Below are 57,671 nucleotides of genomic sequence, written 5' to 3'. Positions count from 1 at the left end.
GCGGACTTTCAATCGAGACCAACGGTACATGGCTCAACACTTCAATGTACGAGATTCCTACTCTTGCGATTGTAAACGAAGTATACTTCAGAATGAATTATGACTATGAGGAGCTCATGGAATCCTTTGAGCAGAAGCTCGATGAGAAGATAGCTCTTTTAACAGATGGAACATACAAGATCGGGGCATTCTCAGAGTTCGGCTTAAGGAGAAGGCTCTCAGCTGAGGCTCAGGAGCTTGCAGTACTTAAGTTAAAGGAAGCTAAGCTCGACGGAACAGGCTCTAAGTTCGTTGGAACATCAAATGTACTTCTTGCCAAGAAGCACGGTGTTACACCTGTCGGAACCATGGCCCACGAGTGGATCATGTGTGTAGGACAGGGCAATCACAAGCACAATCCGGCTTACTCAAACTGGTACGCACTGGACTACTGGGTAAAGGAGTACGGAATCTTAAACGGAACAGCACTCACGGATGCAATCACTACAGACTGCTTCCTGCGTGACTTCCAGCTGACATTCTCAACTCTCTTCTCAGGTGTAAGACATGACTCAGGAGATCCGATCGAGTGGGGCGAGAAGATGATAGGGCACTACGAGAGCCTTGGCATCGATCCTGCCACAAAGACACTGCTCTTTAGTGACAGCCTTGATTTCAAGCGTGCTAATGACATCAACGCACATTTTGCAGGAAGAGCTAAGGTTGCTTTCGGAATCGGAACCTACATTTCAAATGATACCAAGGTTCCTGCGCTCAACATCGTTATGAAGACAACAGCCTGCAACGGACAGGATGTAGCTAAGGTTTCCGACGTTGAAGGCAAGGGAATGTGCAAGAACCCTGACTACGTTGATTACCTTCAGAGATGCATAAATTGGAGGATGGAGAATGAGGTGCTTTGATGCCAAAATAGAAATAGAAAATATTGTTGCATGGATTCAGGAGTGGTTTTCGAATAACGGTCCGAAGGCTAGTGCCGTCATCGGTATTTCCGGAGGCAAGGATTCAACGATTGTCGCAGCTCTCCTTGTTAAGGCTCTTGGAAAAGAGCGCGTGGTGGGCGTTATGATGCCTAACGGCGAGCAAAAAGACATCTCGGATTCACAGAAGGTTGTTGAGTTCCTGGGAATCAGGAATTACACCGTCAACATCGCTGAGGCTTTTGAGGGCGAGATGAATGCTCTTAAGGCAGCAGGCGTTGAGCCCGGTAAGGATGCCATCATCAACACTCCGCCAAGACTTAGAATGACTACACTCTATGCAATTGCGCAGTCACTTCCCGAGGGCGGACGTGTGGCTAATACCTGTAATGCTTCCGAGGACTACGTTGGTTATTCAACCAAGTACGGCGACGCAGCAGGCGATTTCAGCCCCTGCTCTGACTTCCTTGTTTGCGAGATGCTTCAGATCGGTGATGAGCTGGGACTTCCTTCTGAGCTTATTCACAAGACTCCGTCAGACGGACTTTCAGGAATGTCAGATGAGGACAAGCTTGGATTTACTTATGCGATGCTGGATAAGTACGTAAGGACCGGTGAGATTGAGAATCTGGAGATAAAAGAGAAGATCGACAGACTGCATAGACTTAACCTGCACAAACTGCAGACTATTCCGATGTATAAGAGATAAAGAAAAAGCCTGAGGAGCAATTCCTCAGGCTTTATTTTTTGGGGTGCTTGCTTGGCCGTTTTGAACCCTGGGGACGGAGTCAGTGGCTCATTTTCAGAAAGAAGTTTCTTTTTGGAATAATTGTCAGAAAATGAGCCACTGACTCCGTCCCCAGGGTTCATTTTATCCAATCTCAGAAACGAAATCGCTCATCATGTCGGAAATCTTTATCTGCTGAGGGCAAACCTGCTCGCAGCTGTGGCAGTGGAGGCAGGATGAAGGTCTCTTCTCATCGGGAATGGCTGAAAGTGCCATGGGTGCGATGAAGTCGAATCCTCCGCCTTCAATTGTAATAAAGTGTTCATTGTAAAGAGAGATCAAACGTGGTATATCAAGGCCCTGTGGGCAGTGGCTTACGCAGTAGTGACAGGCAGTGCAGGGAATGGATTTCCTCTCAAGCATTCTGTCGACAACTGACATAAGTGCCGTCATTTCTTTTTCATTAAGGGGCTTATCTTCTTTGAAGGTCTTAATGTTATCCTCAAGCTGCTGCATGTTAGACATGCCTGAGAGCACCATGGTTACACCTTTTGTGCTCTGAAGGAACCTGAAGGCCCAGGCAGGAATTGCTTCATCGGGTCTTAGCTCTTTTAGCTCGGTTTCAAACTTGTCGTCGAGTTTGGCCAGCTTACCTCCGCGGAGGGGCTCCATAACCCAAACGGGAATTCCTTTTTCATTTAAAAGATCTACCTTAGCCTTGGCATCCTGGAACTTCCAGTCAAGATAATTGAGCTGAATCTGGCAGAATTCCATGTGCTCACCATAGGCATCAATAAAGCGCTTTAGCGTCTCCATTTCACCGTGACAGGAAAAACCAAGATGCTTAATCCTGCCATTCTTTTTCTGTTCCATCAGATAATTGAAAATGCCAAACTTGGGATCCAGGTACTGATTGATATTCATTTCGCAGACATTGTGGAAGAGATAGAAATCAAAGTATTCCATGCCGGTCTTTTCCAGCTGCTTTTCAAATATTTCTTTTACCTTGGGCATGTTTGAAAGGTCATAGCCGGGGAACTTGGTGGCGATATAAAAGCTCTCCCTCGGATACTTGGCGAGGGCTTCGCCCATGACAATCTCGGAATTACCATTGTGGTAGCCCCAGGCAGTGTCATAATAATTGATGCCTTCGGACATGGCTTTGTCTACCAGCTCAAAAGCCTTTGGCTTATCAATGTTGCCATCATCACCATCTATTACGGGAAGTCTCATCGCGCCAAAACCGAGACCTGAAAGCCTTATTCCCTGAAAATCTCTATATACCATAGCCATTTCCTCCTGAAAAATCATTATGCCTTTTGGTTAAAGTGTGCCATTGGATCCATCATCATTGATGCGTTATATTGTGCAAACATTTTTGTATAAAAGCCTGAGAATTTTTTAAGACGAGCATTGTTGCTGGAAAGTGTCCTGTCCTCCATGACCATGTCCATGCCAAATTTCATGCTGTACATGGTTTCAGCAAAATGCTTCATTATCTTGTAGACGTCTACATGGTTTTTCAGGATGAATTCATCTATATCAGCTTCTGTGATCCGCATAAGCAAAAGATCCGAGTAGGCAACAACCGTGTAAACAGCAGGCTTTCCGCCTGTAAAAAGACCCATCTCTCCAAAATAATCATCCTTGGATTTGATGGCCAGAATGGATTCGTATTCAGTACCATACCCCGTGTATATCTCTGCGTGACCGGATATGATCTTGTACATATCCATGTTGGATTCACCTTCCTGAATAATTACGGTGCCTGCAGGAATCTTCATCATCATAGTCGTATCCTCCGGGTAAGAGTAAAGTGTGACCTGTACGATAAGAAATACATTAGTGTTTTTTATATTATAACATGAATAATTATCCAATACGTAAAGTGAGTCACCGGGGACGTTTCAGTTTGACTCAAAATGAGTCAAACTGAAACGTCCCCGGTGACTCACCAAAGAGGTAGCGGAACATGTTATAATTATCCAATGGGTAATCAAACTATATAACAGGGGGAAATAACTATGGCAGAACTTAAGTGCCCACATTGTGGACAGGCATTTACGGTAGATGATACAGAGCTTAGCTCAATCGTGCAGCAGATTAGGGATAAGGAATTTGAAAAAGACCTGACAAGAAGAACGGAAGAGCTTCAGAGGCACCTTAATGAAGTGCATGCCAAGGAGCTGGAATCAATTGAAGATAAAGTAGTACTGAAGACCAGGCAGCAGTACGAAGAAGAGATAAACAAGCTAAAAGAAGAAAAGACCAAAGAGATCGAGAAGCTGAAGGAAGAGAAAGCTTCAGAAGCAGACAAACTCAAGGAACTTCTGAGAAAAGAGCAGGAGAAGAACACCAAGCTGTCTCTTGAAATGCAGAGCAGTGACGACAGGCAGAAGCTCGCTGTAATGGAGGCGGTCAAGAAGGTTGAGGATGAGAAGCAGGCAAGGCTCGATGAGCTGACCAGGAAAGCTCACGAAACGGAGCTTGAACTCTCCGAGAAGGCCCATGATCTTGAAAATCAGCTTCAGCAGGAGAAGGACCGAGGTAAGGTTCTGCTTGAACAAAAGGAGAAGGAAGTTGAGTTCTACAAGGACTTAAAGACCAAGATGTCCACTAAGATGGTGGGCGAGACCCTGGAGCAGCACTGCGAGATCCAGTTCAATCAGCTCAGGGCAACTGCCTTCAGAAATGCATATTTTGAAAAAGACAATGACATAAGAAGCGGAAGTAAAGGCGACTACATCTACCGCGAAACGGACGATAACGGCGTCGAGATCATCTCCATCATGTTTGAGATGAAGAATGAGATGGACGAGACAGCATCCAAGCACAAGAACGAGGATTTCTTCAAGGAGCTTGATAAGGACAGGAAGGAAAAAAACTGTGAATACGCGGTACTTGTATCCCTCCTCGAGAGTGATTCTGAGCTCTACAATGCAGGAATCGTTGATGTTTCCTACAAGTATGACAAGATGTACGTGGTTCGTCCACAGTGCTTTATTCCTATGATAACGCTCCTTAGGAACGCAGCCATAAATGCGCTTACTTACAAGCAGGAGCTTGCAATGGTGCGCAATCAGGACATCGACATCTCAAACTTCGAGGATTCTCTTATGAAGTTCAAGGATGACTTTGGCAGAAACTATGAGCTTGCACACAGTCACTTTGACAAAGCTATTGATGAGATAGACAAGACAATACAGCACCTTGAGAAGGTAAAGAAAGAGCTCCAGGGCTCTGATAATCAGCTGAGAATTGCTACCAGCAAGGTTGAGGATGTAAGCGTCAAAAAGCTCACCAGGAACAATCCTACCATGAAAGCCAAGTTCGACGCATTGAAAGAAGATTGATATGTGTCACCGGGGACTCAAAGACTTGACAGGTGTGATACCATAGATTACATACAAACAAATTGTGCAAAAGGAATGCTAAAGATAAATGAAACAACCAAGAGACAGGCGTGAATATCTCACAACCACGCCGGTTCCGAAGCTTATCTTATCGCTATCGGTACCAACAATCATCAGTATGCTGGTGACAGCAATCTATAACACTGCGGATACATTCTTTGTGGCGAGAGTATCCGATAACCCCGCGGTAAATACTGCAGCCACAGCATCAGTTGGCCTTGTGTTCACGGTAATGGCCATAATCCAGGCCTTTGGGTTTTTCTTCGGACACGGCTCAGGCAATTACCTCTCCAGAATGCTTGGAGCAGGAAATCACAAGGAAGCTAATGAGATGGCATCCACCGGCTTTGCCATGGCGGCAATCGTCGGAGTCATCTTCGCAATTGTAGGAAATATCTTCGCAGCTCCAATAGCTCATTTCCTCGGAGCTACGGACACAACAATGCAGTTCACCATAGACTACATGAGGATAATCCTTTTCGGAGCGCCCTTTATGATGGCTCAGTTCGTCATAAACAACCAGCTCCGTTTCCAGGGAAGCGCTGTCTACGCCATGATAGGCCTTATGTCAGGCGCAGTTATGAACATGGTTCTTGACCCGCTTCTTATCCTGGTTTTCCACATGCAGGTAAGAGGCGCAGCCATCGCAACAGTCATGGGCCAGCTCACAAGCTTTATCGTACTGTTCATCGGAACCAGCAAGGGAGAGAACATCAGAATGAGCATCAGTAACGTCAAGCTCAACTGGCATTATCTCCTTGAAGTAATAAACGGAGGTGCACCATCTCTTTTCCGTCAGGGACTTGCAGCTATTTCAACACTGCTCCTCAATCGTACAGCCGGAGCCATTGGCGGAGATGCAGCCATTGCCGGAATGAGCGTTGCCGGAAGACTTATGCTGATGATGGGCTCAGCGCTCATCGGATTCGGCCAGGGCTATCAGCCGGTTTGTTCCTTCAACTACGGCGCAGGCCTTACCAAGAGGGTAAAAGAGGGCTTCTGGTTCTGCGTTAAGTATTCAACCATATTCCTGATCATCATCGGCGCCATATTCTACAGATTCGCGCCGCAGATCATCAGCCTGTTCTTCAGAGAAAAGGCAGCAGCCGACCTTGATTCGGCTCAGACCCTGCAGTACGCCAAAGAAGTCGGAACCACGGCACTGCGCTACATGTGCATGTCAACACCGCTCTCGGGCGCAATTGTTATCAGCAACATGATGCTTCAGTCCATCGGAAAGGGCTTCAAGGCATCGATCACAGCATCAGCAAGAAACGGCTTTTGCTTTATCCCGCTGATCCTGATCCTTCCGCAGTTTCTTGGAATTCAGGGCGTTGAGATGGCTCAGGCCTGCGCAGATGTTCTATCACTACTAATTGCCGTACCTATGGCATATACGGAGCTTAGAAAGTTTAATGATTAGTCAAAAGACAATGGAGCTGCTCATCAGCTCTTTTCCCAAAATATTGGAATTCGGACTCAAAGTCACACTGCCACTGGCAATCATCGCCTTTATCCTCTCAACGGTCCTGGCGGTGCTTGTGGCGATGGTTCAGTTTGCTGAGGTGCCGGTCCTTAAGCAGATCTGCAGATTTTATATCTGGGTCATAAGAGGAACGCCACTCCTGGTTCAGCTCATGGTGGCATTCTACGGACTTCCGCTTATCGGAATACACGCAAACCCCTTTGTTATGGCAGTTATCGTGTTCACCATAAACGAGGGAGCCTACAGCGCAGAGACCATGAGGGCTGCAATGGAGGCAGTTCCGGCAGGACAGCTTGAAGCCGGTTACTGCGTCGGTATGAACTTTATGCAGATCATGTGGCACATCATTCTTCCGCAGTCCTTCAGGACAGCATTCCCGTCCCTGTTTAACGCGCTTATCAGCATGGTAAAAGACACATCTCTTGCTTCAAGCATCACCGTTGTCGAGATGTTTACAAGGACCAAGCAGATCGCAGGACAGTCCTACAACTATCTGCCTCTCTACATCGAGGTTGCAATCGTATACCTTTTGTTCTGTACGGTGCTTACCTTCGTGCAGAAGAAGGGCGAAAAGATCCTTGGAAGCTACGGAGTCAGAAAGTGATAAGAGGTATTTATGGCATTACTTGAAGTTAAAAATTTACATAAAAAGTTCGACGCCACCGAAGTCCTTATGGGCGTCGACCTCACTGTTGAAAAGGGCGATGTGGTATCGATCCTTGGACCGTCCGGTTCAGGCAAGACCACGCTTCTTCGCTGCATAAATTTCCTTGAGAAGGCCGACGAGGGAGAACTTGTCTTTGGGGAAAAGACCTACCATCTTCCGAAGGTTTCCAGAGAGGATATCTCAGCCATCAGAAAGAGGACAGGTTTTGTGTTCCAGAACTACAACCTCTTTGCCAACAAGACGGTTCTTCACAACGTGACGCTTGGCCTTACTTCAGCAAGGCATGTGCATGCAAAGGAAGCTGAAAAGAAGGCGCTTGAAGTCCTGAGGAAAGTCGGAATGGCAGATTATGCAGGGCAGTATCCGAGCCAGTTATCCGGCGGTCAGCAGCAGAGAGTTGCAATAGCAAGAGCCCTGGCAACGGACCCCGATATCATTTATTTCGATGAGCCTACATCAGCGCTGGATCCCGAGCTTACAGCGGAAGTTCTGGAAGTCATGAGGGAGCTTGCACATGAGGGCATGACCATGATAGTGGTGACCCACGAGATCTCTTTTGCAAAAGAAGTATCCTCTAAAGTGGTATTCATGGCAGACGGAAAAGTGGTGGAAGAAGGCACGGGTGCTGAGTTCTTTGAGAATCCGAAGATGGATAGGACAAAAGAGTTCTTGCGTTTGACCAAAAACTGATGTATTATTATTCAAAATGAATTTTGTGCAATCTAATTTAAGGAAAGAAGTTTTATAAGGAGCAAAAATTATGAGAAAAAAACTATCTATGTTACTGATGACTGTCCTTACAGCCGTTACAGTAGCAGGTTGTGGAGCACAGGCCGGTGGCAGCACAGAGTCTGCAGGTGGAAGTGACCACCTTGCAAGGATCAAGGCAGCAGGCAAGATCACAATCGCTACAGAGGGCGTTTGGGCACCGTTTACTTATCACGATGAGTCTACAGATGAGCTTGTGGGCTTTGATGTAGAGATCGCAGCAGCAATTGCCAAGAAGCTCGGTGTAGAGCCTGATTTCCAGGAGGTTGCATTCGACGGTGGCCTCACAGGTGTTACAACCGGAACCTTCGATATGATGGCAAACGGCGTTGACGTTACAGATGACCGTAAGGAGACATACGATTTCACACATCCTTATGCTTATGACCACGCTGTAGTTGTTACCCTTGCTTCAAACAATGACATCAACTCATTCGATGATCTTGCAGGCAAGACAACAGCTAACTCAGCAGGTTCAACCTACGAGGCAATGGGCATCGAGCACGGCGCTACATGTTCAAACGTTGACACCATCGGCGAGACAATGACACTGGTTCTCAACGGAACAGTTGATGCAACAATCAATGCAAACACTTCAGCTCAGGACTACTTCAAGACAACAGGAACCACAGAACTCAAGGTTGCAGCTATGGATGATGAAGTTACTATGTACGCAATCCCTCTTGCAAAGGGCGCTGACAACGATTCTCTCAGAGAGGCAATTAACCAGGCTATCTCAGAGCTTCGCGATGACGGAACTCTTGCAGAGATTTCAAACAAGTACTTCGGTGCTGATATCACAAGCAACTGATATATTAAGGCTTTATAAAAGCCGGGCGATTTAGATTCGCCCGGCTTTTTTTTGTCCGCTAAACTTATTTTCCAAGTATCTTCTGAGCTCTGTAGTAGGAGATGTTAAATCTTCTAAAGCCGACAAAATCCTTGTACTCAAATTCATGATCATGATACTTCTTGAATTGGGCAAGCACTTCTGCATCATCTTTAATGGCAGGAACGGCATCGAATGACAGACTGTCCTCGATATATTCTGCAACAGAAGTATATTCATCAATCTTGTTGGCAGTTGCCTGAAGGTCATACTTTGCAATCCGGTAATCGGGATTGCTGTAGATGAAGGCGATGAATGCAAGGGTAATGGCTACCATGCATGCCTTAAATACAGGGAAGTTCCTTGCGTACATGCTGATGATAAGGAACGAGAGCCAGAAGCACAGTACTGCCAAAAACCAGAGTACAAAGAGCCTTAAAAAGGTCAGGTGATAAACCCTTACGTACATGATCATTCTGTAAGCCGATGATGCGATCATGATGTAAGTGCAGGCAGCGATTATTGTCAAAAGAGCCTTTAAAACCTTGGAGTTTTTAAAGAATGCCTGACAGATCGAAACCATTACAATGTTTAAAACGCATACAGCAAGCAGCTGATAGAATCCCTCATGTGCATACTCTGCGTAGGTATAGCCTGCCGGAAGAGCCATCTTTCCACTGAAAAGGTACAGGAGCTGGATTGCGCAGAACAGGATGTAAACAAGTCCGATAATGCTTGTAAAGGTGATGGCTATAACCGGATTTGTCTTGCCCTCACCTCTGGCTTTTACCTTAAGTTCCTGTTTTACCATGGAGGTGATAATGGTATAAGCACACCAAAATCCGACTATGGCAGTGCAGAGCATCATTACTGAATGGAAGATATACTCCGGAATATCAATATCCTTAAAGAGGCCATCGAGCATGTGCTCGAATACTGCATCCGCAGAAGCAAGGAGCGGCAGAATCACAAGCAGAAGCGGGATAGTAATTGCAAGGCCCAAAAGCACAGCGTTTACGGTTTTCTTCCTGTCGCTGATCTCTTCGGATGCTCTGGATCTCCTAAGAGCTTTGTAATCTGAAACAGGGCTTGGAAGATGCTCAAGAGGCTTAATAAAAGTGATGATTAAGCTGATCACCCATGCGCCTATATCAAATCCTGTTGTGTCTGCGTAGAGATAAATGATGTAGCTAAAGAGCAGCAGGAAGATCGCGCATCGCTCAAGGAAGTTCAGGGCAAGACTGGTTGTAAGGCATCTGTGCACTGAGAGTAGCAATAGGGAAACTACGTAAAAGACTCCTAAAGCTCTTTTACCATTGCAGTCTGTTATAAGGGATAAGCCATCCCTGGCTCTTATGAGTTTCAAAATAACAAGAGCGCAGACCATGAATATTGGGTAGGTGATGCTTGAGTGGTTGTTGTAAAGGCAGAATCCGTAGATAAGGCCGAAGACTACGGATAATAGTCCGTACTTCTTAAAGTGTTCTGCGTTTCCTCTTGGCACGGGCTGCATCTGAACCACGTTCCCCATTTGCGAACCGGCTACCTGTGGGTTAACCGGCTGTGGAGCTACCGGCTGCTGATTATAGTTATACTGTGATGACTGATTATTGGTATCCATACTTATTTCTCCTCTTCGTCAACATATTCCAGGATATCTCCCGGCTGACATTCAAGTGCCTTGCATATTGCATCAAGGGTCTCAAGCCTTACGGCTTTTGCTTTGTTGTTTTTGAGGATGGATAAATTGGCCAGGGTTATACCGACTTTGCCGGCCAGTTCCGTAAGGCCCATCTTTCTCTTAGCCATCATGACATCTAAGTTTATTACGATCATATCTTTCACCTGCCCCGTTAAATGGTTAAATCATTTTCCTGCTTGTATTTCACTGCCCTGTCAAAGACTCTTGCAAGAACCTTGCTAAAGAGTCCTGCAAAAAGAAATACACCGGCGATAACCACTGCAGCGGTGGTGAAATATACAAAGCATCTAAAGATCTTGATGCCTGCGATGACAAACGCGTAAGTGCCCATTCGGTATAGGCTCTTAACGTTGGCTTCCACAAAACAGTTATCATCGATTACTGTCTTCATCATCTTTCTGAGTTCAAACAGTATAAGGAGTGTGAAGACTCCTACAGCCATGATCGAAACCACTGCATACCAGAAGTGATCTGCTATGGCTGCGTATTCTGTCTGCTCACCCAGGGTTCGGATCGTCATCTGAACTGAGTATCTCAAGGTGAAGGGGACAGATGCAACTGCCAACAGTCCAAAGTAGAAGCACATATCCAAGATAGTCTTAACGAAAATATTCAATTTGTTATCCATGTTATCCTCCAAGTACTTGTATATTTTGTTTATAACACGTCTTTTTTTGAATTGCAATATAAATTTATTGTAAAACAATAAATATTTTTCGAAAGTCAATGTTATGTAATGTTTGCGTAATGTTTATGGACGTTTAATAATTTACTTCACACTATTATGTTAAAATTAGAATGTAATAATGTGCACTTTCCTTTAGCTATAGGTGAGTATGAATATTCACAAACTGAATCAGAGTCACAAATTACATAGAAGTATTCTTATAAGGCAGGTCCTTCGGATGACTGCGATTGCTTTGCTTGCAGTTATTCTGATCGGAACTGTCTTTATGTCTTTTACGGCAAAAGTAAATGCCGGCGAGGAAAAGATAGTCCGCGTTGGCTGGTTTGAATCGACCTATTGCCATATGGATCAGCTCGGAAGGCGCTCCGGTCTTGCCTATGATTATCAGCAAAAGATTGCAGCCTATACCGGATGGACATACGAATATGTCGAAGGAACCTGGCCTGAACTATTGCAGATGCTAAGAAACGGCGAGATTGACATGCTCAGCGATGTCTCCTACACAAAGGAGAGAGCAGAGGACATTCTTTATTCCAGGATTCCGATGACATCGGAGACATACTATATCTTCATCAAAGCCGGAAACGACAAAATGAGTCTTGAAGATATAAATACATTTAACGGAAAAGTATTTGCAGCTGATAAAGACAGTATGCAGGCCGAATATATCAAGAAGTGGGCTGAGAATGTAGGTATCAAGATTGACCTTTTGGAACTCATGGACGCATCTGTAGACGAGAGCTTTGAGATGCTGAAAAAAGGCGAAATAGACGCCTATGTAACCGTGGAATCCTACGGCAACAGGGAAGGATGCATGCCTGTATGTTCAGTTGGCTCATCCGAGAGCTTTTTTGCCGTGACCAGAGGTCGTACGGATCTTATAAAAGAGCTGAACTCAGCCATGGCAAAGATCCAGAACGAGAACCCGTATTACAACCAGAAGCTCCTTCAGAAGTATATCTGGTCAGCAAAGACCAATACATATCTTACGGCAAAAGAAATCGCCTGGCTCTCCGAACATGGAAAGATCAGGGTGGGCTACAGAAATAACTACATGCCATTCTCATCTGATGAGAGAGGCGTTTTGGCAGGCGCGTTGGGAGACTTCCTGACACTTGTGCCTGATAAGGTCAGGGATACTGAGATAGAATTTGAGACAGTGCCTTACGCTACTGCACAGGGTTGTCTATCAGCTCTGCAAAACGGAGAAATAGATGTTGCAGCTCCAATTAATATAAGTCCGTCAGATGCTGAGAATATGGGACTGCTTAGCACGGAATCTTTGATGGAATCCGAGATATTTGCCGTTGTAAAGCCCGGAAATACTAAAGATATCTTTACTGATGAGAATGTTAAAGCTGCAATTCTGTCAGGAAGCGTCAATTATGAAGTCTTTGTAAAAGACAATTATCCTGACTGGGAAATCGTATTTGAGCCGACACTTGAAGCGTGCTACAGAGCTGTCTATACGGGAGATGTGGACTGTACATTCGTAAACAGCTATCGAATAACGCTGGTTGACAGACTTAGAAGGCGCTACAAGCTATCCCTCCTGGCAACGGGACAGAACATGGAATTTGCCTTTGCGGTGAAAAAAGGAAACAGTGAGCTTTATTCGATCATGAATAAACTGGTTGTTCTCACAGATTCAAGTGAAACTAAGACCAACCTGTCACGATATGCAAGTTCTACCGATAAAGTCACATTTGAAGATTACCTTCAGGACAATGCCGCGTCATTCCTGGCTGTGGCAGCAGCCATCCTGTTTATCATGCTTCTTCTTACGGTGGCAAAGGTCCGCTCGGATAGAAAGGCTTTGGATAGGCAGAAACTTATCGATGCTACAGAGCTGGATCCTTTGACCAAGCTATATACCAGGAACTATTTCTTTGAATATGCAAACAGAATGCACAATGAAAATCCTGATTATAAGCTTGATGCAATTGCAGTAAACATCGAACAGTTTCATGTAGTAAATGCTATTTATGGCTGGGATTTCGGTGATAAAGTCCTGCTCGCACTTGGCGAAGAGGTCAAGGCTTATGTAGGTGAGAATGATGGAATCGCCTGCAGATCCACAGCCGACAGATTCTATATTTACTGTCTGCACACTGATGATTACAAGGGAATTTATGAAAGACTTCAGAGGGCTGTGGATGTCTTTTCCGAAAATGTAAGCATACGCATCAGGATGGGTGTTATGCCCTATCAGCCGGATCTTGGTCCGATTGAACTCTTTGACAGGGCAAGGACCGCCAGCAGCATGGTAAGAGGCGGACATCATGACAGGATGATGGTCTTTAATGAGGAGATGAGGAAAAGAGAAATCCTCGAACAGAAGCTGACTAACGACCTTAAGTACGCGCTGGAACAACATGAATTTGTTGTTTTCTATCAGCCCAAATATAATGTTCAGGCAGATCCGCCTATTCTGCAGAGCGCAGAGGCTCTGGTAAGATGGAACCACCATGATCTGGGCATGATACCTCCCGGAACTTTCATAAATCTCTTTGAGAGAAACGGACAGATTGGACAGATCGATAAATATGTCTGGAATGAAACTGCAAGGCAGATAGGTGAGTGGAAAGAGAAATATGGCATAGCAATTCCTGTTTCCGTTAACCTTTCCAGAATTGATATCTTCGAGCCGGATCTGATCAAGAATATTGATGAGATCATTGAACGGAATGGCATTACAAGAGCTGCGCTCCATCTGGAGGTTACGGAGTCAGCATACACGGATGACGCCGAGCAGATCATCGGCGTAGTCGGAGACTTAAGGAGCCGCGGCTACATCATAGAGATGGATGACTTCGGAACAGGCTATTCATCGCTGAATATGCTCTCCAGAATGCCTGTTGATATCTTGAAGCTCGATAAGAGCTTCATCGACAAGATAGAAAAACCCGAGGAGCGCAAGGAGAAAGACATCCGCATGATCGAGCTGATTCTCGACATCGCCAAGAGCTTAAAGCTCATGGTAGTAGCCGAAGGTGTAGAGAACGGCGACCAGCTTGAATTCCTGAAAGAGCACGGGTGCGAGATGGTCCAGGGATACTACTTCTCGAAGCCGGTACCTGCGGCGGATTTTGAGAAACTGGCGTTTGGGGAGAATAGGTATAAGTTATGAGGAGAGCATAACATCTCTGCCCCGCAGAAAATGAATTGTAGCACAAATAAAGAAGGCGGCAAGGGCTGCCCGAGCACAGAGCTCAGCGTACTGTCCCTTGCCTCCTTCTTTTTTTTGCGCGTATTGGTCACTAAGCGGGGCAGGGATGTTGGGGGATCGGCTAGCCGGGGCTTTTCTCATGTCCCGGGAACGATATGGTACGGATTTGCCACATATTTTCGGAGTGAATAACGCCTTGTGCAAGCTTTTTTCATGTCCCGGAGTCGATATGGTAGGAGTTTGCCACAGATTTTCGGAGGGAGTAGCTCCTTGTGCAAGCTTTTTTCATGTCCCGGGAGTGATAAGGCAGGGATTTGCCACAGATTTTCGGAGGGAGTAACGTCTTGTGCAAGCTTTTTTTATGTCCCGAGGACGATATGGGGCGGATTTGCCACAGATTTCAGAAAGGTGCTGGATGAGTTTGTGGCAGGAAGGGGCGTTTGGGGCTTTTTGACATGTAATACGCTTGAGCTCAACCTGATTTCTGGATGATTTTTATGGCAGGGAGAAAGGAAGTGGATGCTTTGACAGGTAAAATGCTTGAGCGCAACCTTTTTTCAAGCTTTATTTTATGGCAGGGAGGAAAAATACAGGCGCTTTGACAGGTAAATGGTAGTGGGCATGGAGGAACCAGAGTCTTGGAGGGGATAAGCAAAACTTATAACCCGCTATAAGAACCATGTCTTTTACAAAGGAGCCGGGCTAAAGCATAATCCTAAATAACAAATTTGATTAAGTTTTGAGGAGGACAAAAATATGAAAAAGAATCTCATTGCTACAGTTTTAGTTACAGCATTAGTCATTGGATCACTTACAGGTTGCGGAGAGGCTGCTACAGCTAGTGCAAATGCAACTGAGACAAAGGCAGAGGAAGCAGCAGAAAAGACAGAAAGCACAGAAACAGCAGATCAGGCACAGGCTGTAGAAGTTAAGACCATCAAAGCTGCAACAGGTGGCGGACCTAAGCCTTACGTATATGTTGGCGAAGATGATCAGCCTACAGGTTATGACATCGAAGTTTTGAAAGCAGTATTCGATATTATTCCTGAATATGATCTTGAGATTGAAGTTACAGATTTCCCTTCAGTATTTGCAGGACTTAACGCAGGTAACTACCAGATCGGTGTTAACAACTTCTCATACAACGAAGAGAGAGCAAGCTCATATCTCTACTCACTTCCTTATGACAAGGTAAGCTACGTATTTGTCTATGGTAAGGACCAGACACCTATCACATCTCTTGCAGATGCAGCAGGACTTTCATTCGAAGGTGGTGCAGGTGTATCAGTTACAAATGCAATCGAGCATTGGAATGAGCTGAATCCTGATGCACAGATCAACATTACATACACAGAGGCAGATACAACAGTTGAGCTGCAGCACATCCAGGACGGAACAACATCATTCGGAATCATTGATGGTCCTATGTACACAGCTTATGTTGATGAGTACGGATTTGATATCGACAAATCAAACATTCCTGAGGATGAAGTAAAGCTCATCGCTGATAACCTCTATGCATACTACATTCTTCCTAAGGATGAGACAGAACTCAGAGATAAGATTGATGAAGCAATCAAGCAGCTCAAAGCCGACGGAACATTAAAGAAACTCTCAGAGCAGTTCTTTGGCGGAGTTGACCAGTCACCTGAAGATGAAATCCTTAACGCAGGAAAGACAAACTAAATTATGAATATTACTTATAAGACAACAAAAGAGAATATCAATTGGGAAGAGGTTGCTGAGGTGCTTAGGAAATCTCACCTCTCCGATCATTCTGCAAAAGAGCAACAGATTGTCTTTGAGAACAGCTACGCCGTCGTATTTGTATACGACGGCGAACGCATAGTAGGAGTTGCAAGGGCACTATCTGACGGACTCTTCCAGGCGGCTGTTTACAACGTTGCTCTTGATGAAGAATATCAGGGAAAAGGAATCGGAAGACAGCTTATAGGTAAGCTCCTGGAGCAGCTAAAGGGCCAGAATGTAATTCTTTATACACATCCGCATACAGTGGAGATGTATGAGAAGTTCGGCTTTAGAAGAGCCAAGACAGCGCTGGAACTTTTTGATGCAACTGAGGAAGAGCTTGGCTGGCTTGAAAATGCAGGATTCTTCCTTCCCAAGGATTACAGATTTGAGGATGAAAAAGACAGATCTGACATGAAGGGACCTACATGGAAAAATCCTGATTCAAGGATCGAGGTATAAAGGGGAGGCAGGTATGTCATATATAGTGCCGTTTCAGACAGTGGAGCTGTTTGAGAATACATTCAAAAAGCAGATAAATAAGACAACGGGAAAGGTTGAGGGAAGGAAATTTGTCTTTGATAAGTTGTTTGGGGACGGAGAAGACAAACTACCTGTGGAGGCAGACAGATACAGACTGATCTGGATGCCGGGATGTCCGCATTCGAATAAGGCAGTCATTACACTGCGCCTTCTTGGCCTTGACAGAGTTATCAGCATTGGTGAAACCGGCATACTCAGAGACCCGAGAGGATGGGTGTTCTCAGAGGATCTTGGAGAAGTTGATCCTGTCCTGAAAATCCATTATCTCGATGACGCGTACTTAAAAGGAGATCCAACTTTTACCGGGAGGTCCACAGTCCCTGCAATTGCAGATGTTACAACAGGAGCGATTGTTCAAAATGATCCTGTAAACATTCCCAAATACTTTGTTCTTGATTGGAAAAAATTCCACAAAGAGAATGCGCCGGATCTTTATCCCGAAGCGCTTCGCGAAGAAATAGACGAGTGGAGCGATTTTATCAACAAGAAAGTAGACGCCTATGGATGTGGCTTTGCAAGAGACCAGGAGACCTTCGATGAGTCTTTTGAAAACTACTTCAAGACTTTAGATACGCTGGAAGAGAGGCTGAAGGATAGGAGATTTATAAACGGTGATTACATCACACTTTCCGATATTCATCTCTATGTAGCCCTGATCCGCTTCCACATCAACTATCACCTGGTGTTTGGCGTCAACAAGAAAAGACTGCAGGACTACCCGAATCTTTGGGGATACACAAGAGACGTTTATCAGACAAAGGGCTTCTATGAGTATACGAAGCTTGAGCTTATCAAGAAGCACTACCAGCTTTCTCCTCACATGAGAGCTAAGCTCGGAAACGTCTACGGCCTCATAGGAACAGGCCCTGACAATCGCCAGCTCCTTGCGCCAACGGGAAGAGAGAAGTTGTCAAAAGACCCTGAGCACAAGTTCACTTTGGAGGAAAATGCCAATGGACTTTTTAGCCACGACACTTTGGAACATGAAAAAGAATATCTTGAGTATGCACTCATTAAGCCAATTAAAAGGGCAGCAGAGGCAACTTATCAGAACGAGCTTGAGAGATGGGCTCATCTGGAGGAAGATGCCTTTGAAAGTATCGACGACAGGCTCGGTAATTCCGAATTTCTTCTGGGAGATGAGATAAGTGAGGCAGATAAGGAGCTTTACAAGATACTTCTTCGTCACGATCACATCTACTACAATCTTAGCAAGCTAAACTTTGCCAAGGCTACCGATTATCCGAATTTGAAAAGATATATCGAAAAGCTCTCAGGTATAGAAGAAATCAGGAATTCAATAGACATTGTAAAAGAAAAAGAGCAGGCCTTTCTGGAACTGGAGGATGAAAGAAATCCTTATCATCTGATATTCAGAGGACCTGAAATCATATAAATGTTGGAGGTAGATATGCCGGAATTTGAAGCAGCTGCATGCTCAGTTGCAGCACACAGAAAAAAGATTGAAGAACAAAACAAGAATAATTCAGGATTTGGCAATGTTGCCTCATCTGAGCTTAAAAGAGAAATCGCTGATAACGGAGCCTTTGTAAGGCAGCAGAACAGGTTTGATACGCCTTTCGGAAATGAAGAGGGACAGCTCCCTGTAGAAAAAGGCAGATATAGACTCATCTGGACTCCGCTCTGCCCCTGGGCCACAAGACAGGTTATTGCCTTTGGCCTTCTTGGAATAACAGAGGACGTTATAAGCGTTGGTAAAGTTGCACCTGTAAGAACCGATAAGGGTTGGGAGTTTTCACTGGATGAAGGCGGAGTTGATCCGGTACTTGGGATACGCTATCTTCCGGAAATCTATGCTGAGACAGATCCTGAATATCAGGGCAGAGCTACAGTTCCGACAATAGTTGATGTTAAGACGAGAAAGGTTGTTAACAACGATTATCACAAGCTCACCAACTACTGGGAGACAGTATGGAAACCATTCTGGAAAGAGGGTGCGCCTGACCTTTATCCACAGGAACTCAGAACCGGAATAGATGCTCTTAATGAGATCCTCTTTAACGAGATCAACAATGGTGTTTACAAAGCCGGATTTGCCAGATCCCAGGAGCAGTATGAGCTCAACTATAAGCTTGTATTTGACAGACTTGACTGGCTAGAAGACCACCTTAAGGATAACAGATTCCTCTTCGGAGACAGACTCACCGACTCCGATATCAGACTCTATGTAACTCTTGCCCGCTTTGATACAGCCTACTACTTTGGCTTCAGGCTCAACAAGAAGCGCATCAGAGACTACGAGAATCTCTGGAATTATGCAAAAGAGCTATATTCTATCCCGGCATTTAAAAATGCAACGGATTTTGACGCAATAAAGAAAGGCTACCTTCTTGGTGCCGAGGAAAATCCCAACAACATACTTCCGCTTGGACCTGATAACAGCGTGTGGGAAGAGCCAAATAACAGAGCGGAGAAATTCGGAAAACTTGTGATTTGAGGGGGATAAAAAAGTGGCAGTAGTAGATCACGTTACAAATAAAGAAGTACAGCAGAACGGAAAATTTGAAAGACAGCCCAACAGGTTTACAACACCTTTCGGTGACGGAGAGGGAGAGCTTCCTGTAGAAGCAGGCAGATACAGACTTCTGTGGGCACCTGTTTGTCCCTGGGCCAACAGATCGATCATCGTTAGAGAGCTCATGGGACTTGAAGATGTAATCTCGGTTGGAACACTTGACCCGATAAGGCCCGACGTTCCGTGGTCAGACTGGTCTTTTACCCTGGATGAGGATGATAAAGACCCGGTTCTTGGCATCAAGCTCCTTTCAGAGGCCTATAAAAAGGCAGACCCTGACTACGACGGAAGATTCACTGTTCCGGCGCTTGTCGATGTTACAACAGGCAAGGTTGTAAACAACGATTACTTTAATCTCACTTTGTACTTTGAAACAAAATGGGATAAGTTCCACAAAGAAGGCGCACCGGATCTATATCCGGAAGAACTTAGAGATCAGATAGATGAGCTCAACGCTTTTATCTTCCATGATGTGAATAACGGAGTGTACAAGGCAGGCTTTGCAAAGAGTCAGGAGGCCTATGAGGATGCATTTCACCTTGTATTTAACGCCTTTGACAAGCTTGAGGAGAGACTTTCGGAAAAGAGATTTCTCTTTGGCGACTACATAACAGAGTCCGACGTAAGACTCTATGTCACTCTTGCAAGATTTGATGTGGCATACTTCAACGGCTTTAGAGTAAATAAGAAGATGCTGAAGGACTATCCGAATCTTTGGGGATACGCAAGAGATCTTTATGAGGAAAAAGCCTTTGGAGGAAATACGGATTTTGACGCGATAAAGAAGCACTATCATCTGTGCTGCCTTGAGACCAATCCGCTCAATATCCTTCCTGCAGGACCTGACCTCTCAATTTGGAAAGAGCCTCACGGAAGAGAAAAACTTAGCAAAGATCCGACCAATAAATACAGAAAGAAGGGATGAGAGCATGGAAGCATTCAGAGTTACAAAAGATTCACCCAAGTGGCTTTTTGAAGCCTATGATTATGCAAGGACAGATGCATTTGTTTTCGGACAGAACATCCCCATCGTTGCAGAATATTCTCACGATGAGCCAATTGATGACGACTACAAAGCGGTTGTACTTATTGAGGACAACAAGCCCGTAGCGGGATGTAAGATTTCTTTTCCCTTCGATGGCGTTGGTAAAATAGGCAGAGTCTGTGTTACAAGGCAGTATCAGAAAAACGGTGCAGGCAGCAGACTTATCGATGAGGCAGAGGAATGGATACGTGAATTTGGCGTTTCAAAGATTGTCATTAATAGCCAGGACAGAGCTCAGGGATTTTATGAAAAGCTTGGCTACAAGCTGGTTCCAAAGGTAAATCCGAGAGCCTATGAAGAAATTGTTGTTGATAGCGAAGATCAGATTCCAAAGGACTATACGCCAAAGAAAAACGATCTGGGATTCTCTTGTGTTCTTGTCGAAAAATACGTTTCTTAACTTTTTTAAACTCAGGATGCACACCGACAATAACACCTTAAAGTTCGATAAAAACGGGCATCTTGCAGAGATTAAGTAAAACTTATAACGTCCTATAAGAATAGTGTCTTTTACATCTCTGTCATTGTAAATCATAATGCAAATAACAAAAAACGATGACGGAGATGAAAAACATGGCTAATCTATTTGATTTCAAATTGGTATTTACTCAAATACCGGATCTTCTAAGATACCTTCCGGTTACATTAGAGCTGTCGGTGATATCCATGCTTATAGGAATTATCCTGGGACTTATACTTGCGATCATCAAGATCCGTCAGGTTCCGGTCCTTAAGCACATCGCAACATTCTTTATATCACTGATCAGAGGAACACCGATACTGGTGCAGCTCTACATCGCATACTTCGGAATCCCGATGTTCTTTAAGTGGTTCAATGCCAAGAACGGAACGGACTTCAAGGTGGCTGAGGTTTCAGGTTTTGTATACGCGGTTATCGCTCTTGGAATAAACCAGTCAGCCTACAATGCAGAGTTCATCAGAGCAGCTCTTTTATCTGTGGGAGAGGGACAGATTGAAGCAGCAAGTGCGCTGGGAATGACATACCTTCAGGCACTTCGAAGGATCATCCTTCCCGAGGCAATCACAGTTGCACTTCCATCCCTCGGAAATTCCTTTATCTCAGTAATAAAAGGAACATCACTGGCCTTCACCTGTGCAGTGGTTGAGATGACAGCCCAGGGCAAGATCCTCGGCGGAAGAACATACAGATACTTTGAAGTGTATGTATCTCTTGCCATCATTTACTGGGTGATCACTATCATCATTGAACAGTTGTTAAAGGCAGCAGAGAAGAAGATTGCCATACCGGATCAGGTGGCAAACTACATTCCGGAAGATGAGGTAAAGGCATGATACAGATAGAGGGACTTTCAAAAAGATATCACGACAATATAGTTCTTGAAGATGTTTCCCTAAACATCAACGAGGGCGACGTAATAGGAATTATCGGACCTTCGGGCACAGGTAAGTCTACACTCCTTCGCTGCATAGACCAGCTGGAGATCCCGGAGAAGGGCACAATTAACCTTGGGGAAAAGACAATTGACCTGTCCAAAAAGAATAAGAAGGACATAAACGAGATAAGGCAGAACACAGGAATGGTATTCCAGAGATTCAATCTCTTCGAGAAAAAGACAGCTCTGGAAAATGTAATGGAAGGTCTTATCGTAGTAAAGAAATTGTCCAAGGAAGAGGCAAGAAAGATAGCGCTTGAGGAACTTGCAAAGGTTGGAATGACAGCCTGGGCAAATCACTATCCAAAGCACATGTCAGGCGGACAGCAGCAGAGAGTTGCAATAGCAAGGGCACTGGCTATGAAGCCGAGACTCCTTCTTTTGGACGAGCCTACATCAGCTCTTGATCCCGAACTTGTTGGGGAGGTTCTGGATGTTATAAAAGAGATTGCAGGTAAGGGCTATACGATGCTTCTTGTATCCCACGAGATGAGCTTTGTAAGGAACGTATCAAACAGAGTTATTTTCCTTGATAAGGGACACATCGTGGAAGACGGAACACCGACAGATGTCTTTGAGCATCCTAAGAATCAGAGAACAAAAGACTTCTTTGCAAAAATGAATTTAATGAACCAGCCGGATTACATTATTTGATCATCATATCAGGAGGAGAGAAAAAATGGGAAACGCATGCAGCTTAGAGGAACACAGGAAAAAGACACAGGCAGGAGTACCTACAGACGGATACACAGATGAACTTGCAGCAAAGTTCGCAGAAGAGGTGGGTGTTCCACCAAGACCAAGCGAAGTTAAAAATGAGATTGATGAGAGAGGCGCATTTGTAAGACAGCCCAATGCTTTCATTGCTAAGGCAGGAGAGGGCGAAGGCGAGTGGAAGCCTGAGGCAGGGAGATATCAGATCTACTGGATGAAGGGCTGCAACTGGTCAAACAGACCTGTAATCGTAAGAGATATTTTAGGGCTTACAGACGTTATCTATGACATCAGAACTTCACACAGCGGCGAGACAAACAGATACGGACACGGCTTTGGTGATCAGGAGGGCTTTAAGGATCCCAGAACCGGAGCATATTTCCTATCAGAGTTTTATCAGAGAGCAAACCCTGATTTCAAGGGCAGAGCAACAACACCTACCATTGTTGATATCAAGGAAAAGAAGGCAGTTAACAACGACTACCACAGAATGACCAACTACCTTGAGGTTAACTTCAGAGCTCTTCAGCCTGAGGATGCGCCGGACCTTTATCCTGTTAAGTACAGGGATGTCATCGACGAGTTCAACGACTGGCTCTTCCCTCACGTAAACAACGGACATTACAGAATGGCTTTCTGCCAGTCTGTTGAAGCTTATGATGAGGCCTTTGATGACTTCTATGATTCACTGGATAAGCTGGAAAAGAGACTTTCCGAGAACAGATTCCTCTTCGGAGATTACATCACAGATTCTGACATCAGATTCTTTGTAACTATCGTGAGATGGGATACAAGCTACTTCAGAAATGTAGGACCTACTAAGCACAGGATTGCGGATTATCCCAACATTTACGCTTACATGAAGGAACTTTACAACATTCCTGCATTCAAGAATGCAACTTTTGTACATGACCTTGTACTTGGAAGAGGCGGAGACAGAGATGCTCTCTTTGCAGACTACAACGTAAGAATTTCAAGCCAGATCGACTACGATAAACTCTGGGCAGATGATGGCAGTAGAGCTGCACTTTCATCCGATCCCAACGGTGACATCTACCTTCGTCACCCTAAGGGAGAGACAGTAGAGGATTACCAGAGCGAGATTTCTGTTTCACACTGGAACTTTGAGTCACATGCTGACAGAGATCCTTCAGATCCAAAGAACAGTCCGCTCAGAGTTGATGCAAGCATCAATCCTCTTAAGGGTCTTTTAAAGAACGAGTAATGATTAAACGCCGGGAGTAAAACCATGGGAAAAGAGATTGCAGACAGGATTACGGATTCATTCATAAAGCTTGCTGAGATAGACGGCATCAGCTATGGGGAGAGAAAAGTTGCCGATCATCTTAAAAAGATATGGAAAGAGCTTGGAGTGGAGTTGAGTGAAGATAACGCCGGAGACAAGATTGGCGGTGATACAGGAAATCTGTTCGGCTCCGTACCGGGAAAGGGAGAGCTTAAAGACGCTGATCCGATCTTGTTCTGCGCTCACATGGATACGGTATCTCCGGGAATTGATAAAAAGATAATTGTCCATGAGGACGGAAAAATAACCAGTGATAAAACTACAGTACTTGGGGCAGACGACAGAGCTGCCCTTACTGTTATTTATGAAGGCTACAGGCAGATCCTCGAAGAAGGCGCTGACCATGCGCCAATCGAGTTTTTGTTTACGCCAGCTGAGGAGACATATACGGTAGGCGCGTCTGCATTTGATTATTCTGTAGTGAAGGCGAAGAAGGCTTTTGTTCCGGATTGCAGCGGTGATTTCGGAGTGTACTCATCACAGGAGCCGACACTTATTTACTTTGAGATAACGGTAAAGGGCAAATCCGCTCATGCGGGATTTGAGCCAGAGAACGGCATAAATTCCATAGCTGCTGCGGCGAGTGCAATCAGTAGGATTAAGCAGGGCTGGGTTGATGATCATACATCACTTAACTTTGGAACCATTGAGGGCGGAACTGTCAGCAATGCCGTATCTGCGCAGGTGCTGATAAAAGGCGAGATAAGAAGTGCGATTCATGAGGATGCTCTTGCAGCGTTTGAGAATGTCAGGAAGGTCTTTGAAGAGGAAACGGCTGCTATTGGTGCATCGGTAGAGTTTTTCAGTGACATAAGGCTGAAGGCTTACAAGGCCAATGAGAGCGAAAAGGGAAGCACACTGGAGCTTTACAACAGGGCACTTTCGGCAATCGGAGAAAGGTCTTTTCCCAAGAAATCATTCGGTGGAAGCGACAACAATGTGCTGGTCAGGAACGGAATCGACGGTCTGTGCATCTACAATGCCATGCATGAGATCCATACGGTAAACGAGTACACAACTGTAGAAGAACTGGTGAAAACAACCCAGCTCGTTAAGAACATCATGACGGGCTGATATATAGGAGGATAAAAATGGGAAAGACATACGACAGCATACTTGAACTTGTTGGACGCACACCGATAGTGCAGCTTCACAAGCTGGAGGCGAAGGAGGATACGGTAGCTCACATTTTTGCAAAACTTGAGTTCTTCAATCCTACAGCAAGCGTTAAAGCTCGTCCTGCCCTTAACATGGTTGAAGAGGCAGAAAAAGACGGAAGGCTTAAACCCGGAGGAACCATCATCGAGGGAACCAGCGGAAATACAGGAATCGGCCTTGCGGCAGTTGCTGCAGCCAAGGGCTACAAGTGCATCATCTGCATGCCTGATAATCTGTCAAAAGAGCGCCTTCTTACCCTTAAGAGTTTCGGAGCAGAGGTAGTCCTTACCGATTCCAAGCTCAACATGGCAGGAGCAGGTGCAAAGGCAGCAGAGATCTTAGAGAAGACTCCGGGAGGAGTTATCATGGGACAGGGCGGAAACCCTGCAAATCCCGGAGCACACTATAAGACAACAGGTCCTGAGATCTGGGAAGACCTCGATGGCAAGGTTGATATTTTCCTTGCTGCATCAGGAACCGGCGGAACCATTTCAGGAGCAGGAGATTATCTTCGCGAGAAAAATCCTGATGTTGAGATCATTGCAGTTGAGCCAAAGGGAAGCGCAGTTTTAAACGGCGGAGAACCGGGACCTCACAAGATTCAGGGAATCGGCGGCGGAGCAACTCCTCCTGTGACAAAGGTAGAGCTCTTTAACGAAGTAATTGATGTAACTGATGAGGACGCTTATGAGTATGCAAGACTTATTCCTCATCTTGAAGGATTCTCTGTTGGTATTTCAGCAGGCGCAGCGCTCTGGGCAGCAGTACAGGTGGCTAAGCGCCCCGAAAACAAGGGCAAGAACATAGTTACCATTATCCCGGATAACGGTGACAGATACCTTTCCAGCGATCTTTACGATTGATACTAAAATGTGGGTGGATAAGCAAACCTTATACCTCCCGATAAGCATTCTTTAATTTTCAAAGCTCTTTTGCCGTGATAGTATCAATATATCAAAACAAAAGAACATAATTGATTGGAGGAAAAAATCATGGCAGATATAAAGCAGAGCGCATTAGAACTTATTGGGGGAACACCACTTCTTCAGCTGAACAATTACAGCAAGAACGCAGGAGCTACTGGAGCAACGATCCTTGCAAAGCTTGAGTACTTAAATCCGGCAGGATCCGTTAAGGACAGAGTTGCACTTAACATGATAGAGGATGCAGAAAAGAGCGGTAAGCTTAAACCCGGCGCAACAATCATTGAGCCTACCAGCGGAAACACAGGAATCGGACTTGCAGCAGTTGCTGCAGCCAAGGGATACAGAGCAATTCTTACACTTCCCGAGACAATGAGTGTTGAAAGAAGAAATCTTCTTAAGGCATACGGCGCAGAGATCGTTCTTACAGAAGGCGCAAAGGGCATGAAGGGTGCCATCGCAAAGGCTGAGGAACTTGAGAAGGAAATCGACGGAGCGATCATCCTCGGACAGTTTGTAAATCCTGCAAACCCTGCAATTCACAAAGCTACAACTGGTCCTGAGATCTGGAAGCAGACAGATGGCAAGGTTGATATCTTCATCGCAGGTGTTGGTACAGGCGGAACAGTTACAGGTGTAGGCGAGTACTTGAAAGAGCAGAATCCTAACGTTAAGGTTATCGCTGTTGAGCCGGCAACAAGCCCCGTTCTTTCAAAGGGAACAGCAGGACCTCACAAGATCCAGGGTATCGGCGCAGGTTTCGTGCCTGACACACTCAACACCAAGGTTTTCGATGAAGTTATCGCCATCGAGAATGAGGATGCTTTTGCTGAGGGCAAGAGATTCGCAGTTTCAGAAGGAATCTTGGTTGGTATTTCATCAGGTGCTGCACTTAAGGCTGCTACAATCGTAGCTAACAGAGAAGAGAACAAGGGCAAGAACATCGTAGTTCTTCTTCCCGATTCAGGTGACAGATATCTTTCAACACCGCTCTTTGCTGATTGATAAGACTCATAATAGTTTCTTTTTCATAACATATTTAAGGTTGCTCCACGGCTCATTCGCTGTGGAGCAATTATCATAAATAAAAATGAGTCACTGGGGACGTTTCAGTTTGACTCAAAATGAGTCAAACTGAAACGTCCCCGGTGACTCATTAATAAAAAACAGGATATGGTGGCTATGGGCAAATACGATTTTGACAAATATATCGACAGAAGAAATACGGACTGTATCAAGTGGGATTTCGGTATGCAGCGAAAGGGCAGGGATGACCTGCTTCCGCTATGGGTTGCTGACATGGATTTCAGGCTTCCCGAAGAAGTGATAAAAGACATCTCGGACAGAGTGCTGCACGGAGTATTCGGCTACACGGATCCGGGAGATAAATATAGAAATACTGTAAAAGAGTGGTATGAGAGAAGGCATGGTTTTACTTTTGATGGAAAAGACATCACGGTTACCCCGGGAGTTGTCTACGCCATAGCCATTGCCATCAGGGCATTTACAGAGCCCGGCGATGCTGTACTGATTCAGCAGCCGGTGTATTATCCGTTTTATGAGACCATAGTTCTCAATAAAAGAAAAGTCGTAAACAATCAGCTCATCTATAAAGACGGGCATTATGAAATAGATTTTGAGGATTTTGAGAAAAAGGTCATTGATAACAATGTAAAGATGTTCCTCTTATGCAGTCCTCACAATCCTGTGGGAAGGGTATGGACTGAGGAAGAACTGACAAGGCTTGCAGAGATCTGCAAAAAGCATGATGTATATGTCTTTGCGGACGAGATCCACTCAGACTTTGTTTATCCGGGATTTAAGCACACATCCTTCATGAGCCTTGCGCCGGAACTGAGAGAGAAGCTTGTACTCGGAACTTCACCCAGCAAGACCTTTAACCTGGCGGGACTTCAGGTCGCAAATATAATCATTCCCGATAAGGAAATGCATAGGTCTTTTGACAGAGAAAACGAAGCCGCCGGCTATTCACAGCCAAACGTTCTTGGAATGGTTGCCTGCATGTCGGTCTACACAAAGGGCGAGCAGTGGCTGGATGAGCTGTTGGAGTATCTTAAGGGGAATCTTGATTACGTGAGGGAGTACTTAAAGGAGAATATTCCACAGGTTAAGCTCATTGAACCTGAGGGAACATATCTTATCTGGCTTGATTTCTCGGAAGTGACGAATGATCACAAGGAGCTTGAGAAAATCATAGTTGATAAGGCTAAGCTTTGGCTTGATCCGGGGATTATATTTGGCAGAGAGACTAATCTTTTTGAAAGAATCAACATAGCATGCCCGAGGTCAATTTTGAAGCAGGCTTTGGAGCAGCTTAGTCAGGCACTTTGAGTTGAGGTGAGTCAAACTGAAACGTCCCCAGTGACTCACCAATTCCGGGAGGAGACATAGATGGAAGATTACAGTATAGAGACGGTCTGTCAACTTAATGACAAGTCAATTGCAGATCAGTGGGGAGCCCTGAGTTTCCCCATATATCAGTCGGCGACTTTCGCCCACAGGGGACTTGGCGAGAGCACCGGCTTTGATTACACAAGAATGCAGAATCCTACAAGGCAGCAGCTTGAGTACGTTGTGGCATCGCTTGAACACGGCATTGATGCCATGGCTTTTGCCAGCGGAATGGCTGCAGTTGCGGCTGTTATGGAGCTCTTTAAACCGGAGGATCACTTTATTGTGGATTCTGATCTTTACGGCGGAAGCATAAGGCTCTTTAACGAGATCAGCAAAAAGAACGGTCTGACCTTCACTACAGGCGACCTTAGCAGCGGGGATTACAGATTTCTTTTCCAAAATAATACAAAGGCTGTATATCTCGAGACGCCCACCAATCCTATGATGAACGTTACGGACATCGCAGAGTTGGCTGTGGAGGCCCACAAGAGGGATGCACTGCTGATCGTGGACAACACGTTCCTCTCGCCCTACTTCCAGAATCCGCTGGACCTGGGGGCTGACATCGTTATCCATTCCGGAACCAAGTTCCTGGGCGGACATCACGATACCATCGGAGGCTTCGTCGTAGTTAAGGATAAAGAGATTGATGAGCGCCTACGCTATATCTACAAGACCACAGGCGCCGGACTTTCGCCCTTTGACAGCTGGCTGATATTAAGGGGAATCAGGACTTTGTCGGTACGACTTGACCGCGCCCAGGAGAATGCTTTCAAGATTGCTGAGTACTTAAAGACCAGTAAGTACGTGACCAAGGTCATCTATCCCGGCCTTCCAGAGCATCCGGGCTACAAGATTTCCACGAAGCAGGCCAGGGGCTACGGAGCAATGCTCAGTTTCGAGGTGGAGTCAAAAGAGCTTGTGGAACATATTTTAAGGAGCCTTGAGCTTATCTACTTTGCCGAGAGCCTTGGCGGAACAGAGACACTGATCACTTACCCTCTGACGCAGACCCACGCGGATGTGCCTAAAGATCTTTTGGCCAAGAACGGAATTACCGACAGGCTTCTCAGACTTTCAGTCGGAATTGAGAACGCGGACGACCTCATTGCCGATCTGGAGCAGGCTTTCGCCTCATTTAAGTGATACTTATAACAGGCTATAACAGATGTGTATTTTACGCAGGGACAGGCCTCGTGCATAATTAATTTGTAAGATAAACATGCACCTGAAAAGAGGTCTGATATGAAGAATATTCTTGCGTTTGGCGATTCAAATACATGGGGACTGGTTCCCGGAACGAAGGAGAGATATCCCTGGGGAGTAAGATGGACAAGCCTGGTTCAGGAGAGCCTTTCCGATGCCAGAGTCATAGAAGAGGGCTTGTGCGGAAGGACAACGGTTTTTGAGGATGAGCTCAGACCTTTGAGAAAGGCCGTAGATGCGCTTCCTATGGTTCTTGAGAGCACGTATCCGGTGGACGCGGTGATCATTATGCTTGGCACAAATGACTGCAAGTCCTTATTCCATGCCAATGCGTACACCATAGCCAAGGGACTTGAGCAGTGCCTTAATACAATCAGTAGCTACGTTTCATCAGACAAGATCCTGGTTGTATCGCCGATTCATTTGGGAGAAGAAGTTTGGAGAGAAGATAAAGATCCTGAGTTTGACAGCCGCTCAGTGGAAATCAGTAAGGATCTTCAAAAGTTCTACAGACAGGTTGCAAAGGAAAACGGATACAAATTCCTGGCAGCCTCCGACTATTCTGTAGCCAGCAACATCGATGAGGAGCACCTTGATGAAGAGGGGCACAGGAGACTTGCCGAAGCAATCCTTGAAAAAATCCAGGAAATGAAAATAGCTTGATCCGCAGGCTCATGGATTTCAAGACAAAATACTACGCTGCGGGTATGTGTTTTTTGCTTTATTGATTTAAAGATGCAAAGTGTGCTATCATGTTCAAAAATAATTTGGTGTGAGGAGTTTGAGCATGACCATACTTCAGCTGAAATACGTTATTGCCATAGATGAAGAGTGCTCCATGAGAAAGGCTGCCGACAGGCTCTATGTTTCACAGCCCGGTCTTTCAAGTGCCGTAAGGGACCTTGAGAGCGAGCTTGGAATCCAGATTTTTGAGAGAGTCCACAACGGCGTTGTAACAACGGCTGCCGGAGCTTCTTTTATTGCATACGCAAGAAATGCCGTGGAGCAGTTTGAGAAGGTTGAGGACAAGTACTTAAATGCCAAGAACGAAAGGCCCACATTCTCAGTATCCATGCAGCATTACACCATAGCCGTTGACGCGTTTATCGATACGGTAAAAGAGTATGATCTCCCCGAGTATCAGTTCTCAATCCGTGAAACCCAGACCAGCGAAGTGATTGAGGATGTTAAGACCTTAAAGAGTGAAGTCGGAGTTATTGCACTTTCCGACTTTAACAAGGCGACATTCAAGAAGATATTTGTGGATGCAGCTCTGGAGTTCCATGAGCTCTTTTCCCGTGATACCTATGTTTACCTTAGCAAGCACCATCCCCTGGCTGATGCAAAAGAGCTATCTCTTGAGGACCTTCAGGACTACCCCTGCATGGTATTCGATCAGGGCGACAATACCTCTTTCTACTATAGAGAAGAGGCCCTTGCTACCTACGATTACAAGAAGGTGATTTCAACCAACGAAAGAGCTACATCAATCGAGCTCATGCTGGGACTTGACGGATATGCTGTCGGCGCAGCAATGCTGGGCGAGGGCAAGACTTCATCCGATATCCATGTGATCAAGCTCAAGGAAGATGAGATGCTGACCTTTGGCTACATCACCAGAAAAGGGCAGGAGCTCAGCGAAATGGGCAAGACCTTCGTTGAGAATCTTGAGAGGCATAAGGAAAACTGATCACCCTATAAGCTATATTTATCGGCGTCTATAAACCCCTTGTTATTGCACGGGTGCAAAACGGGGAGTATATTATAGAAAATAGTTAATAACTGAGGAGGACAATTATGAAAAAGAACGTATTGGCAAGCCTTGTACTTGCAACAACATTAACTCTTGGCGCTCTTACAGGCTGCGGAGACGCAGCACCTGCAGAGACCACACAGACAACAGAGACAACAGAGGCAGCTCCTGAGGCACAGGCAGAAGCTCCTGCTACAGCAGATTCAGGTGACAAGAAGATCACAGTTGGTGCAACACCTGTACCTCACGCTGAGATCCTTGACAACATCGTAAAAGAGGTTCTTGCAGAGGATGGATGGGAACTTGAGACTGTAGTTTTCTCAGACTACGTACTTCCTAACACATCACTTGAGCAGGGAGAGCTTGATGCAAACTACTTCCAGACTCTTGGTTACATGAACCAGCAGAACCAGGATGCAGGCCTTCACCTTACAGCAGTAGCAGGCATCCACATCGAGCCAATGGGTATCTACTCACAGAAATATAAGGCTCTTTCAGAGCTCCCTGATGGCGCTACAATCGGTATTCCTAACGATCCTGATAACGGCGCAAGAGGACTTGACCTTCTTGTTCAGAAGGGACTTCTTGTTTCAAAGGGTGACTTCGGTACAGACCCAAGCTACACAGAGGATACACTTACAAAGGATAAGGATGCTAACCCTCACGGATATGTGATCACACCTCTTGAGGCAGCAAACCTTCCACTTTCACTTCCTGATCTTGATGCAGCAACAATCAACGGAAACTACGCACTTGAGGCCGGACTTCCTGCTGAGTACCCTGCACTTGACATCGAGACATTTGATGATGAGACAACTGTAAAGAGAACCAACTTCCTTGTTGTTAAAGAGGGCAACGAGTCTTCAGAGAAGACACAGGCTCTTATCAAGGCTCTTCAGTCTGACAAGGTTCAGAAGTACATTGACGACACATACAAGGGTGCAGTTATCACATCTTTCATTGATGCACAGTAATTTTAGCCATTAGCCATAACATAATAATCCTACCAATGAGAAAAGACACGCTGCCCATTTGCAGACGTGTCTTTTTCCATATAATGCGAAGCAGTCAGCATTGTGGTACAATAGAGCATGTTTAGGGCAAAAGAGCTCTTATCAAATCAGATTGGAACGAGAAGAAATGATAACTATCAGTAATGTTAAGAAAACCTTCGACAGAACAGAGGTACTTAAAAACGTCTCCATGGAAATCGAGGATGGAGAGATATTCGGAATAATCGGTCAGTCCGGAGCAGGAAAATCAACGCTGCTGCGCTGTATCAACGGACTTGAGACCTATGACAGAGGAGAGATAAGGGTAGACGGCAAGCTCGTTGATGTTAAGAACAAAAAGGAGCTGCGTCTTCTTCAGAAGAGAATGGGTATGATCTTCCAGGGCTTTAATCTTCTTGAGAGACTGGATGTATACCATAACGTGGCACTGCCCATGAAGTTCTGGGGAATTCCCACCAATACTCCGGAGGCAAAAGAGAAGATCATGAACCTCATTCGCCTGGTTGGCCTTGAGGAGAAGGTCCACGCCAAGCCAAGGGAACTCTCCGGTGGTCAGAAACAGAGAGTTGCCATTGCGAGAGCGCTGGTACTTGACCCGGAGATCCTTCTTTGCGATGAGGCAACAAGTGCGCTGGATCCGGAGATTACAAAGGGGATATTAGCTCTTTTGCAGAGGATCAATAAAGAAATGGGCATCACCATCGTAGTGGTTACTCATCAGATGGAAGTTGTTAAGCAGATCTGCCAGAGAGTTGCATTCCTTAGTCACGGACAGATGCTGGCCATCGGCAAGCCCGAGCAGCTCTTCGTATGGCCCAAGGAGAGGGAAATCAGAGACTTCCTGCGTGAAGAGTCTGACAAGCTTCCTATAACCGGCATCAATCTAAAGCTCTTTTTCTTCGGAGAAGGCAACCAGAGGCCTATCGTTACGCAGATGTCTCAGGAGCTTCAGACAGATTTCAATATCTGCTGGGCTAAGCTTGAGGACTTCAGAGAGGATGTTTACGGAAGCCTGGTTCTCAACATGGAGGAAAAAGACCTTGAGAGAGCATGTGCTTTCCTGGATTCCAAGGGCGTTACCTGGGAAGTGATCAAATAAGAAAGTAACTCATCCGGAGGAAAAAATAGATGTTAGAGCAAATACTTAATCCCGCCATTTATCCAATTATTCTGCAGGCGTTTTGGAAGACCCTTATCATGGTTTTCTGGTCGACGCTCTTTTCTGTGATACTTGGATTTATTCCGGCGGTAATACTTACACTTACAGCACCCGGAGGACTTAAGCCAAACAAGATCGTGTATGGAATCCTGAGCTTTATTGTAAATGTGTTCAGAAGCTTTCCATTCATCATTCTGCTGGTAATCCTTATTCCTTTCACAAGGGCGCTGGTTGGAAAGTCCATCGGTACAACGGCTGCTATCGTTCCGCTTACCGTTTCAGCGATTCCTTTTATCGCAAGGGTGTTTGAGACGTCTCTTCGTGAGACCAATCCCGGAGTTATCGAGGCTGCAAGATCCTTTGGAGCTTCAAACTTCCAGATACTTATGAGAGTTTATGTAAAAGAGTCTATTCCGAGAATGTTAAACGGAATCGTGCTTCTTGTTATCTCACTTGTGGGCTACTCAGCTATGGCAGGAACTGTTGGAGGCGGCGGTGTCGGTGATATCGCGATTCGCTATGGTTATCAGCAGTACAAGACTGAGTACCTGATTGTGTGCTCACTGATACTTATCATATTCGTACAGGCTGTGCAGGCTCTTGGCAATTTGATGTACAAAAAGATGAGCTGATAGGATTTTTAGGTAGTTGCTTCTTTTGACTTTTCAATGGAGGTGAACTTTATGAACGCTAATATCTGGATTGGTATTTTAATTCCTTTTGTTGGAACAGTACTGGGCTCGGGCATGGTCTTTTTCATGAAAAAAGAGCTTGGTGGTCAGGTGCAGAGAGCTCTTACGGGCTTTGCCAGCGGAGTCATGGTAGCAGCATCTATATGGAGTCTTATTGTGCCGGCGCTTGAACAGGCTGAGGGGATGGGGACTTTGTCTTTTGTCCCTGCAGCTACAGGCTTCTGGATCGGAATATTGTTCCTGCTCTTTTTGGACAGTGTGATTCCGCATCTGCACATGAATGCAGAAGAGGCTGAAGGTCCTAAGTCCAAGCTTCAGAAAACAACCATGATGGTTTTGGCAGTTACTCTTCACAACATTCCCGAAGGAATGGCTGTGGGCGTTGTATTTGCCGGGCTTCTCTCAGGAAGCGCACCGGTTACTGCAGGTGGAGCGCTGGCTCTTTCTCTTGGTATCGCAATTCAGAACTTCCCTGAGGGCGCTATCATTTCAATGCCTCTACATTCAAAGGGAAAGTCCAAGTTTGGAGCGTTTATGGATGGTGCTTTATCAGGCGCAGTTGAGCCCATCGGTGCTTTGCTCACTATATTTGCAGCAAGGCTGATTGTACCTGCGATGCCGTATCTTCTGAGCTTTGCAGCGGGCGCCATGATGTACGTTGTAGTTGAGGAGCTGATTCCCGAGATGTCAGAGGGCGAACATTCTAACATCGGCGTTATCATGTTTGCGCTGGGATTTACGCTTATGATGGCGCTGGATGTTGCTCTGGGCTGATGAGGGCTGTGGCGCATTTGGACGCGGCGCATATGAACTTGATGAGAGCTAAGTTGGAGGATTTTGATGAGAGATTTTGACGCAGTGGTTTTCGACATGGACGGGATCATCTTTGATTCCGAGAGAGCCGTGCTCGAGAGCTGGTACGTGGTTGCTGACAGGCATAATCTGGGAGACATCACAGAGGCGTTTTTGGCCTGTACCGGAGTTAATGATAAAGAGACCAAGGAGATAATGCTTCGTCGTTTCGGCGAAGATTTTCCTTATGATGAATATTCCAAGGAGGCGTCAGTTATCTTCCATGAGAAGTACGACGGTGGCAAGCTTCCAATGAAGATCGGGGTAAAAGAGATCCTGACTTTCCTTAAGGATAGTGGCAAAAAGATAGCGCTGGCTTCCTCTACGAGAAGACCGGTTGTTGAAGCTGAGCTGAGGGATGCGAGAGTTTTGGACTACTTTGATGAGCTTGTAACCGGGGACGTGGTTAAGAAAAGTAAGCCGGATCCGGAGATATATCTTTTAGCATGTGAGAAGATAGGTGTGGCCCCTGAGAGGTGCTATGCCATTGAGGATTCCTATAATGGGGTCAGGTCTGCAAGCGGAGGCGGACTTAAGGCTATCATGGTGCCTGATCTTCTTCCTGCAAATGATGAGATGAAGGAGCTTACGGAGAGCGTTCAGGAGAGCCTTCTGGATGTGATTGATTATTTGAAAAACGAGTAATGGTGCGGTTTATGGATAGTGGATTAAAGAGTAAGTACGAGAGGCTTCTTGAGATCCTTAAGGGATACGGGAGTGTGGCGGTTGCCTTTTCAAGTGGAGTGGATTCGACATTTCTTTTGCATGCTGCCAAAGAGGCTCTTGGGGAGAAGGCTGTGGCGCTTACTGCAAGTTCCAGCTTTGTGCCAAAGAGAGAGGTCCTGGAGGCCAGGGAGTTCTGTGAGAAGATTGGCGTAAAGCATCTGGTGGCTGATGTGGACGTTCTTGCTATTGATGGAGTTTCGGAGAATCCAAAGGACAGGTGCTATCTTTGCAAGAAGGCGCTGTTTAAGGGATTTCTTGATACGGCTGAAAGAGAGGGCCTTTCGGCTGTGGCCGAAGGATCCAACGTAGATGACGAGGGCGACTACAGGCCGGGAATGAAGGCTATCGCCGAGCTGGGTGTTAAAAGTCCGCTGCGGGAAGCAGGGCTTAAGAAGCAGGAGATAAGGGATCTTTCCAAAGAGTTCGACCTTCCTACCTGGAACAAGCCGTCGTTTGCATGTCTTGCCAGCAGGATTCCTTATGGAGAGGTTATTACAAATGACAAGCTTCGCATGGTTGAAGAGGCGGAAGAATATCTTTTGAATAAGGGCTTTAAGCAGTTCAGGGTAAGAGTCCACGGAAGTGGAGCGCCGTTGGCAAGGATAGAGCTCTTGCCGGAGGATATGGACAGGGCTATGAGCCTTTCTGTTCGAGAGGAGATAAATGATAAGCTTCATGGAATGGGATTAGCGTATGTTGCGCTGGACCTTAAGGGCTATCGCACCGGAAGTCTCAATGAAGTTTTGAAATGAGTTGTTATGGGACTTTTTCTGAATAAAGGACTTAAAAAGATAATAAATCCCCGGGCAATTTTAGCACTTGCTGTGACAGGCATGGTGTCTGCACTTGCCTGGGGTTGCGCTTTTTTCGGGGAGAAGATATATACCTCGACGATATTTGCCATGGACACTGTCATGGAGCTGCAGATTGCAGGGGGAAGGGATTTTACGCCGGAGGCTGAGGAGTACATAAGGCGCCTTGAAAAAGAGCTGTCGGTTACGGATGCTTCCAGCGAAATTGCAAGGCTTAATGCTGACGGAGAGGGCGAACTTTCTGAGGAAGTCGGAAGCATTCTTTTGCAGGCAAAAGACGTGTGTGACAGAACCGACGGGGCTCTGGACATCACTATTTATCCTGTGCTTAAGGCTTGGGGATTTACAACCGGAGAGTACAGGGTCCCTTCTGATGAGGAGATTGCAGGACTTTTGAGCAGTGTTGACTATAAGGGAATTGATATAGAGGTTGAGGAGAATGCAGCTGATTCCGGTGCTGGTTCCGGCTCCGGGGATGGGGACAGTGCCGGAAGCACGGTTAAGGTCGGGCTTTCTGAAGGAATGCAGGTTGATCTTGGAAGTGTGGCCAAGGGATATACAGGAACAGCAGTTGCTGACATGCTTAAGTCTGAGGGCGTGACACATGCGCTGTTAAATCTCGGCGGAAATGTGCAGTGCATAGGAAGTAAGCTTGACGGGAATCCCTGGAAGGTCGCAATAAAGAGCCCATTCCCTGATTCAGCTTCAGGGATGATCGGCGTTGTGGATGCTGATGATGTTGCAATCATAACTTCCGGCGGATATGAGAGATACTTTGAGGAAGATGGCAAGAGATACTGGCACATCTTAGACCCTGCAACCGGAAGGCCTGCCGAGAACGGCCTTGTATCCGTGACGATTGTCGGTAAGGATGGACTGTTGTGCGACGGCTTATCTACAGCTCTTTTTGTTAAGGGGCTTGATGAGGCGATAGAGCAGTACAGGCAGTCTGATGATTTCGAAGCAATCTTTGTAACTGAGGATAGGGAAGTCTATGTGACGGAAGGCCTCGCAGATAAGTTTGCACTCACTTCTGAATACCACGACCTTCCCCTGCAAGTCATAACAAAATGAGTCACCGGGGACGTTTCACATTGACTCATTTTGAGTCAAAGTGAAACGTCCCCAGTGTCTCATTATGAGACAAAGTGAAACGTCCCCGGTGACTCAAAAAGGGAGTCAAAGAGAACCGTCCCCGGTGACTCCCTCGCGGAATTCGACGGGGGTTACGCCGAAGCTCTTTTTAAAGAGCCTGGTGAAGTAGGAATAATTATCGTAGCCGACCTTCAGCGATATGTCGCGGATAGAGTCGTCGGTCTTTAAAAGGAGCTTGCGCGCAAGGTCGAGGCGCTTTTCTATGATGTAATTCTTAAAGCTCATTCCTGTTTCTTTTTTGAATATCTTAGTGATGTAGTCAGGCGCGAAGTAGAAGAGCTCTGATAAATGCTCTCTGCTCATGTCCTCGGTGAAGTGGGCATCAACGTACTGAAGAAGTGATGTCACGGAGGTTTCATCGATGTAGATGATGTCCTGGCTCTCGTCAAAGGGCATGGAAGCCATGTTTACAAGGCTGTCCAAAACGTCCGGGATGTCTATAGGTTTTTTGTCAGAGCTGATAAAGAACCTGGGCTTTGCAGAAAATTCCTCGGAAAGTGAGTAGTAGAGCTCGCTTACAAGCGGGCGAAGGCCTGCCTGATAGGACTCATCCTCTACAGGTATGAGGCCGAAGAGCACGTAATCCTCAGCCTGGTAAGGAAGGAGCACGCCCTGAGAAATAAAGCTGCTTCCAAAGATCGACTCCATGATTGCTCTGATGCGGATTGCCATCTTACCTCTGTCATGCGAAAGGTTCTTGCTGCTGAACTGGATAAGGCATGCCACAAAAGAAGACATATCCTCATCGAATCGTCGAATTCTTCCCATATCTGCAAGAAAAGCCTTATAGGTAATGCGCCTGTCAATGAGATAGTCATACCAGAGCTTGGAGAGCGCACTTCCGGTATCGGGCTCATCGGATGAAACCTCTGCCAGAGCCTGTCTGATGATGTTTGTGAGTTCCGGGTAGTCGATGGGCTTAAGGAAGTAGTGAAAACTCCTAAGCTCCAAAGCCCTTTTCGCATAAGAAAAATCAGCATAATTGGTCAGGAAAATCGCCGGAATGGTGTTGCCCTGTTCGCGCAGGATTCCCAGAAGATCAAGACCGCTCCCATGGGGCATGTCGATATCGCTGAGCAGAAGATCCACGGTCTGGTTTGACAGGATCTCCTGGGCCTTGCCGATGTCATTGGCGGTGAAGACCGTGGTGATCCCAAGGCTCTCCCAGTCTATATTCTTTTCAAGTGCCGCAATAACAAAGCGGTCGTCATCTACCAGTAAAATGTTCATCTATTTCCTCATTCAAACTTTGACGGGGATGCGAAGAGTGATCCTAGCTCCGTGCTCCTCTGTGTTGTCAGCGATGAGCTCAAAGGAATTGTTGTAAAGAAGACTAAGTCGCCTTATACAGTTCGTGATTCCGATGTGGCTTCCATCGTCTGAGATAATATCCTCACCGTTTTTTATCTTGTTAAGGATCTGCGGATCGAATCCCTGTCCGTTGTCACTGATGACAATCTCCAGGATATCGCCTGCGCCGTCCTCTGCATCCAAAAGCTTTTTGGCACTGATGGAAATCTTCAGACTCTCGCCCTCAGGCGGAGTCGCATGCTTGACGCTGTTCTCCACGAAGGTGATAAGAAGAAGCGGAGGGATGCTGAGCTGATTGCAGTCCTTGGGAAGGTCCGTCTCATATTGCGTGGGGCGTGAGAGCCGCATATTCTGAATCGAGAGATAGTCCTCCACATGGGCCAGCTCGTTGATGAGCGGCACAAAGTTATTGTTCACCTGGAAAAGATATCTGAAATACCTGGAGGTGAACATAAGCATTTTCTTGGCTGCATCCATATCCCCAAGGCTCACCATGCTGTCAATCGTGGTGAGGCAGTTGAGGTAAAAGTGCGGTTTTATCTGCTGCTGCAGGAAGTGAATCATGAATTTGTTGTTGTCCAGCTCCGCCTCGTAAACATCAATTCGCAGCCTTGTTATCTCATGAATGAGATTCTTGAACTGGTCGTTGATCTGATTGAGCTCCTGTACACGGCTGTCAGTGAGGATCAGTCCCTCAGTGTCTTTTAGCGAATCCATCTCTGAGAGGCTCTTTGAAAAGATCTTTATGGGAAGAATGACCTTCCTGTAGCTGACCAGAACATATCCGCCCATGATAAAGCACAGCATCAGCGCCGCTAAAAAGACGATGAACTGTAAAAAGAACAGCCTTCCGTAATTACCAAGCGCAAGAGAATCTATGGCCAGAGTGAAGGGAAGATCTGCCTCGTCGCCGGGGAAGATAAGTCTGTTATAGAAGTTTCCTCTAAAGCCCCCGGGACCTTCGCTTGTCCTGTAAAAGACATCTCCGTCTGCGCTAAGTGCCTGGATGGAGCCCTGCTCTCCCAGATTTATTGAAGAGAGCGGAGATAAGATATCCTCCATGGAAACAACGCATGAGAAAATGCGATGCTCGTAGGTGATGCTGTAGTACAAAAAGGCATTGTCACCGATCATGCATGGTTCCCAGGTATAGTTGGTTCCTACATCGGACTTGATTCGCTCTTTTATCTTTTTATAGGTCTCATAGTTTACCTTCAGGTCAGAGGCATTAAAAAAGATATCCTTTTCATCCCAGTAAAAGAAATACATATACTCAGAACCTGTCGAGTACTGCATGTCACTTACGCGAAGGCGCAGCTCGTTGCTTGCGTCCCTGAAGTCGCCCATGTGCCCAGCTTCATCAAAGGCATCGAGGATCGGGTCGTGAACTACGGTCCACTGAACGAAGTGCTCTATGGCAGAGAGCTTGTGCTCTAATTCATTTTGATAAATGTTTACGCTGCTCTTAAGGGCCAGGTTGTTCTGCTTCCTGATCTCGGAAAAAGAGAACCAGCTGACCACCACAAAAAGTATCACCACCGGAATGGCGAGATAAAGTGTCTTGGTCAGCATCTGAACAACCGGGTAAGAGCGCGTTCTTCCTTTATTTTTCATGAGTTCATTATATAGAAAAGAGATTTGGCAGGCTATAGCTTTTAGATACTTTGTCCAAAAAGTGCTACGGGGTGAACGAAAAAGTGCTATTTAAAAAAATCTAAAAAAATTATTATCGATTCATAAACAAAAGGAGTGAGCGATGAATAACAGGTTCCTTAGATTTATCAAAAAGAATTATCAGCTGTATCTGCTTCTTGCACCTTCAGCAATACTGCTGTTCTGCTTTGCCTACCTTCCCATGGTGGGAATCGTGATTGCTTTTCAGAGTTACTCACCGGCGCTTGGAATACTGGGCAGTAAGTTCGTGGGCATGAAGAACTTCATGCAGTACTTCAGATCATATCAGTTTGCAGTTACCATCAAGAACACGCTGGTACTGAGCATTTACAGCATACTGGTTGGCTTCCCGCTTCCGATTCTTCTGGCGCTGATGTGCAACCAGATGAAGACCAAGATGTTTAAAAAGGTGTTCCAGGTTGTGACTTACCTTCCGCACTTTATATCAACAATGGTCATGTGTGGTCTGATTCTCATCTTCCTGTCACCATCAAGCGGACTGTTTGCGAACCTCTTTAAACTCTTCGGAGCACAGTTCCCGAACCTCATGGCCAGCGCAGCAAACTTCAAACATGTATATGTATGGAGCGATATCTGGCAGCACCTTGGATGGGATTCAATCATCTATCTGGCAGCACTTGCGGGAATAGATCCAACATATTACGAGGCAGCAACCGTTGACGGAGCAACAACTCTTCAGAAGATAAGATACATTGACATACCGATGATTCTTCCGACAGCAATGGTTCTTCTGATATTAAGAGCCGGAAGCATTCTCGGTATAGGCTTTGAAAAGGTCTTTTTGCTGCAGAACGTACAGAACATCATGAGCAGCGAGATCATATCAACCTATGTTTACAAGATGGGTATGCAGAGCATGCAGTACAGCTTATCAACAGCTATCGGCCTGTTCAATACAGTGGTTAATGTGATAGTTCTTTTGCTGGTTAACCTGATATCCAAGAAATTCACAGATAACAGTCTGTTCTGATAAAAGGGGAAAAGAGATGATCGGTAAAAAGAAATTTTCTCAGGACGCCGTGGTCAACATCATATTCCACGCCATAGCGATCCTGATGATCATAGGAGTTATTTATCCGCTGTGGTTTGTTATCATAGCATCCTTCAGTAATCCTGCGGATGTTGCCAGCGGTAAAGTATGGTTTTGGCCTAAACAATTTGATGTAAGGGGATACCAAAAGCTTTTTGAGCAGAGACAGATCTGGAAAAGCTACTTGAACACTATCCTTTATACCATAGTCGGCACTGCGGTTGCTCTGCTTGTTAATATAACTGCCGGCTATGCAATGTCCAGAAAAGATTTACCCGGAAGAAAATGGATAAATGTTTTCTACATAATCCCGATGTTTGTCAGCGGTGGACTGATCCCGATCTACCTGGTTGTCAAGCAATTTGGCCTCCTTGATACTTTTCTGGTCATGGTTCTGCCATTTGCGGTATCCACTTACAACATTATTGTGGCAAGAACGTTTTTTCAAAATTCCCTACCGGAATCATTGTGGGAGGCAGCCCAGATTGACGGCTGCTCCACAATGAGGTACTTCGTTCAGTTCGCAGTTCCGCTCTCAAAAGCAGTCATCGCGGTTGTGGGACTCTGGACAGCAGTTGGACACTGGAATTCATGGTTTAACGCTCTTATATATCTTCAGAATGAAGACCTGATACCTTTGCAGCTCTTGCTTAGAAGAATACTTATTGCAAACGAGTCACTTCTCGGAGCAGCAACAGGCACCATGGCACAGGAGCTCAGACAGCTCTCAGACATGATGAAGTACGGATCAATTGTGATTTCTACACTCCCCATTATGATGCTCTATCCATTCTTGCAGAAATATTTCAACCAGGGCGTCATGATAGGAGCGGTGAAGGGATAAATAGTATACAATTATAGTTATGAGAAGGAGAGAGAAAATGCAGAAAAAGTATGGTTTATTGGCTGGCGCACTGGCACTGAGTTTTGCACTTACCGCTTGCGGAAGCGCAGCAGGTAGTACTGCTACTCAGACTACAGGTACAGATGCAACACAGGCAGCTACTACAGCTGCAGCTCAGACTGAGAGCGCAGGCGGGAACAACGCCTACACAGTTGCTACTGTAAGATGGGCTGATTGGGGTGAGGATTATCATCTTGGATTCCCGGACAAGGCTGCAGAGGAAGCAGGAATCAGCCTGACATGGGACACAATCCTTAATTCAGACTGGGCTGACAAGAAGGCAGTTCTTCTTGCAGGTGGAGATCTTCCCGATGCTTTCATGGGATCAATCTGTTTCTCAGAGTCAGATGTTCTTACAAATACAGGATCATTCATCGCCCTTGACGATTATATTGATGAGTACATGCCTAACTTCAAGGCTATCATGGAAGCAGATCCTACAATGAAGGCTCTTGCTACATCAGCTGACGGACACATCTACGGACTTCCTTCCAAGAAGCCTTGCAGACCTATCGTTGCAAACCAGATGTTCATAAACAAGCAGTGGCTTGATAATCTTGGACTTGAAGTTCCTACAACATATCAGGAATTCGAGGATGTTCTTACTGCATTCAAGGAGCAGGATGCAAACGGAAACGGTGATCCAAGCGATGAGATCCCATTCGGACAGGGCTATGCTGATTCAGTTATGTTCTTCTGCCTTCCTTTCGGAACAACAATCGGTGCTGACGGAACATACATGATGGCAGTTCAGGACGGAAAGCCTGTTTACCTTCCTGTAACAGATGGCTACAAAGCAGGTATCGAGTGGATGCACAACTGCTACGCTAAGGGACTTATCGATCCTGAGCTCTTCACAGAAGATTCTTCAATGCGTGATGCAAAGCTCATGAACGAGACACCTATCATTGGTGCAGCTCCCGGCTGGACAGCTGATTCAACCTTTGGCGCAAACGCAGGTCAGTACGTTGCGCTTCCTGCACTTGCAGGTCCTGACGGTAAGCAGTACATCTCATCAGACCCTGAGCACTGGAACTACTCAAGATATGAGTTCGTAGTAACAAATAAGTGCGAGAACCCAGGTCCACTTCTTGCATGGGCAGACAAGTTCTACACTGATGATGCATCAATCCAGAACTTCTATGGCTCTTTTGACAAAGCAATCTCCAAGGCTGATGACGGAACATACACAGTTCTTGAGCCCGATGATGGCAACTCTGCAGATACATTTGCATGGATCCAGTCACTTCGTGATTTCGGTCCTAAGTATGTAGCTGACGGCTTCAACGACAAGGTTAAGTACGCAGGAGCAAACGGCGATGCAAGTAAGCTTGCCCTTGATAAGGAAATGAGCAAGTATGCAAAAGAGGCATATCCTAACGTAAGTTACACAACAGATCAGCTTACAACTCTTGCAACTCTGTTCACTGACCTTGATGCCTATGTAACAGCATCACAGGCTACATGGGTAACAGAGGGTGGCGTAAACGAGCAGTGGGATGGCTATATCTCAACTCTTGAGACCATGGGATACAACGATTTCATCCAGATCCAGCAGGATGCTTACAACACATATCAGTCTAATAAATAAAAAAACCATGTTTTTATCTAAGAAGCCGGTGGAGGCCAGAGAAAGTCTCCGCCGGTTTTTTGATTGGATTTCTCGGTGGCAATAAGGTATACTCTTTAGGTGTTTTGACACGGGGAAAAGAGATTTAGAAAAAGGAAATGACAGAACAGGAATTTTTAGATAAATACGGATCAAAACTAAATGATGAACAGCTTACGGCTGTAAGGACCATAGATGGGCCGGTGCTCCTTCTGGCTGTGCCGGGAAGTGGCAAGACTACGGTACTGGTTAACAGGCTCGGATACATGCTTTATGTAAAAGAGATTGACCCGGCAAGCATACTGACGCTGACTTATACCGTTGCTGCCACAAGAGATATGGCTGAGAGATTTAAGAGCATCTTTGGCGAGGATGTTTCTGAGAGGCTTGAATTCAGGACCATAAACGGAATCTGCGCCAAGATAATAGCTCACTATGGCAGACTTATCGGGAAGACCTCTTTTGACCTGATCACAGACGAGAAGCTCTCGGGAAAGATTCTGACTGATATATTTGTGAGAGTTATGAAGGAATATCCCACAGAGAGCGACATCAAGATGGTCAGGACCCTGATCACTTATTGCAAGAACATGATGCTTGAAGCGGACGAGATCAGGCGCCTCGGCGAGGACGAAGGGCTCGAGCTTTTGCAGATTTATGAGAGCTACAACAAAGAGCTAAAGGCCAGACGTCTTATGGACTACGACGATCAGATGATCTATGCCTACAGGATGCTCAAGGGGTCAAAAGACCTTTTGGAGTTCTACAGGGACAAGTACAGATATATCTGTGTCGACGAAGCCCAGGACACCTCGAAGGTGCAGCATATGATCATAGCTCTTTTATCCGGAGAGCAGGGCAATCTTTTCATGGTCGGGGACGAAGACCAGAGCATTTACGGGTTTAGAGCTGCATATCCGGAAGCTCTTTTGCACTTTGAAAAAGAACATCCCGGGGCCAAAGTTCTTGTGATGAACAGGAATTACAGATCCAGCGCCACGATAGTTGAGGCAGCAGATATCTTTATTCAAAAGAACTTCAGCCGACATGAGAAGCACATGCGCGCCACCAGGGATGCGCAGTCTGAAATAAACTTTATCACGCTGGGAAAGAGAGAGTCTCAGTACAAGTATCTGCTTGAGGTGGCCAGGGATGCATCGTCTCAGACGGTGGTTTTGTACCGCGATAACGAGAGCGTCCTTCCGCTGGTGGATCTCTGCCTTAGAGAGAACGTTCCGTACAGGATTAAGAGCGCCGACATGGCATTCTTTTCGCATCGAGTTGTAGTGGATGTTGTCAACATGCTCAGGTTCTGCCAAAACCCATACGATCCGGACCTCTTCATGAAGATATACTTTAAGTTCCAGACTTTCCTCAGAAAGCCTGATGCAGAGGCTATGTGCAGGATTGCAGATGAGAGGCATATAGGTATTCTTGATGCTGCAGAGTACGCTGATTTGGGCAAAAGAGTCCTCGGCAACGTCAGGGCTCTCAGGACGCACTTCAGAAATATGGCAGGTGAGAGTTCTTATAAGGCCATAAGCAGGCTTGATAAATTCATGGGATACGGCGAGTATTTAAGCGACAACAACATGGATGTGGGAAAGCTCTTTATCCTGGAGTGTCTTGCAAAGAACGAGCCGACAATTGAGGGCTTTATTGAGAGACTGGACGTGCTCAGGCAGACTCTTACTGAGGAGAAGCCAAACTTTAAGAGCAACTTCATTTTGTCCACAATCCATTCAAGTAAAGGTCTTGAGTATGACACCGTCTATCTGATGGATGTCATAAACGGCGTTCTTCCCGGCAAGGTAATAAACTTCAAGAAGGCAACACCCAAGGAGAAGCAGGACTATGAGGAGGAGCGAAGGATCTTTTACGTCGGAATGACCAGGGCCAAGGATAACCTCAATATCCTGAAGTATTCAGATGCACCATCTATATTCGTGTCAGAGATGAGCAAGATGAAAGAAGTGCCCGAAACCGAGAAAAAGAAACCAAAGAAAAAGGCAGCAAGTGTCCTCCTTAAGCCAACTCCGCTTCTTAAGAAAAAGAGGGCGGTGAAGGAGGAAAAGGATGTACCCGATAATCTTGTGATCGGGGAGAGAATAAGCCAGAGTAAATATGGCGAAGGCACAATAATAGATGTCAGGTGGGATGACGATGATATACCCACAACATTTACAGTACAATTTGACTCCGGAGACGAGAGGATATTCATGTATCCGTTCGCGTTCACTACGGGGATGAAAGTGATAGATTAGGATGAAAAAAGGTAGTAATTTTCTTAGAGGTCTTTTAACAACAATAGTAATGCTCTCGGTCATGGCAGGTTCAATGTTCTTGGGATACAGATTCCTTAAGGCGTTTAACCCTGTGGCTGCGGAGAAGATCGGAGATGCTGCGCAGACAGCAAAGGACAAGACAGAGGAAAAACTAGGGATTGAGCTGACGCCTTCGGGGCAACCTGAAGAAATTCCGGAAGTGACGCCGGTGGACGAGACGGAAAAAGAGAGCGGGGTAAAAGTTGTAGATATTACGCCCGAGAAGAAGCCATATACCGGTATAAAACTTTACGAGACTGACGGATATTTTTTTAATGACAACGGAGAGGTGCTGACTAATTTTCATGACAACGATCCATTTGGGATGTATGTCTATTTCGATGCAGACAGAAAATACGGAGTAATCCTAAAGAACAGGAATTGCTACCTGGTGGAAGCAGACCTTACATTTAAGCAGATAGCAAGTGGCTGCTCTTGTGCCGGTATCAGCTATGATGGTACGACGGTCTATTACATTTCTTCTTCGGCAGGACTGTGGCTGTATAATACTGAGACCGGGGAGGAGACGTTTCTTTCAGATAACGGTAGCAGACCACGTATTTCTCCGGATGGTAAAACAATTGTCTATAATGATTACCTACCTGACAGTAAACACGGCGTTGTTATCGGAGGAATCGGAAAAGAGCCGGTTGTCATTGATGAGGCTAAAACAGGTATGTTTACTCCTTTGGCGGTTAACAACGGCGGTAATATTGTATTTTATGAGCTGTACTCGGGAAACGACAATGGTTTTTACTGTTATGAAAATGGTGAGTCAAGGAGAATCAACAAGGAATATGCATACCATTCTTACTTTGACAGATCCTGTGAGAAGGTGCTTTATACAGATAACGAAAAGGTATGGTACTTTGAGAGTGGGCTGGATGTGCCGGTAGAGCTTGCAGATGACATGCGTGAGATCGAGATTGTAGATGCTGATGTAAATCATACAGGTGACATGGTGAACGATGCTATTGTTGGTGTGGATAACCTGGCGGATGCTGTGATACTGGATTGCGGAGATAAGACTTATTGCCTGAGTAAGGACTGCACATCGGCTGTGCAGCTCAGAGATGGCGGATATGCGTATAAGTATGCCATGACTTCAGAGGGACCGACCTGTCTATATAAACAGGATGGCGCTACCTATAAAGCGGTATATAAATCCGGTGATGTTGACGAGACGATCATATCCGAGAAAGACAGGATTTTGGAGCGCATAGAATATGTAGATGGTTTTTCTGAGGGCTTTATTTTAAAATTAGAATATGACGAACACGGTGATGATTTCAAGCTCTATTATTTCAAAGAGGGTGAGGAAGATGTACTTCTTGATAATTGCGGTGAGGAAAACATTAACGGAGTGATCTGGGATGAACTGTTCGGAAAATGCTACTACACATGTGATGGTGAACTCAGAAGCATTAATAAAGACGGATCGTCAAAGGCAACGGTTGCTACCGATGTGGACTATCTGATAAATTATGTAAACAGTGAAGAAGTTGCAGGCTATGAAGACAGCAACGGTAAGTATTTCATTGTCATAAACAACAATGTATTCGAGAAGTAAAAAATGAGTCACCGGGGACGTTTCAGTTTGACTCAAAATGAGTCAAACTGAAACGTCCCCGGTGACTCATTTTCTTCAAAAGAAAAATAACCTCCCGGTTTTCTCCAAAACGAATATTTTTAGTTTCGCCTTGTGGAAGTAAACTCTTATCAACAGGTAAGAACTTGGAGAAAACAAAAAGGAGGTGAACGCACATGATGACAATCATATTCTTTGTTTTGTTCTTCATGATCTTCGGCAGACTGCTTGGTTTCGCATTCAAAGCAACCTGGGGCATAATGAAATTCTTGTTCTACATTGTGTTCCTTCCATTTATTCTTGTTGGAATGGTTGCTTACGGATTTGCTTTTATAGCTCTTCCGATTCTGCTGATCATCGGAGTTGTCGGACTTCTTAGAACAGCTTGATAATAAAAATGGCGCGGCCTGATGGCTGCGACTTTTTTTGTTTATCTATGAAATTAGCCCTGGCTACTGCTTGAACTGCTTTCTGTTGTGTTCTGATCACTTGGCATCTGGCCATTCATTCTGCCGCCTTTGCCACCACGGAACTGACCATTTGGCATCTGACCATCCTGAGGCATCTGACCGCCTTCCGGCATTTGACCACCCTCAGGCATCTGTCCGTCAAAGCCTTCAGGCATCTGACCGTCCTGTGGCATCTGGCCGCCCATTCCTCCACGGCCTCCGCCGAATCCGCCCATTCCGCCCATCATCTGGTTGGTGAGCTCTGTAACTTCCTCGCCGTTAACTGTAACTGTTCCGCCGTTTAACTGAGCTTCGCCGTCCCAGTCAAAGGCTGAGTTTCCGGTAACTGAGATTGTTCCGCCGTTGATGTAGATATTTCCGTTGGCATCAAAACCGTCTGTGTCTCCGGCACCCATGTTTACTGTGATATCGCCACCGTTAACCTCTATAACAACATCGTAGGCAGTGCTCTTCTGAGTTGCATTGATTCCATCATCGGAAGCTTCAATCTTGATGGTTCCGTCGTTGATCTGCACGTAAGTTGCTTCAAGTCCCTCTGCAGCAGTGATATCGAAGGTTCCGCCGTCAATCATGAGAACAGTTGTCGCCTGGATACCATCCTCTGTAGCGTTAATTGTGAAATTGCCGCCCTGGATGTAGATATATCCAAGAGTATTGTCATCTGAATTCTCGCTGTGGAAAGTGTCTTTTTTACTTGTTATATCAAAAGAGCCATCGTAGATCCTGATGGAATCGTTAGCCTCTACAGCATCTTCAGTTGATGTGATGTTATAGGTTCCGCCTGTAACCTTGAGGTCGTCCTTGGCAGAAATTCCGTTTGCTGTTGACTCGATGTTAAGTGTTCCTGTTCCGTTGAGGACAAGGTCTGACTTTGAGTAGATAACTGCGTCTAAGTTGGTTGTACCGTCGGCTGTAAATGTTCCTGTGACCTTAAGAGTGCTGGTGCCATCTGCTGTGGTTACAAATACTTTGTCTGCGCTCTTTACGTAGATTGCCGGATCTGTTGTATTTGTAATGCTTGCGCCATCAAGTACAATCTGCACTTTGTCGGTATCTGCAGCCTCTACGATAATTGATACATCGGTAGCTGTTCCGCTTATTACATATACGCCTTCCTGTGTGATACTGATGTCCTGGCCATCCTCAAGTGTCATGTAGTAAGCATCTGTAAGGTCAGCCTCCTGTTCGAGATCTCTTTCGGAAAAGAGATCTGAAGTATCGATCAGTGTATCGGAACTGGCTGAAGCTGATGATGAAGAAAGATTTTCTTCCTGGGTGCTTGCTCCGGACTCCGAAAGCTCTTTTTCCATGGAAGGCTCAGTTGTATCTGCGGACGACTCCGTTCCAATCATAGATGAAACTTTATCCTCAATATCAGTTGTTGCACAAGCTGTAAGTGTAAGCGCTGATGCAATGAATACGGTCATTAAGGCTACTGTGATTTTTTCTCTTTTAAGCATTTTTATTTCCCTCACTTTATTTTTGGATTATATGCACCGTAAGTGCACGTGGTTTTCTTTGTTCTGAAGTCATTATCACATGGCTACCTAAATCCAAACTTAAAGAAGGATAAAAAAATTGTGACTCACTTGTGTGCTTTGTTTGCAGCCCAGAGAGGAATCAAAGTCAGGAGCACAATGACGACGCCAGCTAGGAACAGCGTATTTGTGGGAAGATAGGCTGTAAAGCCGTTCTCGTCGATGATCTCGCCGTTGTTCTTGATGATAGGGTTTGAGATGAGAGGGGCAACTACCATAGGAATCAGCACATAGAAAATGATGCGGATGCCTTCAAACTGTCCCCTGGCGTCCTCAGGATAAAGCCTCTTTGACCATACGGTAATGGTCTGTAAAAAGAGAATGTAGCCGATGCCTACAAGGAGAACTCCGATAAGGAGAACGGGATTCCAGATGGTAGATGGGTTTACATTTTCCGGTGAAACCAAAAGCCCGATGACCAGAAGGCCTATGGCGTTGATCACAACCGCAAACAAAATGATCAGAGAAGATTTATCTTCACGAATAAACTTAATGGCCGGAATTGACGTGAACATGGCAAGTAGAAGTCCCACGCCTTCAATAAGGCCCATGGTATCTGCTGTAAAACCAAGGTAATAGATCATGAAGTTTCCGAGGTGTGAGAAGTAGACATTAAATGAAATAAAGTAAACGGCCAGCATAAGATTAACGAAGACAAGCTCGCGATGCTTTAAATACTCTTTTACATTGAATATGGAAAAGAACTGCTGGCTAAAACTGCCCTTGATTGAAGGACGAAGAGTTTCCACATCTTTCATTCCAAAGAGTGATACAAGTCCCAGGACAATCACACTACCGCCGATAACTACAAACAGGCGCATATAATTGTCGTTGGCTCCGACCAGTAGTCCGCCAAGCACAGTTCCTGCAATGGTTCCGATAACCGGCTGAACTGCCAGAGCAGCGCCAAGAGAACCGGAGTTTTCCGGTGTCATGTGGTCGTTGATCCAGGCGTTAAATCCGATATCATTGCCCATGGAACCAAAGAAACTCATTATGGCATCGGCAGCGATAACAGCGAAGGCAATTCCGATAAAAGCAGCTGTGTCACTGTTTCTTTTGCCCAAAAACTCAGTCGTTCCAAAGAGAATAGTGAAGACACCCCAGAAAATATAGCCCAGGGAAATAAGAGTCTTACGATTGCCCTTTCTGTCGGAAACGCAGCCGAAGAGGAATGTTGAGATCGTGGTGGCCAGCGCTGATATTGCAAGCATCCAGGATATGATGGTGGGATCCTTGGCAATCTTGGCGTAGACGAAGGTGTTAAACCACTGATTCTCAATGTTCCAGCATAGCTGTCCTGCAAGGCCCAGGAGCCATACCAGTATCCAGAATTTTGCGGGATTTGTCTTTTTATCTGCTTTCATGTTTGCCTCCCATAAAATATTGATAATTCTATTATAATACTTGCCGAGGTAAGGTTACATTTAGCCCTCAAATATGATATAAATATTCGAGGAAAGATAAGCCCGAAACAGGGGGAGGTTACAGTTTTGAACAACAGAAATATTCTAAAGAACAAATTGTTTTTGTACCTGACGGAATTCTTTGCCGGAATGTCCGTTATGGCAGTAGAGCTGGGTGCATCTAGGCTCCTGGCACCTTACTTCAGTTCATCGCAGATCGTTTGGACCATTATCATCGGAACCATTATGATCGCCATGGCACTGGGTAATATCTACGGCGGAAGGAAGGCAGATAAAGATCCAAATCCCGACAAGCTCTATCGCAGGATACTTATCGCAGCTATCTGGATCGGCCTGATACCCGTTGTTGGCAAGTATATTATTATTGGAATTTCAGCGCTGATAATTTTTACGGTTAACAGCAATTTCCTGGTTATTGCAGCTTTTGCAGCGTGTATGGTGGTGTTTGTATTCCCGCTGTTTTTGCTTGGAACAGTAACACCGAGCCTTGCAAAATACACCACGGATTCACTGGATGATAACGGAAAGATCATCGGTACTCTTGGTGCATCAAACACTGTTGGAAGTATCATCGGTACTTTCGTGCCCACATTCGTGACAATCCCGGCCGTGGGAACAGCCGTGACATTCCTGATCTTTGCAGGTGTTTTACTTGCACTGGCTGTTGTTTATTTCTTAAGTCCGGCAGAAGGAAAAAAATCTCTGGCCAAAGGTGATATGACAAGGATCATAGCTGGTATCCTGGTTTTCGTACTTTGCGTTGCTTTTGGCCACAATACCAGCTTTGTATTTTGGGAGAACGGACTTACCTATGAAGGTGAGTCGGTTTACAACTACCTTCAGGTTAAGGAAACAGACAGAACAGTGATCCTTTCTACAAATGTTCTGTTTGGCGTTCAGTCTATCCTGATCAAGGACGGAGCGCTTACCGGAATGTATTACGATTATGCTCTTGCTGCTCCGTATATGGCAGGCATCAAGGAGAAGCAGGCAGCAGGAGAGGACTGCAACGTTCTGATCCTCGGCATGGGTTCCGGAACCTATGCGACTCAGCTCTCAAGATATTTTGACAATGTTAAGGTTGAGGGTGTTGAGATTGATGACAAGATCACTGCCCTTGCACATGAGTACTTCCAGCTTCCTGAGGATGCCAAGGTTACAACCTACGACGGAAGAGCGTACCTGGCAGCAGACAAGGATCTGTACGATGTTATCATGGTCGATGCTTATCAGGATATTACCATTCCTTTCCAGATGTCATCTGTAGAGTTCTTCACCATGGTAAAAGAGCATTTGGCTCCCGGCGGAGTTATGGTAGTTAACATGAATATGTACAGTGATGATGGATTTACTGACGGGGCTACAGAAGGTGAAGCAAGCATCAATACTTATCTTGCTGATACCATTGGCCATGTATTTGAAAATGTTGTTGTGGTAGATGTACCGAATGCAACCAACAAGGAACTCTTTGCCACTGATTCGGATGATTTCATGGTAAGACTTGGTACCAACGCTGCCATGGAAGATAATCCTGACCTTAGCGCTATGATGAAGAAGGTCATGGATACAAGCCAGAGCTATATGGGAAAAGGCCACATCATGACCGATGACAAGGCCCCTGTAGAGCTTCTTGGAATGAAGCAGATCGACCTGATCATTAAAGATGAAGTTTCATATTACAGAAAGATATATGAGCAGAAGGGAATTCAGGGGCTTATAGATTTGCTGTGATACGTACTGTGAATTGAATATAATGGAGGCGCTCCGCCTCCTGCCTTCCCCGGATAGGGGATTGTAGCACAAAACGCCAAGCTATCAAGGACAAGCTAAAGTGCGCTAAAAAGCAGCGCATCCTTGACATCTTGGCGTTTTGTGCGTTTAGGTCACTAAGGGGGAAGGCAGAAGGGGGCTGCCGGGAAGGGATGCGCTTTGAGGCAGGGAGAATCCCGTTGTGCAAGTATTAGCCTAGTGTATGGCAGGTCAATTACTGTCCTGAAGGGGAAATTGCAAAAATACCGTAATGGGAATGGAGTGATTCATGGAGGGCTACTGTCCTGGAGGAAAAACTCAAAAAATACCGTAATAGAAAATGGGGTGATTGATGAAGGACTACTGTCCTAGAGGAAAAACTTGAAATATACCGTAATGGAAATCAGGTTGATCAAAGAAGGACTACTGTCCTAGAGCAAAAACTCCTAAAAAACCGTAACAAAGTGCGGATAGGTACTTGGAACGTTACTGTCCCAGAGTAAAAACGTCTAAAAGACAGTAATGGAATCGGGACAGGGACAGGAGAGCTACTGTCTGAGAAGAAAAACTTGCACAAGACAGTAATGGTTACCGGGAAACAGTAGAAGAATGGAAAAGTCGTACGGCCTGGGAGAATCCGACGGCGCGAAAAAGTGGCGCCTCTCCGTATACTACGTTCCGCAATATATGGAAAGACGCCACAAGGGGATGAAGTTATTTGAGGTCTGAGTGTTAATTATTTGTACTGTGATGCGTTGGACTTATCTACAGGTGAGAAAGGAACCCATACATAGAGACCGTCCTCGGTAACACCGGTAACATCAGCAGCTGTGCCTTTCTTGGCGATGGCGATGGCTGTTTCTACACAGGCAGCGCCCTGAGCGCCTGCATCCTGAAGTACGGTGAACTGCATTCCACCAGAGAGGATTGACTCACAGCCGGCAACAGTTGCATCTACTCCGACAACCGGAACTGCCTGAGGATCCATGCCAAGTTCCTGCATTGCCTGAACTACGCCAAGTGCCATGTCGTCATTATTGCAGATAACACAGTCATAAGGCTGGTTTGTCTTTAAGAAGAGCTTAAACTCATCGCAAGCTTTCTGAGTATTCCAGTAAGCTGTATCGTTAAATGCAAAGTTCGCATTTACACCCTGCTGTTTGAAGTATTTCTTAACGGCTTTGGTTCTTCCGAGTGCTGCCGGATGTCCGGGCTGACCTGAGAAGAGACAGATGTTAATGCTTGAAGGCTTACCAAGCTTGTTCCACACATATTCAGCCTGCATCATGCCCGCATCAACTTCATAACTTCCTACATACATGTATTTATTGGGCTTTAGATATGCAGCATCAGGTTCTGTATTTGTGAACAGGATAGGAATACCGCCTGCTGCAACTTCCAGCTGAAGGGCTGTATCAGCATTTACAGGATTACAGATGATGCAGTCGTAGCCGGATTTGGCTGCCTGGGAGATCTGAGCCACCTGAGCATCTACAGTAGCACAGGGTTCTCCGCAATCTACTGTAACTCCGGTTTTGGCACCGGCATCAATTACGCCGTTCATAACCAGTGTTTTGAAGTTATCAAGAGTAATGGTTGAGAAATAAACCTTTACTCCGGAGCCATTGGTTGAGCCGCCTCCGCCTGATGATGAGCTTCCGCAGCCCATAACAGAAACTGCCAAAACAATACTTGTCAAAAGACATGCAAATATTTTTTTAAATTTTGTATTCTTCATTATATTCCATGCCTCCTTAAATCTTAAACTTCTGAACATAGGATGTAAGAGTCTGCGATGTATTAGCAAGCTCGTGTGAATTGTCCGCAACATCCTGGCTGCTCTTTGTGATATTGTTTGCCATCTCAACCATGTTCTCACTGGTTGCAAGAATCTCATCGGCGCTGGCTGCCTGCTCTTCTGAGATAGCAGCTACGTTGGTGGCAACGTCATCAACCTTCTCGATATCTTCGATCATTGCCTCGATAAGTCCGTTAGATTCCTGAATATTTGTATAGATCTGATCGAAGGTTCCAACCGCAACATGAATGAGTTCGGAATTTTCTTTTATGCTATCAGCACTTGCATGTGCCTGGCCTACTGCATCTCCGATAAGCTTGTGAACCTCGTCGATAAGATTTGAAATATTGTTTGCACTCTCGGCAGAAGTCTGGGCCAGCTTTGCAATCTGTGTAGCAACAACTGCAAATCCCTTTCCTGCTTCGCCTGCTCTTGCAGCCTCGATGGAAGCATTCAGTGAAAGGAGGTTTGTCTCCTCGGCGATCTCACCGATCATGCCGACAATGTTGGTGATCTCTTCAGATGCGGAACCAACCTTGTTGATGGATTCAACAAGTCTTTCGTTGGCATCGGAAATACCTTCCATGGCAACGCTGAGTTTTTCCATATCCTCACGGCCCTTCTGGGAGATGCCGACTGTTTCTTTCATACTCTCGTTTGCTTTGTCACTGTTATCTCTTGTATCGGCAACAACCTGTGCAAGAGTTGTGGCATTCTGAGCAATATCGTTAACAGCTGTAGCCAGCTGATCAACGGTTTCATTGAGCTGCTGCATAGCTTCGGCCTGTGACTGGGAAGCTTCGTACATGGTCTTTGAAACTCTGTCTGAGTTATCTGATTCTTCCTGCAGCTTGTCAGATTCCTGACTGATATGTGAGAGCATGCTTCTCATGGAAGCAACGAACTCTGAAACCCTGCTTCCCATGACACCGATCTCATCGTTACTTGAAGCATCGATATCGATAGTGAAGTCACCCTCTGACATTGATGTGATGTTGTTGGAAATATGTCCAAGAGGTGCAATAACTCTTCTGACAACGAAGAGGATAAGTAAAATAATGAGGACAATTGCTATTCCACCAACTATAAACAGAAGAGTTCCCATCTGTGAAACAGACTTAAGAATGATACTTGTAGGAATGTATGATACAAGAACCCAGTCTGTTCCCGGGATTTCTTTGAAAGCAACCATGTTGTCTGCAATCTCTTTACTGGTGAGATCTCCACTGATAATGGATTTAGCAGCACCTGCAAGGAGAGGGTTTGAGTTTGACTCTGCAAGAGTCGTACCCATTATGGTATTATCTCTGTGTGCAAGGATCTTGTAGTCATTGGTATCTACAAGGAAGGAACTTGCATCCTCCATTTTTACACCGGAGTTTACGATGATCATTATCTTATTGAGGGAAACGTCTGCACCGATGACTTTGATATTATCGGAGCCGTCGTTTAGAATACCGGTGGCACTGATAACAGTATCGCCGGCTTCATTTGTGTATGCGGTACCGTATGCCATTCTGATCCTGCTAAGACCCTGCTTAAACCAGGTGGTTCCGGTGACATTTCCGGCAGCCATGCCGGACTCGGTGGCTTTGTAGAACTGTCCGTCACTGGTTCCGATATAGAAGCCCTCAGGAGAGTTCTCGTTATAGCCATAGTAAGTATCCAGAATAGGAACAAATTCCGCCTCTGTAGGATTCTGACTTTCTATGGTATGTTTTACGGTTGTGAAATACTGGAGGTTTTCGCTCAGCCACGCGTCGATGTTGTCCGCCTGGTTTGAGATAGAAGACTCAAGTGTCTCTGTGGCCATCTCAGACATTCTGTTTTTGGAAACAGTTGCTGCGATAACAACCAGTGCCACTACTGTGATGATGACAACAGGAAGTATGTACGTAAGGAGCTTGGTACTGATCTTCTTGTTCTTTTTCTTCACAGAAGCATTTGCAGATGTTTTTGCCTCATTTTCACTCATTTTTTTCATCTCCTGTTCAAAAAGGTATAATAAAATAAGTAAAGCTAGTATAAATAATTATAGCATTGAGCGAATAAGAATTTACCATATTTCGTTATAGTTTATATTATTTTAAGAATCGATAATAGATATTGTATAATAGTTTTTAAAGCAACAACATTTAGAGAGGTTTCTATGATTAATAACGAAGCAGAGAATAAATATGCAGAGGAAATGAAAGCCTGGCTCATGATCCAGGTCATCGGAAGAACCAGCATAAATATCTTTAATTCCAAAAAGCTAAGGAGAGAAATGGAAGATCATCTTGATGTTCTTTTATCGCCGGGAATTACAGGAGACGTAAATGCAAAGCTCCTGGATTTTGCCGACTACTTCATTGATTCCTGTCTTTCCTCGAAGGCATATTCAACTGCAGTGTTCGGAATAATGTCAATGAGCGAAGCAGGTGCTGCCACAAGACTTGCGCAGGATATACTTGAGATCACTCATGATATCCCCAAGAGATTTGGCTTTGAGGAAAAGAGTGTTCTGATCCGCAACGCGTTTTTGACCAAGTTTACAGAAAAGATCCAGGGCGCGAACAAGATCCTTGCAGAGCTTGGAGTAGAACCTGTCAGAGAGTAAAAGAGTATGCATAAAAATTTAACCATCGGCATTCTTGCGCATGTTGATGCCGGAAAGACAACGCTCTCAGAGGGACTTTTATACCTCG

General features: G+C 45.5%; 51 protein-coding genes (2 of these 51 cut by a window edge). 40 read left to right on the top strand and 11 right to left on the bottom strand.

Features of this window, described 5'->3' with window-relative positions:
* Positions 1-902 carry the 3' portion of a nicotinate phosphoribosyltransferase gene (gene pncB, locus G633_RS0110225; RefSeq protein WP_026519983.1) on the top strand. The gene continues 310 nt to the left of window position 1, outside the view, so the window shows 902 of its 1,212 coding nt (coding positions 311-1,212); its start codon lies beyond the left edge, outside the window; the stop codon is at positions 900-902.
* Complete coding sequence (gene nadE / locus G633_RS0110220) at positions 889-1,629, top strand: NAD(+) synthase (RefSeq protein WP_035771045.1); 741 nt, start codon at positions 889-891, stop codon at positions 1,627-1,629. Before pncB ends, nadE begins: the two co-directional genes overlap by 14 nt.
* A 162-nt stretch (positions 1,630-1,791) precedes the next feature.
* Here the strand turns inward: nadE and G633_RS0110215 are convergent, their stop codons facing one another.
* On the bottom strand, positions 1,792-2,934 hold the full coding sequence (locus G633_RS0110215) for an aldo/keto reductase (RefSeq protein ID WP_026519852.1): 1,143 nt from the start codon (positions 2,932-2,934) through the stop codon (positions 1,792-1,794).
* 23 nt (positions 2,935-2,957) lie between these two features.
* Positions 2,958-3,437, bottom strand: a complete 480-nt coding sequence (locus G633_RS0110210; protein ID WP_026519851.1) for a cyclic nucleotide-binding domain-containing protein — start codon at positions 3,435-3,437, stop codon at positions 2,958-2,960.
* Positions 3,438-3,671: 234 nt separating this feature from the next.
* On the opposite strand from G633_RS0110210, the gene G633_RS0110205 reads away from it, so the two are divergent.
* From G633_RS0110205 to G633_RS0110185, 5 genes are all read left to right on the top strand, one after another.
* Positions 3,672-5,000 carry a DUF2130 domain-containing protein gene (locus G633_RS0110205; RefSeq protein WP_026519850.1) on the top strand — a complete coding sequence of 443 codons (1,329 nt, stop codon included), beginning with the start codon at positions 3,672-3,674 and terminating at the stop codon, positions 4,998-5,000.
* A gap of 88 nt (positions 5,001-5,088) precedes the next feature.
* Complete coding sequence (locus tag G633_RS0110200; RefSeq protein ID WP_026519849.1) at positions 5,089-6,483, top strand: MATE family efflux transporter; 1,395 nt, start codon at positions 5,089-5,091, stop codon at positions 6,481-6,483.
* Positions 6,476-7,150 (top strand): amino acid ABC transporter permease, encoded by a 675-nt coding sequence (locus G633_RS0110195; RefSeq protein WP_022770267.1) that lies wholly within the window; start codon positions 6,476-6,478, stop codon positions 7,148-7,150. The genes G633_RS0110200 and G633_RS0110195 overlap by 8 nt, the downstream gene beginning before the upstream one ends.
* A 12-nt stretch (positions 7,151-7,162) precedes the next feature.
* On the top strand, positions 7,163-7,903 hold the full coding sequence (locus G633_RS0110190; protein WP_026519848.1) for an amino acid ABC transporter ATP-binding protein: 741 nt from the start codon (positions 7,163-7,165) through the stop codon (positions 7,901-7,903).
* 70 nt (positions 7,904-7,973) lie between these two features.
* On the top strand, positions 7,974-8,792 hold the full coding sequence (locus tag G633_RS0110185; RefSeq protein WP_026519847.1) for a transporter substrate-binding domain-containing protein: 819 nt from the start codon (positions 7,974-7,976) through the stop codon (positions 8,790-8,792).
* 64 nt (positions 8,793-8,856) lie between these two features.
* Here the strand turns inward: G633_RS0110185 and G633_RS0110180 are convergent, their stop codons facing one another.
* Genes G633_RS0110180 through G633_RS0110170 form a run of 3 tightly spaced genes read right to left on the bottom strand, consistent with a single transcriptional unit; the run spans position 8,857 to position 11,140 of the window.
* The gene (locus tag G633_RS0110180) at positions 8,857-10,431 is read right to left on the bottom strand and encodes a DUF4153 domain-containing protein (RefSeq protein ID WP_026519846.1); all 1,575 of its coding nucleotides are present in this window, start codon (positions 10,429-10,431) and stop codon (positions 8,857-8,859) included.
* Between the two features lie 2 nt (positions 10,432-10,433).
* Positions 10,434-10,646, bottom strand: coding sequence for a helix-turn-helix domain-containing protein (locus tag G633_RS0110175; RefSeq protein ID WP_026519845.1), 213 nt, complete (start codon positions 10,644-10,646; stop codon positions 10,434-10,436).
* A 17-nt stretch (positions 10,647-10,663) separates the two neighbouring features.
* Positions 10,664-11,140 (bottom strand): DUF2975 domain-containing protein, encoded by a 477-nt coding sequence (locus G633_RS0110170; RefSeq protein WP_026519844.1) that lies wholly within the window; start codon positions 11,138-11,140, stop codon positions 10,664-10,666.
* Positions 11,141-11,417: 277 nt separating this feature from the next.
* Here G633_RS0110170 and G633_RS19315 point away from each other — a divergent pair, with 277 nt between their 5' ends.
* The 24 genes from G633_RS19315 to G633_RS0110040 all read left to right on the top strand — a co-directional run bounded on the left by G633_RS19315 (position 11,418) and on the right by G633_RS0110040 (position 37,460).
* The gene (locus G633_RS19315; protein ID WP_026519843.1) at positions 11,418-14,330 is read left to right on the top strand and encodes an EAL domain-containing protein; all 2,913 of its coding nucleotides are present in this window, start codon (positions 11,418-11,420) and stop codon (positions 14,328-14,330) included.
* A gap of 795 nt (positions 14,331-15,125) precedes the next feature.
* Positions 15,126-16,055, top strand: a complete 930-nt coding sequence (locus G633_RS0110150) for a transporter substrate-binding domain-containing protein (protein WP_026519841.1) — start codon at positions 15,126-15,128, stop codon at positions 16,053-16,055.
* Positions 16,056-16,058: 3 nt separating this feature from the next.
* On the top strand, positions 16,059-16,580 hold the full coding sequence (locus tag G633_RS18060) for a GNAT family N-acetyltransferase (RefSeq protein ID WP_051192342.1): 522 nt from the start codon (positions 16,059-16,061) through the stop codon (positions 16,578-16,580).
* Positions 16,581-16,593: 13 nt separating this feature from the next.
* Positions 16,594-18,057 (top strand): glutathione S-transferase C-terminal domain-containing protein, encoded by a 1,464-nt coding sequence (locus G633_RS18055; protein WP_051200101.1) that lies wholly within the window; start codon positions 16,594-16,596, stop codon positions 18,055-18,057.
* A gap of 15 nt (positions 18,058-18,072) precedes the next feature.
* A complete protein-coding gene (locus G633_RS0110135) occupies positions 18,073-19,119 on the top strand; it encodes a glutathione S-transferase family protein (RefSeq protein ID WP_081664745.1) in 1,047 nt (348 codons plus the stop codon).
* 13 nt (positions 19,120-19,132) lie between these two features.
* Positions 19,133-20,122 carry a glutathione S-transferase family protein gene (locus G633_RS0110130; protein WP_026519839.1) on the top strand — a complete coding sequence of 330 codons (990 nt, stop codon included), beginning with the start codon at positions 19,133-19,135 and terminating at the stop codon, positions 20,120-20,122.
* 4 nt (positions 20,123-20,126) lie between these two features.
* Positions 20,127-20,642, top strand: coding sequence for a GNAT family N-acetyltransferase (locus tag G633_RS18050; RefSeq protein WP_051200099.1), 516 nt, complete (start codon positions 20,127-20,129; stop codon positions 20,640-20,642).
* Between the two features lie 173 nt (positions 20,643-20,815).
* Positions 20,816-21,556 (top strand): amino acid ABC transporter permease, encoded by a 741-nt coding sequence (locus tag G633_RS0110120; RefSeq protein WP_026519838.1) that lies wholly within the window; start codon positions 20,816-20,818, stop codon positions 21,554-21,556.
* Positions 21,553-22,311: an amino acid ABC transporter ATP-binding protein gene (locus G633_RS0110115; protein WP_026519837.1), complete on the top strand. Its 759-nt coding sequence runs from the start codon at positions 21,553-21,555 to the stop codon at positions 22,309-22,311. Before G633_RS0110120 ends, G633_RS0110115 begins: the two co-directional genes overlap by 4 nt.
* A 25-nt stretch (positions 22,312-22,336) precedes the next feature.
* On the top strand, positions 22,337-23,596 hold the full coding sequence (locus tag G633_RS18045; RefSeq protein WP_081664744.1) for a glutathione S-transferase C-terminal domain-containing protein: 1,260 nt from the start codon (positions 22,337-22,339) through the stop codon (positions 23,594-23,596).
* Positions 23,597-23,620: 24 nt separating this feature from the next.
* A complete protein-coding gene (locus G633_RS0110105; protein ID WP_026519836.1) occupies positions 23,621-24,751 on the top strand; it encodes a M20/M25/M40 family metallo-hydrolase in 1,131 nt (376 codons plus the stop codon).
* A gap of 17 nt (positions 24,752-24,768) precedes the next feature.
* Positions 24,769-25,698 carry a cysteine synthase A gene (cysK, locus tag G633_RS0110100; protein ID WP_026519835.1) on the top strand — a complete coding sequence of 310 codons (930 nt, stop codon included), beginning with the start codon at positions 24,769-24,771 and terminating at the stop codon, positions 25,696-25,698.
* Between the two features lie 129 nt (positions 25,699-25,827).
* Positions 25,828-26,763, top strand: a complete 936-nt coding sequence (gene cysK / locus G633_RS0110095; protein ID WP_026519834.1) for a cysteine synthase A — start codon at positions 25,828-25,830, stop codon at positions 26,761-26,763.
* 177 nt (positions 26,764-26,940) lie between these two features.
* Positions 26,941-28,110, top strand: coding sequence for a MalY/PatB family protein (locus tag G633_RS0110090; RefSeq protein ID WP_026519833.1), 1,170 nt, complete (start codon positions 26,941-26,943; stop codon positions 28,108-28,110).
* Between the two features lie 60 nt (positions 28,111-28,170).
* Positions 28,171-29,319 (top strand): trans-sulfuration enzyme family protein, encoded by a 1,149-nt coding sequence (locus G633_RS0110085; RefSeq protein WP_035771041.1) that lies wholly within the window; start codon positions 28,171-28,173, stop codon positions 29,317-29,319.
* A 99-nt stretch (positions 29,320-29,418) separates the two neighbouring features.
* Positions 29,419-30,042: a GDSL-type esterase/lipase family protein gene (locus G633_RS0110080; protein WP_026519831.1), complete on the top strand. Its 624-nt coding sequence runs from the start codon at positions 29,419-29,421 to the stop codon at positions 30,040-30,042.
* Positions 30,043-30,166: 124 nt separating this feature from the next.
* Positions 30,167-31,069 (top strand): LysR family transcriptional regulator, encoded by a 903-nt coding sequence (locus G633_RS0110075; protein ID WP_026519830.1) that lies wholly within the window; start codon positions 30,167-30,169, stop codon positions 31,067-31,069.
* 107 nt (positions 31,070-31,176) lie between these two features.
* Entirely contained in the window at positions 31,177-32,106 is a 930-nt protein-coding gene (locus tag G633_RS0110070) for a MetQ/NlpA family ABC transporter substrate-binding protein (protein ID WP_026519829.1), read from the top strand.
* 166 nt (positions 32,107-32,272) lie between these two features.
* Positions 32,273-33,244 (top strand): methionine ABC transporter ATP-binding protein, encoded by a 972-nt coding sequence (locus G633_RS0110065; RefSeq protein WP_026519828.1) that lies wholly within the window; start codon positions 32,273-32,275, stop codon positions 33,242-33,244.
* A gap of 29 nt (positions 33,245-33,273) precedes the next feature.
* Positions 33,274-33,936, top strand: a complete 663-nt coding sequence (locus G633_RS0110060) for a methionine ABC transporter permease (protein WP_051200098.1) — start codon at positions 33,274-33,276, stop codon at positions 33,934-33,936.
* Between the two features lie 51 nt (positions 33,937-33,987).
* Complete coding sequence (locus G633_RS0110055) at positions 33,988-34,770, top strand: ZIP family metal transporter (RefSeq protein ID WP_026519826.1); 783 nt, start codon at positions 33,988-33,990, stop codon at positions 34,768-34,770.
* A 66-nt stretch (positions 34,771-34,836) separates the two neighbouring features.
* Positions 34,837-35,493: an HAD family hydrolase gene (locus G633_RS0110050; RefSeq protein WP_026519825.1), complete on the top strand. Its 657-nt coding sequence runs from the start codon at positions 34,837-34,839 to the stop codon at positions 35,491-35,493.
* Positions 35,494-35,504: 11 nt separating this feature from the next.
* The gene (gene larE, locus G633_RS0110045; protein ID WP_026519824.1) at positions 35,505-36,326 is read left to right on the top strand and encodes an ATP-dependent sacrificial sulfur transferase LarE; all 822 of its coding nucleotides are present in this window, start codon (positions 35,505-35,507) and stop codon (positions 36,324-36,326) included.
* A gap of 6 nt (positions 36,327-36,332) precedes the next feature.
* Positions 36,333-37,460 carry an FAD:protein FMN transferase gene (locus G633_RS0110040; protein WP_242838857.1) on the top strand — a complete coding sequence of 376 codons (1,128 nt, stop codon included), beginning with the start codon at positions 36,333-36,335 and terminating at the stop codon, positions 37,458-37,460.
* Between the two features lie 105 nt (positions 37,461-37,565).
* On the opposite strand, the gene G633_RS0110035 is transcribed toward G633_RS0110040, so the two are convergent.
* Together G633_RS0110035 and G633_RS0110030 are read right to left on the bottom strand one after the other, a co-directional pair.
* Positions 37,566-38,771, bottom strand: coding sequence for a response regulator transcription factor (locus G633_RS0110035; RefSeq protein WP_026519822.1), 1,206 nt, complete (start codon positions 38,769-38,771; stop codon positions 37,566-37,568).
* Between the two features lie 12 nt (positions 38,772-38,783).
* Positions 38,784-40,466, bottom strand: a complete 1,683-nt coding sequence (locus G633_RS0110030) for a sensor histidine kinase (RefSeq protein ID WP_081664743.1) — start codon at positions 40,464-40,466, stop codon at positions 38,784-38,786.
* A gap of 142 nt (positions 40,467-40,608) precedes the next feature.
* Between G633_RS0110030 and G633_RS0110025 the strand changes: the two genes are divergently transcribed.
* From G633_RS0110025 to G633_RS0110000, 6 genes are all read left to right on the top strand, one after another.
* The gene (locus tag G633_RS0110025) at positions 40,609-41,517 is read left to right on the top strand and encodes an ABC transporter permease (RefSeq protein ID WP_026519820.1); all 909 of its coding nucleotides are present in this window, start codon (positions 40,609-40,611) and stop codon (positions 41,515-41,517) included.
* Positions 41,518-41,533: 16 nt separating this feature from the next.
* Positions 41,534-42,421: a carbohydrate ABC transporter permease gene (locus G633_RS0110020; RefSeq protein WP_026519819.1), complete on the top strand. Its 888-nt coding sequence runs from the start codon at positions 41,534-41,536 to the stop codon at positions 42,419-42,421.
* A 37-nt stretch (positions 42,422-42,458) separates the two neighbouring features.
* Complete coding sequence (locus tag G633_RS0110015) at positions 42,459-44,072, top strand: sugar ABC transporter substrate-binding protein (RefSeq protein WP_026519818.1); 1,614 nt, start codon at positions 42,459-42,461, stop codon at positions 44,070-44,072.
* 137 nt (positions 44,073-44,209) lie between these two features.
* Positions 44,210-46,354, top strand: coding sequence for an ATP-dependent helicase (locus G633_RS0110010; protein ID WP_026519817.1), 2,145 nt, complete (start codon positions 44,210-44,212; stop codon positions 46,352-46,354).
* A 1-nt stretch (position 46,355) separates the two neighbouring features.
* On the top strand, positions 46,356-47,984 hold the full coding sequence (locus G633_RS0110005) for a TolB family protein (protein WP_155834939.1): 1,629 nt from the start codon (positions 46,356-46,358) through the stop codon (positions 47,982-47,984).
* A gap of 194 nt (positions 47,985-48,178) precedes the next feature.
* Positions 48,179-48,391, top strand: coding sequence for a hypothetical protein (locus G633_RS0110000; RefSeq protein ID WP_026519815.1), 213 nt, complete (start codon positions 48,179-48,181; stop codon positions 48,389-48,391).
* Between the two features lie 53 nt (positions 48,392-48,444).
* On the opposite strand, the gene G633_RS18040 is transcribed toward G633_RS0110000, so the two are convergent.
* Positions 48,445-49,932, bottom strand: a complete 1,488-nt coding sequence (locus G633_RS18040; protein WP_081664742.1) for a carbohydrate-binding domain-containing protein — start codon at positions 49,930-49,932, stop codon at positions 48,445-48,447.
* A gap of 125 nt (positions 49,933-50,057) precedes the next feature.
* Positions 50,058-51,377 carry an MFS transporter gene (locus G633_RS0109990; protein ID WP_026519814.1) on the bottom strand — a complete coding sequence of 440 codons (1,320 nt, stop codon included), beginning with the start codon at positions 51,375-51,377 and terminating at the stop codon, positions 50,058-50,060.
* Between the two features lie 126 nt (positions 51,378-51,503).
* On the opposite strand from G633_RS0109990, the gene G633_RS0109985 reads away from it, so the two are divergent.
* A complete protein-coding gene (locus G633_RS0109985) occupies positions 51,504-53,168 on the top strand; it encodes a spermidine synthase (protein ID WP_026519813.1) in 1,665 nt (554 codons plus the stop codon).
* A 754-nt stretch (positions 53,169-53,922) separates the two neighbouring features.
* Here the strand turns inward: G633_RS0109985 and G633_RS0109980 are convergent.
* Both G633_RS0109980 and G633_RS0109975 read right to left on the bottom strand, forming a co-directional pair.
* The gene (locus G633_RS0109980; protein ID WP_022769697.1) at positions 53,923-54,924 is read right to left on the bottom strand and encodes a substrate-binding domain-containing protein; all 1,002 of its coding nucleotides are present in this window, start codon (positions 54,922-54,924) and stop codon (positions 53,923-53,925) included.
* 16 nt (positions 54,925-54,940) lie between these two features.
* Positions 54,941-56,959, bottom strand: coding sequence for a methyl-accepting chemotaxis protein (locus G633_RS0109975; RefSeq protein ID WP_022769695.1), 2,019 nt, complete (start codon positions 56,957-56,959; stop codon positions 54,941-54,943).
* Positions 56,960-57,133: 174 nt separating this feature from the next.
* Between G633_RS0109975 and G633_RS0109970 the strand changes: the two genes are divergently transcribed.
* Together G633_RS0109970 and G633_RS18035 are read left to right on the top strand one after the other, a co-directional pair.
* Entirely contained in the window at positions 57,134-57,583 is a 450-nt protein-coding gene (locus G633_RS0109970; protein ID WP_022769694.1) for a DUF6553 family protein, read from the top strand.
* A 6-nt stretch (positions 57,584-57,589) separates the two neighbouring features.
* Positions 57,590-57,671, top strand: the 5' portion of a protein-coding gene (locus tag G633_RS18035; protein ID WP_035771038.1) for a translation factor GTPase family protein. 2,621 nt of this gene lie beyond the right edge of the window; only the first 82 of its 2,703 coding nucleotides appear in the window; it begins with the start codon at positions 57,590-57,592; the stop codon falls past the right edge of the window.

It is taken from the genome of Butyrivibrio sp. FCS006, from assembly GCF_000424525.1.
GTDB lineage: Bacteria > Bacillota > Clostridia > Lachnospirales > Lachnospiraceae > Butyrivibrio.
The sequence above is the reverse complement of the archived record's forward strand: the minus strand, read 5'-3'. Positions and strand labels throughout refer to the sequence as shown.

Bases quoted from the DNA above. Each gene is read 5' to 3' on its own strand.
- G633_RS0110205 (WP_026519850.1), top strand. From the start codon at position 3,672: ATGGCAGAACTTAAGTGCCCACATTGTGGACAGGCATTTACGGTAGAT.
- G633_RS0110035 (WP_026519822.1), bottom strand. From the start codon at position 38,771: ATGAACATTTTACTGGTAGATGACGACCGCTTTGTTATTGCGGCACTT.
- G633_RS0109970 (WP_022769694.1), top strand. From the start codon at position 57,134: ATGATTAATAACGAAGCAGAGAATAAATATGCAGAGGAAATGAAAGCC.
- G633_RS0110180 (WP_026519846.1), bottom strand. From the start codon at position 10,431: ATGGATACCAATAATCAGTCATCACAGTATAACTATAATCAGCAGCCG.
- G633_RS0110200 (WP_026519849.1), top strand. From the start codon at position 5,089: ATGAAACAACCAAGAGACAGGCGTGAATATCTCACAACCACGCCGGTT.
- G633_RS0110105 (WP_026519836.1), top strand. From the start codon at position 23,621: ATGGGAAAAGAGATTGCAGACAGGATTACGGATTCATTCATAAAGCTT.
- G633_RS0110080 (WP_026519831.1), top strand. From the start codon at position 29,419: ATGAAGAATATTCTTGCGTTTGGCGATTCAAATACATGGGGACTGGTT.
- G633_RS0110020 (WP_026519819.1), top strand. From the start codon at position 41,534: ATGATCGGTAAAAAGAAATTTTCTCAGGACGCCGTGGTCAACATCATA.
- G633_RS0110210 (WP_026519851.1), bottom strand. From the start codon at position 3,437: ATGATGATGAAGATTCCTGCAGGCACCGTAATTATTCAGGAAGGTGAA.
- G633_RS0110215 (WP_026519852.1), bottom strand. From the start codon at position 2,934: ATGGTATATAGAGATTTTCAGGGAATAAGGCTTTCAGGTCTCGGTTTT.
- G633_RS19315 (WP_026519843.1), top strand. From the start codon at position 11,418: ATGACTGCGATTGCTTTGCTTGCAGTTATTCTGATCGGAACTGTCTTT.
- G633_RS18050 (WP_051200099.1), top strand. From the start codon at position 20,127: ATGGAAGCATTCAGAGTTACAAAAGATTCACCCAAGTGGCTTTTTGAA.
- G633_RS18040 (WP_081664742.1), bottom strand. From the start codon at position 49,932: ATGCTTAAAAGAGAAAAAATCACAGTAGCCTTAATGACCGTATTCATT.
- G633_RS18045 (WP_081664744.1), top strand. From the start codon at position 22,337: ATGGGAAACGCATGCAGCTTAGAGGAACACAGGAAAAAGACACAGGCA.
- G633_RS18060 (WP_051192342.1), top strand. From the start codon at position 16,059: ATGAATATTACTTATAAGACAACAAAAGAGAATATCAATTGGGAAGAG.
- G633_RS0109975 (WP_022769695.1), bottom strand. From the start codon at position 56,959: ATGAGTGAAAATGAGGCAAAAACATCTGCAAATGCTTCTGTGAAGAAA.
- G633_RS0110055 (WP_026519826.1), top strand. From the start codon at position 33,988: ATGAACGCTAATATCTGGATTGGTATTTTAATTCCTTTTGTTGGAACA.
- G633_RS0109990 (WP_026519814.1), bottom strand. From the start codon at position 51,377: ATGAAAGCAGATAAAAAGACAAATCCCGCAAAATTCTGGATACTGGTA.
- G633_RS0110150 (WP_026519841.1), top strand. From the start codon at position 15,126: ATGAAAAAGAATCTCATTGCTACAGTTTTAGTTACAGCATTAGTCATT.
- G633_RS18055 (WP_051200101.1), top strand. From the start codon at position 16,594: ATGTCATATATAGTGCCGTTTCAGACAGTGGAGCTGTTTGAGAATACA.
- G633_RS0110065 (WP_026519828.1), top strand. From the start codon at position 32,273: ATGATAACTATCAGTAATGTTAAGAAAACCTTCGACAGAACAGAGGTA.
- G633_RS0110090 (WP_026519833.1), top strand. From the start codon at position 26,941: ATGGGCAAATACGATTTTGACAAATATATCGACAGAAGAAATACGGAC.
- larE (WP_026519824.1), top strand. From the start codon at position 35,505: ATGGATAGTGGATTAAAGAGTAAGTACGAGAGGCTTCTTGAGATCCTT.
- cysK (WP_026519835.1), top strand. From the start codon at position 24,769: ATGGGAAAGACATACGACAGCATACTTGAACTTGTTGGACGCACACCG.
- G633_RS0110135 (WP_081664745.1), top strand. From the start codon at position 18,073: ATGCCGGAATTTGAAGCAGCTGCATGCTCAGTTGCAGCACACAGAAAA.
- G633_RS0110120 (WP_026519838.1), top strand. From the start codon at position 20,816: ATGGCTAATCTATTTGATTTCAAATTGGTATTTACTCAAATACCGGAT.
- G633_RS0110085 (WP_035771041.1), top strand. From the start codon at position 28,171: ATGGAAGATTACAGTATAGAGACGGTCTGTCAACTTAATGACAAGTCA.
- G633_RS0110075 (WP_026519830.1), top strand. From the start codon at position 30,167: ATGACCATACTTCAGCTGAAATACGTTATTGCCATAGATGAAGAGTGC.
- G633_RS0110170 (WP_026519844.1), bottom strand. From the start codon at position 11,140: ATGGATAACAAATTGAATATTTTCGTTAAGACTATCTTGGATATGTGC.
- G633_RS0110025 (WP_026519820.1), top strand. From the start codon at position 40,609: ATGAATAACAGGTTCCTTAGATTTATCAAAAAGAATTATCAGCTGTAT.
- G633_RS0110000 (WP_026519815.1), top strand. From the start codon at position 48,179: ATGATGACAATCATATTCTTTGTTTTGTTCTTCATGATCTTCGGCAGA.
- G633_RS0110115 (WP_026519837.1), top strand. From the start codon at position 21,553: ATGATACAGATAGAGGGACTTTCAAAAAGATATCACGACAATATAGTT.
- nadE (WP_035771045.1), top strand. From the start codon at position 889: ATGAGGTGCTTTGATGCCAAAATAGAAATAGAAAATATTGTTGCATGG.
- G633_RS0110050 (WP_026519825.1), top strand. From the start codon at position 34,837: ATGAGAGATTTTGACGCAGTGGTTTTCGACATGGACGGGATCATCTTT.
- G633_RS0110195 (WP_022770267.1), top strand. From the start codon at position 6,476: ATGATTAGTCAAAAGACAATGGAGCTGCTCATCAGCTCTTTTCCCAAA.
- G633_RS0110175 (WP_026519845.1), bottom strand. From the start codon at position 10,646: ATGATCGTAATAAACTTAGATGTCATGATGGCTAAGAGAAAGATGGGC.
- G633_RS0110190 (WP_026519848.1), top strand. From the start codon at position 7,163: ATGGCATTACTTGAAGTTAAAAATTTACATAAAAAGTTCGACGCCACC.
- G633_RS0110185 (WP_026519847.1), top strand. From the start codon at position 7,974: ATGAGAAAAAAACTATCTATGTTACTGATGACTGTCCTTACAGCCGTT.
- G633_RS0110040 (WP_242838857.1), top strand. From the start codon at position 36,333: ATGGGACTTTTTCTGAATAAAGGACTTAAAAAGATAATAAATCCCCGG.
- G633_RS0110060 (WP_051200098.1), top strand. From the start codon at position 33,274: ATGTTAGAGCAAATACTTAATCCCGCCATTTATCCAATTATTCTGCAG.
- G633_RS0110010 (WP_026519817.1), top strand. From the start codon at position 44,210: ATGACAGAACAGGAATTTTTAGATAAATACGGATCAAAACTAAATGAT.
- cysK (WP_026519834.1), top strand. From the start codon at position 25,828: ATGGCAGATATAAAGCAGAGCGCATTAGAACTTATTGGGGGAACACCA.
- G633_RS0110015 (WP_026519818.1), top strand. From the start codon at position 42,459: ATGCAGAAAAAGTATGGTTTATTGGCTGGCGCACTGGCACTGAGTTTT.
- G633_RS0109980 (WP_022769697.1), bottom strand. From the start codon at position 54,924: ATGAAGAATACAAAATTTAAAAAAATATTTGCATGTCTTTTGACAAGT.
- G633_RS0110070 (WP_026519829.1), top strand. From the start codon at position 31,177: ATGAAAAAGAACGTATTGGCAAGCCTTGTACTTGCAACAACATTAACT.
- G633_RS0110030 (WP_081664743.1), bottom strand. From the start codon at position 40,466: ATGAAAAATAAAGGAAGAACGCGCTCTTACCCGGTTGTTCAGATGCTG.
- G633_RS0110005 (WP_155834939.1), top strand. From the start codon at position 46,356: ATGAAAAAAGGTAGTAATTTTCTTAGAGGTCTTTTAACAACAATAGTA.